Source organism: Rhizobium pisi, assembly GCF_003938655.1.
GTDB lineage: Bacteria > Pseudomonadota > Alphaproteobacteria > Rhizobiales > Rhizobiaceae > Rhizobium > Rhizobium pisi.
Genome location: NZ_RJJT01000028.1, coordinates 1 through 53360, shown reverse-complemented (window position 1 = coordinate 53360; position 53360 = coordinate 1). Strand labels below are relative to the sequence as shown.

Sequence of the window (53360 nt, the reverse complement as noted above, 5' to 3'; positions counted from 1 at the left end):
CCGAGCCGGCCTTGCCGGTGACATCAAGAGCCTCAGCTGGTTTCCCCCGCGATGAGGAAGAAAGGATTCCATGACCTTTGCCATAAAGCGCCTGCGCCCCGGCGACGAAGCCCTGTTCGCCAACATTGCCGACGATGTCTTCGATGCACCGGTTGAACCGGCCCGCCTCGCCATCTACCTCAATTCGCCAGGCCATATGATGGTTGCTGCGATGCTGGACGGGCTGATGGTTGGCCAGTGCGCAGGCGTCATTCACTGCCACATCGACAAGGCGGCCGAACTTTATGTCGATGACGTGGGATCGGCGTCGACGCATCGCCGCCAGGGCATTGCGGCGGCCATGTTGACCGAACTCTTTGAATGGAGCCGCGAATTGGGATGTGAAGAGGCCTGGCTTGCCACGGAACATGATAACGACGTGGCCAAGACATTTTACCGCGGCTTTTCACCGATCGAAGATGCCTCGATACAGTTTTATCTGTTCAAACTCTAATGCCGTCCCAAAATGTGCGTGAGTTGCCCCACCCCGCTCGCGGCCAAGGATGAAGCTCTCTTGGCTCCATGAAGGGTTTTGACTTGTCGCGGCTATCTCTGCTTCTGTGCTTTCCAGACGAATTCAAAGGAGTTTGCGCATGGCGACGGGGACTGTGGATATGGGATCGATGGCCGACTGGTTTTCCGGGGTGGTGTCTTCCATCGCAATCATCGTGGCGCTATCGGGCTATCGGCTGCAAGAACGCCAAAGGAAATTCGATCGCGAGCTGTTAGAGAAGCAGCGAAAGGCGATTGTTCGTGATGCCTGCTCGGCGACCGATCAGGTCGTCGCCTATTTCGAAATGTCGAAGCGGATTTTGAATTCGATGGGATCGCCCCTGTCCTTCCAGGCTTTCGTCAGGATTAGGGAGCATCTGCTGACGCTTCATGAGCTTCTGGAAATCCTCTCGCAACGCGTCGAGCTGACTGATGGCGCCATGAATGCTGCCGTGACGGCACGGCGGATCTGCGGCGTGCTGCTCACCCAATTGGACCAACTGGACCGCAAGGAGCACCGCGAGTGGATGGATGCACTGATGACGATCGAAAGGCTCAACACAGCAGCGCAACTGGCATCCGAACGAAGCTCATCCGTGCGCCGGTATTTCGGGCTCTCAGCGTCGACTGCCGCTCAAGACATTGAGAAGAAATACAGCACCTTGGCCAATGAACTCGATTATCCCGCCGACCCCGGCGCCGGGCCGCGTTTCCCCGATCTTTCGACGACGCGCTACTGAGCTCTCACCTTTTGTAGCGCCCAGACGCGCAAACGGCTCCCCGCGACAATATCCTTTGAAATGGTCCAATGAATGGTCTAATTTAACGGGGAGAACCGAGCCCACCGAGCTGGAGTGTGACATGCGGGTATCCGTGACCGATGCCAAGGGGCAGTTGACCGAGCTGGTCCGGCGTGCCGAAGCGGGCGACGAGGTCATCCTCACCCGGCACGGCCATGCCGCCGTGAAGCTGGTTCCGGTCAAGCCGGCACCCGATCGCAAATCGCGCCGGGCGCTCATGGAAGTGGTGCGGGCGACCGCCGCGACCAAGGCTGCCGATGGCCCCGCGGCTGCGCAGAGCCAGGATTTCCTCTATGGCGATGACGGCCTGCCCGAATGATCGCCGTCGATACCTCGGCGCTGATGGCGATCCTGCTCGGCGAGCCGCAAGCCGACGCCCTGATCGCCGTCCTCGAAGCCGAAGACGACCTCTTGATCTCCGCCGGCACAGTCGCCGAAGCCTTGATCGTTGCGGCCCGCCGCAATATCGGCGAGGAGATGGAACGGCTGATCGACGGCCTCGGCTTCGAAATCATCTCCGTCACCCCCGCCTCCGCCCGCCGCATCGCCGAAGCCTACAACAACTGGGGCAAAGGCACCCATCCGGCCAGCCTGAACTTCGGCGACTGTTTCGCTTATGAGGTGGCGAAGGAATATGGGTGCCGGCTGTTGTTCGTGGGCGATGATTTTGGCGTGACGGATGTGGAGAGGGCGCTGTGAGGGATGACCGCGATTTTTGCAACATGGGGCAACGCGGATCGCGGCGAAGCCTACTCCCGTGACATCGCAACAAGCGGATATCTCATGGGCCAGTCAGATCATCTTGTCCTCGAAAAGCAATAAACCATGCAGCGCTTCACAGACCTTTCCGAAATCGATTGGATCAAACACGGCATTGCGAAGGCATCGCCGGAAACACTGGGTACGGTGTCGCGGCTCATCCCGCCGATCTACCCTGCCTATGTGAAAATATTCCACCCGCTCTACGAGGATCTGACGGTCGAGGATATGCAACTGACCTGGCACGAACACGCCATGCGTTTCAGCCAGCCCACCTCAGGAGAGCAGCAGGATTTAGAAGCAACGATCCTCAGCAGCTCGACCATGGTTTATGGGGGACCCACGCCAGACTCTCAGCTCATTCCACTTCGCTGGCGCGCGCTTTGCAGTGCCCTTCGCATTCCCTATGCCCCGACATTATCGGTATGGTCCTTTACGCGGCACTTCGGCGGCGGCAGCTGGCCGAAACGACTGATCGGCCCTGACGAAGGAACTCTGGCTCCGATCGAGCGCGACGCGCTCATATCTGTTCTCCGTCGCCACACGCCGGCAGGTCCCTGCTTTTTTCATTTCTGGTTGCTGGCGACCGAGGACATGGAAGATCTGGTATTTCGAGGGACACTCGACGAGGCAGCCGCTTTTCCCGATGACGTTCCTGGCGTACGCCTGACGCCGACGCATTGGTTCCCTGAGGATCGTAGCTGGCTCGTCTGCAGCGATTACGACCTGACGTTCACCCTGGTCGGTGGATCGGAATCCCTGGTGCAAGACCTGATGGATAGCCAGGTGCTTGAATGTGTTCGCGTTCATCCCGGCACGAGAATTGACAGCCATGCCGACGTTCCCGAACCTTCAGGCTGAGCTCGGCTCATCGCCGGGCTGGAAACCCGAGCGCGTCGTCCCGGATCGCAAATCTTCTGATCCCGCGAGCAATTCTGCACTCCCACTACCTTTCCTCGTAGAAATCAGCCTATAAGCTCAAGCGGAACTCAACACGGGGGAGATTTCGATGGAAGCACGGTACAGGATCGGCGGCATCTTCTGCTTGGCTTTGGCTGGCGTGATCGCCTGGCAGGCGATTTGGCTGCCGCTGCAGGAAGCAAGTCTCGGCGCCGATATGGTGAGCTGGATGCCGCGCGCCACCGTCGTCATCGGACTGTGCCTGGTTTTCGGCATCTATTTCCTGGCGACCGGCAATCGATATCCGTACCGTGACGTCGCGCGGCAGACGCTGACGCCGGTCGGATGGGTCCTGTGCGTGATGATCGCCATCGTCGCTTTGGCCGGATTCTTCGGTATGGACATGTTGCTGCGCTCGATGGGGTATCAGTGACGGACCGGCGCCTTTGCGACAGCCGCAAAACCGCTAAAGCGCATCCAACGGTATCTTCAGATACCGCCTGCCATTCTCCTCCGGCTCCGGCAGCCTCCCGCCGCGGATATTCACCTGGAGCGCGTGCAGCATCAGCTTCGGTTTCGCCAGCGTCCGGTCGCGCGCTTGCCGCAACGCCACGTAGGCGGCCTGGTCCTTGCCTGCGATATGCGGATTGTCGCGTTTCTGGACTGCGACCGTGCTTTCCCAGCGGGGGTGGCGCCCGCCGGGCTGGTAGTCGTGGCCGGAAAACAGGCGGGTTTCCTCGGGCAGCGACAGGATCGCCTCGATCGAGTGCCAGAGGGCGCTGGCGCTGCCGCCGGGGAAATCCGTGCGCGCCGTACCGGAATCCGGGGTGAACACCGTGTCGTGCACGAAGGCGGCGTCGCCGATCAGGTAGGTGACGGAGGCGAGCGTATGGCCGGGGGAAAACATCACCCGGGCATCAAGCGCGCCGATCTTGAACGTGTCGCCATCGGCAAACAGCCGGTCCCATTGCGAGCCGTCGGTGGCAAGCGCCGGCCAGTTGTAGATCTCTTTCCAGAGCGCCTGCACCTCGGTGACATGGGCGCCGATCGCCGTCGGCGCGTCGGTCCTGCCTTTCAGGTAATGGGCGGCGGAGAAATGATCGGCATGCGGGTGGGTGTCGAGGATCCATTCGAGCGTCAGCCGCTCGGCCGCGATAAAGGCGAGGATGGCATCGGCGCTGACCGTCGCCGTCGCCCCCGAGGTCTCGTCGAAATCGAGCACCGGGTCGATGATGGCGCAGCGTTTCGTCGCCGGGTCGGCCACGACATATTGCACGCTCGATGTGGCGGGATGGAAGAAGGCCATCACATCAGGCGACTGCCCTGCCCGCTTCTCCAGAAAGCGCCGCGCGCCGGCAAGATCGAAGCCGTGGCTTTGGCCGAAAGCCTCGATATCGGCCGATCGCATCCGCCCGTCGAGCACCTCGCCCAGCGCATAGAGCGTCAGCGCCCGCGTGCCGCCCTTGCAATGGGCAAGCACCGGCCCCTTGGCCGTGGCCATCGCCGCCTGGAAGGCACGGATATCGGCCTCGGTAATCTCGGGCCCCTTCACCGGCACGAAACCGTAGGAAAGCCCGGCGGCGACCGCTGCCGCCTTTTCCGCCGCATTGCCGGGCTGACCGGGCTCCTCGCCATCCGGCCGGGCATTGATGACGCCGGCAAAGCCGCGCGCCGCAAAATCGGCAAAGTCGGCGGCATCGGGCTGCCCCGCCACCGATATCAGCTCATTGACCCTGACGGATGTCATCGAAGCCCCCTATAAGGACAATCTCATATGGATGGGGCCGGGCGTCAAGGAAATCCACGTGACCAAATCTGGGATGCAGGGAGCAGCGCTGCGGCGCGATCGCGAGATACTTACTTTAAAGGCGCGCCGTCGGGCACCCCCTCTGCCCTGCCGGGCATCTCCCCCACAAGGGTGGAGATCGGCAGGAGGCAATGCCTCTCCCTGAATTTACGATTCATGTGACGGCCAGTTGTTTGGTGACGCCAGTGCGCCCAGCCGATCTCCCCACCTGTGGGGGAGATGTCCGGCAGGACAGAGGGGGGTGTCCCACGGCACGTTCTATCCGCCCTTATCCCGAAACGCGCATCGTCGCCGCACAACCGCATTATACAGTAACGGCAACGCACAAGCATGAGGCCCGTTAAAGGATGCCGCGCCCAATCAAGGCTGCGCCGGCCCCTGCAGGCGGTCCATGACCTGAAGCAGAAGATCGGCGCAGGCTTTCATCGGTTCGTCCTCCGCGCATTTCAGATCGATCCTGGTATCTCCGTCCTCGATCCGGAAGCGGGCGGCTTTGGATGGCGGCGGCCAGCGGTGATGGCCGGGGTAGAAGCCCATATCGCCTCTCCGGCCGTGTCCCCGGAAGGCGAAGCGGTCTCTCGACCAGGCATCCGGCATAGCTTCGTCGCGGGGTGGAGGCGACGCGCCGGCATCGGGCGGCGGCGGCGAGCCGGCATCGGCTGCGGGCGGCGGTGCTGCGCCTGATGGAGGGGCGGATGGCTCCTGGGCGAAGGCGGCTCCAGTGAGCGCGGCAAGCGCAAGGCCGGAGAGCAGGAATCTTTGCATGGCGATCGGTCCTCTGTGGGAAATGCGGGCCTTGCCTAAACCCCGCAACCAGACTTTGGTTCATGCCAGCCTGCCGCCTTCACCCCTTGAGCACGAAGTTGTGACCGTGATGCCGGGAGCAAAGGCCGATCGCTTCAAAAGGAGAGCGTCGCCGCCCCCTGCCCCCGCGTCGCCCACCTTTCCCTCACTCCGGAAGCCCGGCCCTTCGCAACCCCTCGATATAGTTGGCGCGATCGCCCGGCCGGCGAAAGGGCGGCAGGACGTCCGAGAGGTTGGATAGCCGCAGCGTGGGATCGAGCTGGCGCAGGCGGGCCATCATCTCGTTCGCCTGAAGGATCTGTCCTTCAAGAGCATAACTTGCCGCCGTGACGCGGATCGCGCTGGCGTAATTCGGTTGCGAGCGCAGAGCCCTTCTTGCCCATCCGACAGCATCCATGTGGCGCCCGGCGCAGAAACAGGCGAGCGCAGTGTTGAACTCCCAGGCAAACAGGCGGGGATCGCGCGGGCTCAAGCGCATGGCGAGCGCAGCCCGCTCGACGGCTTTGTCCGGCTCTCCCAGGCAAGCCTCGATCCAGGCGCTGTAGCCCCAGGCGACGGCGAGGTTCGCGTTCAGCGCAAGCGCGCGGTCGATGCAGAGCGCACTCTCATCCAGATCGCCGCCGACATAGCCGAGGACATAGCAGCCATAGGACAGAGCGATGGCATCGTCTCTTCCAAGTTCGATCGCCCTCCTCGCCAGTCCGGTCGCCTCGGCGGTCTCCTTCGCAGGGTCCGCCATCCAGCGATGGCTCTTGCGCGAGGCGTAACACCGCGCAGCCCTGGCATAAGCTGCGGCGAATGCCGGGTCTCGTTCGATCGCCTTCATGAAGAGCTGCAGGGCGGCATCGATGGAGTCCCGGCTGATCGCAGTTCTGTCGTGGATCGCCACGCCGCGCAGATAATAGTCGTAGGCATCGAGGCTTTCGGTCGGCTTGCGTTTGGAACGCTCGATCTCGGCCTCCTCCACGCGTGGCGTGATCGCGCCGACGATGCTGGAAGCGATCTGATCCTGGAGATCGAAGACATCCATGAGCGCGCCATCGAAACGATCGGCCCACAGATGCAGCCCGCTCGAGGAATCGATGAGCTGCCCGCTGATCCGCAGCCGCTCGCCCGCCCTGCGCACGCTTCCCTCGACGATATAACGCACACCGAGATTCAAGCCGATCTGCCTGAGATCGACCGGCTCGCCTCTATAGGCGAAGCTCGACTGGCAGGCGATGACGAAGAGGTGGCGAAACTGAGCGAGCTTGGTGATGATGTCCTCGACGATGCCGTCGGCGAAATAATCCTGCTCCTTGTCCCCGCTCAGATTCTGAAAGGGCAGAACGGCAACCGACGGGCGATCGGAGTGGGACGGCGGGACAGGCGGCCTCGCCACGCCGCGGGGCTCCGCCACGCCCTGCACCGGCGGGATCGCCCGCAAATTTTCGTTGCCGTCCCGCGGCCGCAGCGATGCGGTAAGCGCGCTCGTTTCCGCCTCGGGCTCGGCGCCGACATGCTTTTTCAAGGCAGCGTGGCATAACTCGAACTGGCGCCGGGCGGCGTTTTCATGACCCCGGCCGGCGTGGATCCGGATCAGGGCGCGATGCGCGGGCTCGGCGGTCGGATCGGAAGCCAGCAATCTTTCCGCCAGGCTCTCGCAGGCGATCTCTTCGGCCGAGCCGGCTGCCGGCAACACGAGGCTCAGCCGCTCGACCAGCTGCAGCGCCTTGCGCCGGTAGGTGGTTCGATAGAATCCGAACCACTCACCGAGCTCTTCGGGAATGGAAACGCCGGTCAGGATGTCGTCGCGATAAAGATCGGCCGCCAACGCGAGGTCGGCGGGGCGGCCTTCCTCGAGTTTTCGGTCAAACAGCCAGACATCAACCTCATGCATATCAGCTTTCAGCACGACGCCGTCCTGATCGCCCTCGATCCCGTTCGGAAATGATCGCCTGATATCGACGAGCGCCTGCCGCAGGCTATTGCGCGCCTGCGCATCGCCACGCCCCGGCCAGAATGCCTCGGCCAGCGGCTCCCGCCGGTGGCCGCGCCGGCCAGCCAGAACCAGGGCCGCGAAAAGAAGCGAGGTCTTGCGCATGGAAAAGCGGATCGGCTCGCCTTCGGGCGAAGTGACATCGAGGCCGCCAAGCAAACGGATGCGCACCAGTTGCCTCCAATCGTCACCGCCCCGGCGAAATCGGCAGTTCGGTCGATCGATTTAACGCTGATTTAACGGCTTTTTCGCCGCCGTTCACGCTTGGACGAACAGCGCCGCTCAAGCCGCATGGCAAGGTCGACAGCGATCAGGAAAGGAGATCGACCATGACCGACACACACTCTCTCCTCACACGCCGAGCATTGCAAACAGGCCTGTTTGAAAGCGCCGTGGCGATAATAGAAGCAGTCAAGGCACGCTGGCAAGCAGCCGCGACACGAAGGGCATTGGCCGAGCTGACAAGCGATCAACTGGACGATGTCGGCTATCCCCCACCCAATCGCCCGACGCTCGAAATCAAGGCGGGAACAATGACCAAGCTTTTGTCGATGAGGTAGGCGGCCTCCACGACGACAGGCGCCCAAGCGCTCAAGAGGGCCCCATCCCGAGGTGCCCCGCAGGGCCTCTCGGGCTGCGCGCCTCAGCATGAGGGGCGTGGGAGGCTGCCGCACCCATTACAAGAAGCCTGCTGCGCGCTTCCGATTTATTCTGATTTGTCGCCGATTGCACCTTCGGCAAAGCGCTGCAAAGTATCAATCGCGCCGAAAATTCCACGGCCACCGTAGTAAAAACTGCTCCACAGCAATACACTCAGAACAAAAGCCGCAATGAACGCCCAGAACTTCACGAAAATGTCTTTCTGACACAGTTCGGTTTATCTTATATTAGAAATATATACTGAATATTCTCAAGCAAAGCAAATGGATTTATTCAACCGGGGGATTGCATGACATCGACCTCAGGGGAAACTTCAACAGATCGGTAACATCTGGCCAAAAACGGTTTCCACATACTGGAGAAAGCAGGCCCGCCTCTTATTTCAACCCCCAGATGGAAAACGAAAGGACCGCCCGATGCTGAACAAGAACACGATCTGCCTCTGGTACGACAAGGAGGCCGAAGCTGCCGCCCGTTTCTATGCCGAGGTCTTTCCCGACAGCGCCATCGGCGCCATCATTCGTGCGCCTGGAGACTATCCGGACGGCAAGCAGGGAGAGGTGCTGGTCGTCGAATTCACCGTCGCCGGCATTCCCTGCATCGGGCTGAACGGCGGCCCCTCGATCAAGCACAATGAATGCTTCTCCTTCCAGATCGCCACGGAAAATCAGGAAGAGACCGACCGCTACTGGAACGCCATCGTCAACAATGGCGGCGAGGAAAGCGCCTGCGGCTGGTGCAAGGACAAGTGGGGCGTTTCCTGGCAGATCACCCCGCGCGTGCTGGGCGAAGCACTGAAGGCAAGCCCGGCAGAGGCCAAACGCGCCTTCGACGCAATGATGACCATGCGCAAGATCGACATCGCCGCAATCGAAGCCGCCCGGCGCGGCTGAGGCGTGCCGCAGCTTTGCCTAGCCGGAGACGATGTCACAGCAAAAAGCCCCGCCAATCATTGGCGGGGCTGTTCATGCTGAAAATCGATCGCAATAGATCCTGGGAGAATCAATGCCCGCCTTCTGCCAGCCGAAGCTGGCGCGAGGCTTATGGATCAGGCGAACAAAATATCCGAGGCATGATGCACCACGGAGATTTGGTCGGGAATGGTGTTCGAGATGTAGAGCGCATCTGCTGCAGAATCGTAGACGACGTTGGAGATGTAATCGTCTCCAGGCACGTCGATGGTGATATCGACGGCCGTCTTGACGCCGGTTTCGAAGTCGAAGGCAGTGCCTATATGCCCACTGCTATGGGATTCACCAAAGAACAAGGTGCCGTCGACGGCAAAAACGTATCCCATGCCGCCTGCGGCGAAAGTCTTGGATTCGATCGGGTTCAGCGTATCGATATCGAGCTTCGAGACCTGCCAGGTGGAATCGTTGAGGCGGCCGACGACGTAGATCCCGGTCGAATCCTGGATCGTATTGACGGCCGTAAATCCGCCCCAGCCGAAGGTGCCCGGCCCGTTCTGGCCGATAAGGCCGGGGATCGGGGCACCCTGCTGATCGAGCGATCCGTCGGCGCTATCCCATTTCGCCACGTAGGTCTGGTCGGCTCAAGTCCCCGACCCGACCTCGTCGGTCCGTCCGATGATCTCGCCGCCGCGCACCGAGAAATAGGTCCCGGCGATGTCAAATCCGGCAAGGGAGATGGAACTGCTGGCGTGACCAGCCTCGAATGCAGCGGCATTGTCGTAAATCGCCACCGTATGGTCGTCCGCATCGCCAACGCCGGAGCTGACGTAAAATTTGCCCGTCAGCGGATCGATCGCCATCCCCTGGAGTTCGTAATGGTCATCGAAGGGGCGCACGACATCGGCCTGGGCCTCGACATGATTGGTATTCAACGACTTCCCGTCCGTCGCGCCGTCGACAGTCAGCGTGATCACGCCGGCATCCGCGTGGCCGGCGCCGTCGGAGACCTTGTATTGCAGCTTCTCCGTCACATGCTCGCCGTCATTCAGGCCTGCCTTGACGGCCGGGTCGAGATCGTAGGTGAAGCTGCCGTTCGCCGAGAAATGGAAGGTGCCGAACTCGCCCGCCACGTCAGTCGTCTGTCCCTGGCCGGTGGCAATGCTCGTGCCACCCACAGAGCGTAGGAAGAGCGCGCCGGTCGCCTCTCCCGCGTGATCATTGGCAAGCACGTTGCGGGCCATCTCACTTCCCTCGTGGAAGGAGAAGCTGTCATCGACCGCGACCGGCAAGTTCGTGACGCCGTGAATATCGAGCTTGAAGTGGCCGACATCGGTATTGCCGGCGCCATCGGAAATCTTGTAGCCGATCGTCTCCGTCAGCGTCATCCCCTGGAGAAAACCCGCCTTGGAAGCCTCGTTCAGCGTGTAGCTGTAGGAGCCATCGGCCCTGACGTGGAACGTGCCGTGCTCACCCTCGATATCGGTGATCGCACCCTCCTTCTTGGCAAGAACCCGCTCGCTGTCGAAGAAGCTGAGAAACAGGTTTCCGGAGCCCCCGGCCAGATCATTGTCCAGCAGATTGCCTGAAATCACATCAGTCTCGGAAGCGCTCCTGACATCATCGACCGCCACAGGGTTTGCAAGCTCCGTCATGGATATCTCCTTCAAGATCCGTTCGCCTTTGTCGATCGGGAGGAAAGCAGCCGGGACCGGGCAGGTCAACAGTTTTTCTAGCAAGAGTAGTATTTTAGCGTTTCACAGCTTTGTCATTCGAGAGGGACTGATCCGAGGCGCGGAAGCCGAAGGCTGGAGCCTCGAAGGACGAGGCGGGGCGCCGGCGGTTGATAGATGCAAGAAGCAACGCTGCGGCGCGTGCTTCGAGGCTTCGCCCTACCGGGCTGCGCACCTCAGCATGAGGGGCCTCGGAGGATGCCGCGCCAACACTCAAGAGAGCCTCATCCTGAGGCGCGGAAGCCGAAGGCTGGAGCCTCGAAGGACGAGGCGGGCGCATCGGCGACGCCTGCTCCCGTCACTCGCCGACGGTGAATCCCCATGTTAACGGATCGATCAGTTCCGGCGGCGGGATCATCTCCTTGAAATCGACCGGCCGGCGTCTGGCGTCGAAGGCGGTGAAGATCTCGGCTGCGCCCGATGAATCGAGACCGATGAATTTCAACGGTATGCCATCCGGCGTGACACATTCCGCTCTGACGACATTTTTGACGGCCGGCTTCAGAATATCCGGCTTCAAATCGAACCAGGCGCAGTCCACTCCGCGGTGCGAGGCTGGCTTTTTCATGTCGACCCGCTCGAATGTCTTGTCGAACGCGGTGTAGGGATAAGTGGGCGCGCGCGGCGAACGGCGAGCCTCGAAGCGATGCTGGTCGTCCGTCGTCGAGACCGCCATGCCCTGGTCCTCAAGCTCGTTCCAAACCTTGAACTGCACCGCTCCATCAGGATCGCGACGCTCTTCGAGCCGCCATGGATAGTGCCTGAGGAGCCTCACCTCCGACTGGTCGCCGACCTTTCTCATTCTGACATCGAAATCGACGCGATCTGCAGGCCTGTCGGGGTAGCTCCGAAGCGGCCTTAGCCAGAAGGCCGGCTCGAACATTCGTTTCGGCGGCCTGACATCGGCTTCCGCCACCGGTCCGCGCTCGAGCCCGACCAACGCTGTTCCGTCCTGGCTTGTTCCTTCGCTGAACGACTCGTCAGTGCCGACTTCGATGCCATCGCTCGTCACGCAACTGCGCCAGGGCAGTTGCAACAAACCCTCCACCTCAACCTTCTGGACAAGTTCCCACCATTTGCAAACCTCGCCGCCCTTGATGCCGAACTCCCCGGTTTCCTTCGCCTCCGGAGGCGTCACCTTCAGCACGAGTGCGGTCGCGAAATCTTCGTCATCCTCCGATTTTGCGAGCCTATGAAGGGATTATCGAAGTAGTTCCCATAGGAGATGGTCGTGACCGGAGCCTTGACCTCCTCGACCTTCGTCCATCCCTTGTGATGAAGAACCGAGCGCGAAAAGGTTTTTACCTCGCCCCACCATTCCCGAATTTCAAGCGAAGCCTTGTAATCGGGAACATCGCGGCGGGCGAAGAAAGGAATATCATCGGCCCTCCCGCCGTCGGCCGCAAGCAACCCGATGCCTCCCACGAGCAAGAATGCACACGCCGCGACACGTCTTTTCAAGATCGAACCTCGCCAATGTTTGGAAATGGGAATTACAAGAATCGCCACCTCCAACTCTGATTGACTTCGAGCGAAAATCAATATTCATTCAAGCCAAAGTTGAGGATTTAAAATGAAAAACATATTTATATACTTGATATTGGCAGCCGCGATGATTTCGCTTTCGAACTGCACGACGACGTCAAATGTCAGACACGATTCTCACCGGATGACAGCACGGAGCGGCGTAAGGACGTCGGTGCTGCAGAACGCTCACCTCAATGGCGATTGCAAGTTTATTGACTATCCCAGTGTAGATATCGTCGAGCAGCCCAAGCATGGGCGCACCGAGGTTCTCCACCAGCCGGTTGTCGTCGATTCAGGCGGCAAGAAGATGAAATGCGACAAAGTCAAAGCGGATGGCGTTGTTGTCTATTACACCTCGCAGCCTGGCTACGTCGGCAGTGACAAGTTCATTCTCAGGACTCCCGAAGAGCGTGGCCGCATCGTAGAGGGCGTGGCCGACGTGAAAGTCGTCAAGTAGGAGGTCCAGGGTGGCGTCATACGATGCCGAAGCCGCCTACGGAATGAATTGATGCCTGGAAGCGAAAATCGCCCATTGTCGATTGCTCCCGCCGCTTGAAGACGCACTGCTAGGAACGACTGCCGACCGCTTTTAATGCGGCCGCTATCGTGGCGAGGGGAATGACCAGCGACAGGGGCGAGTCGATCAGCGCAAGCGCGCCGTATGTCTTATACCAGTCAGCCACTTTGTCGTTCTTGGTGTCGATCGCCATCACGACGCCGCCGACCTCGGCGGTGACGCGCAGGCATCGCTTGCCGGCAGCCAGCAGCAGTTGGCCGCCCATCCCCTGCCCTTGCAGCCGTTTATCGACAGCCAGACGCGTCAACCGGAAGCCCGGCACCTCGTGGCGGGCGAGACCGCGCTTGACGCCATCAGGCACGATCTCCGGTTTGATGGATGTCGGGGCGAGGCTATAAAACCCGAAAACCGTTTTTCCGTCGGCATCGTCTATCGCAAGGAAGGTCTTGGAGCCGCCCTGATCATGGCTCTGGCGTGCATAACGCTGAAGAAAATCGTTGAGATCGGCATCGCCGCAGTCGAAGGATTTGCGATCGTGATGTTTACCGATCGGCTCTTCATGCCAAGCCGTCATATCGATTTCGGCAACGCGCCGGCAGCGGCCAGCAGCTTGTCATTCGGCTGAGGCGGATTTTCCAAAAGTTCGAGAATGCGCCCGTAATCGCGCTCCGATGCTTTGATGACCTCCGCTTCGGCAATGACGGAATCCGCCTCGCGCAATGCGGATTGCGTCACGAAATTGGTGAGATCCGTATTGCGAAGCGCCGCCGCCCGCACCAGTTTGGCTTTGGCGGCCGCGGCAATGCGCAGGCTCATGCGTTCGTTGTCTTCAACAGCCACTCTCGGCACGGCAGCCTCCATTTGTACTTATTGAAAGAGTACGAAAGATGGCAATGCATGTCAATCGTCGTATGCTTTCAATGAGTACAAAATGAGTTCTGGCGTCGACCTTAAAACTCCGGTTCGAGAAAGTTCGCCAAACTTTCTTCACCCCGCCAGCCCTTGATCTCTACCGTCGCCCGGTTGCGCGGCATTAGGGCCGTCGGCGGATGAGAGAGCCTCATCCTTGGCTGGAGCCTCGAAGGGCGAGGCGGGCGCGCCCCGCGTCGACAGATGCAAGAAGCAACGCTGCGGCGCGTGCTTCGAGGCTTCGCCCTGCGGGCTGTGCACCTCAGCATGAGGAGCGGCAGAGGATGCCGCGCCGGCTATCGTCAGAACTCACCCCTCGCCCACCAAACCCCTGATCTTCGCCACATCCTCCGCCGTCGCCGGATTATACACCACCATGCTGAGATCAGGCCGGCCGTCCACCTGGAAGGAGGAATATTCGAAGGAGAGGCGGCCGAGGACCGGGTGTTCGATGTGCTTGGCGCCCTCGCCGTGGGTGCGCACGTCGTTATCTCTCCACATGGCGAGGAATTCCGGGCTCTTGCGGCAGAGTTCGTCGACCAGCGGCTCCACTTGGGCGGCCGCGCCTGCACGCGCCGCATCCACCCGGAAGGCGGCGACGACGAAGCGGGCGACGCTTTCCCAGTCATATTGGGCGGCCCGCACGCGCGGGTCGAGGAAGATGAAGCGCAGCACGTTGCGCTCTTCGGGCGGCAGCGCGGCGTAATCGGTGAGCAGCACGGTCGCCGCCCGGTTCCAGGCGACGACGTCCCAGATCGCGGTGCGGATCAGCGCCGGGCTCGGATCGAGCGCGTCGAGCACGCCCTGCAGCCGCGGCGTGACACCCTGTTCGCTGCGGTAGCGCACCTCGGGCGGGCGGCCGAGGCCGATGAGGAAGAGGTGTTCGCGCTCGACATCGGTCAGCATCAGGGCGCGTGAGATCCGATCCAGCACGTCGGCGGACGGCGCGCCGCCGCGTCCCTGCTCCAGCCAGGTGTACCAGGTCGGGCTGATATTGGCGCGGCCCGCCACCTCCTCGCGCCGCAGCCCCGGCGTGCGCCGCCGCTCCGCCCCGAAGCCGAAGGCGGCGGGATCGAGCTTGGCGCGGCGGTCCTTGAGATAGGTGCCGAGCCGATTGTCCGAGGCGATGAATTCGCTCATCCTGTTAGCCTTTATACCATGATAATGTCACTACTTTACCATGATAGCATCCCGGCCGATATCTGTCCCATCAAATCAGGAGATATCGATATGCGCATATTCGTCACTGGAGCCACCGGCTGGGTCGGCTCGGCCGTCGTCAGCGAATTGCTGGGCGCCGGCCATCAGGTGCTCGGCCTTGCCCGTTCGGACAAGGGAGCGGCAGAACTGGCGGCATCAGGCGCTGACGTTCAGCGCGGCACGCTCGACGATCTGGAGGGCCTGAGGCGCGGCGCGGCCGAGACCGACGGCGTCATCCACACGGCCTTCAACCATGACTTCTCGAAATTCGCCGAAAACTGCGCCGCCGACCGGCGCGCCATCGAGGCGCTCGGCGCCGCGCTGGAAGGCTCCACCCGCCCGTTGCTCGTCACCGCAGGCCTCGGCCATGCGCCCGGCCGCATCGCCACGGAAAAGGACCCGCCGCTGCCGACATCGGATACCTATCCTCGTGCTTCCGAGGCGACGGCGGCAGCCCTTGCCGCCCGCGGCATCAACGCCTCCACCGTCCGCCTTCCGCCCTCGGTGCACGGCCATGGCGACCATGGCTTCGTGCCGATCCTGATCGATACCGCCCGGCAAAAGGGCGTCTCCGCCTATATCGGCGATGGGGAGAACCGCTGGCCGGCCGTGCACCGCCTGGATGCCGCCCGCGTCTATCGCCTGGCGCTGGAGCATGGGCCGCAGGACGGCCCCTTCCTCGCGGTAGCGGAAGAAGGCGTGCGCTTCCGTGAGATCGCCGAACTGATCGGCCGCCGCCTCGGCGTGCCGGCGGTTTCGCTCTCGCAGGAAGAGGCGGTGGAGCATTTCGGCTGGTTTGGAATGTTTGCGGGTTTCGACATTCCGACATCAAGCGAACATACCCGGGCGCTGCTCGGCTGGCAGCCGAGGAAGCCGGATCTCCTAGCGGATATGGACCACCCGGCTTATTTTGGCGGGTAACCTTGGGTGGGCGCCCCCTCGTTCGGGGAGCAGCGTTGGAGGATGCCGACGCTCAAGAGAGCCTTACCGGACCGGAAAATATGGAACAGTGTCGGCCCCCGTCGGTTGTTCAGAGGTCGCAACCACAAAAATGCAGCCGAACATGAGCAAGACCAACGCTAGGGAACTTCAGAAGCGCGCCGAACGGCAGGTCGAAAACACCAGCGCCGGCGGCCATCTCGGCGGTACCTATTTCGGCCAGCAACCCGATGGCAAAACCGCCTCTTCGACCACCAACGACAGCGCCAAGGCGCGGCCGAACGACGGAAGCAATTGAGGGCGGAAAGCCGCTCTTCCTATTGCGTTTATGGTGATGGGGCATTTCGAAAGGGCGTGCCGTGGGTGTCCGCGGCACGCCCTTTCCTCTGTCCCATTACTCATCCCACATGCAAGGAAGATATTCCGAACGGCGGCAGTCTCCTGGGCTCTCCAAGGTGAGGCTCTCTCGGGCCGCCCGTCATTGATCGGCAACGCCTCCGCCCTAATTTCTGCCGCAGTGGGATCTGTGAGCGAAGGCGGAGGGGCGACGTGGCATCCTATTCGATTGACGATGCGATCCGGGAATTGGCCCCGGTTCTCGGCAAGGCGCCGGTGGGCGCCGTCAGCGGGGAATGGACCGCCACGACTATGCAGGCCGGCCATTCCTCCCGCACGGGCGGCTATCGCGATGCCCAAGGCAGGCAGCTTCCGGAGGACCCCAGCTATTCGCTCGGCATCATCGACGACGTCGTCGAAAAGCTCGATGCGGCAGCACCACGACACTTCAACACAGTGGTGATCCGCTGGAAGAAGCCGAAATTTCCCTTCATGCGCGCTGATGTCACGCTCGAAACCAATTTTGACGAAGCGATCGTCCCGCGCGGGCCGGACGACCCGGTCTACGAGGAAGCGGCCGCCGCCCGGCGCGCCTTCTGGCAGGGTCGCGGCGCGCTGCAGGTGGGTTTTGCCGCCGAGCGCGAAACGGCCAATATCTACAATCAGACGAAATGGTTCGGCCCGCACCGCCGCATCCTCGCCATCGATGCGCCGGGAAAGCTGATACTCGCCACCGACGGCCTTTCCACCCCCTGGGCAGGCATTGCCGATCCGGAGAACGGCGTCGAATGCGAACTCTACATGGAGTTCGATGCCGCAACGCTTGACGCGGCCGGAATCAGCAACTGGGCGAACCTTCTGATCAACATCGGCGACCTGATGGCCGACGGCCATCGCGTCGCCCGCGACGTCGAAAAGCACGGCGCCATCCTCTTCTGCCGGCTGACGGAAGATTACGCGCCGCTGACCCGCATCATGCTGAGCCGCACTGCCGACCGGATCGAAGGCCTGCCCTTCGGCTCCGTGCCGGTGATCCTCGCAACGCCGATCGCCGAGGCCGAGATCGAGAGACAGGACCTCTCCGACGACTGGGGCGCCACGGCCGCACGCCACGCGCTGGCGAAACGCGGGATCAGGAATTGATGCTTATGAGGGGCGTGGTGTTCGGCGATATCAGATCGCGGGTGGGTGTCTTTTTTCCAGGCATCGTAGGGGCCATCTGCCTTCCGCTTGCCGCTCAAGGCGCTCGTCGCTAGCGCTCCTGCCCCCCCTCATCCGACCCTTCGGGCCACCTTCTCCCCAGCGGGGAGAAGATGCCGGCAGGCAGATGAGGGGGTGAGCGGCAAAGCCGCGAATGCACGAAGCGAAAGCGAAGGGCACCAATAGAGGACGTACTATACCCCTCGCATCCGGGATCTTAGCCGCCTCGCCTTCGAGGCTCTCTTGAGCGCCGGCGCCAATCGCGCCGGCCGCCCCGGGCAACCGCAGCCAATCCCCACCCTACTCGTTAATGTCAGGCTCCACCACCTGGGCAAGATTGCGCAGCGAATCCTGCCAGCCGAGGTAGCAGGCTTCCGGCGGGATCACGTCGGGCACGCCGGCCTGGGTGATATTGACCTCGGTGCCGACCGAGACCTTTTTCAGAGTCACGGTGACTTCCATTTCGCCGGGCAGGTTCGGATCGTCGAACTTGTCGGTGTAGCGGACGAGCTCGCCCGGGACGAGTTCAAGGTATTCGCCGCCGAAGGCGTGGGCGTGGCCGGTCGTGAAGTTGCGGAAGGACATTCTGAAGGTGCCGCCGACCGACGCCTCCAGGTGATGCACGGTGCAGAGAAAGCCGTTCGGCGGCAGCCACTTGGCAAGCGCGTCGGCTTCGATGAAGGCGCGATAGACCTTCTCCGGGGTGGTCGCGAAAACGCGGTGCAGGCGGATGGTGCTTGGCATGGTCGTGATCCTCTTGAATGGACGGAATGGACGAGCCTAGGACGGCCGAGGCCTCCGCGATCCGACACCGGATCGACCTTTTGTTCAAGAAAAATTGCTTGGCGCATGCCGCGCAAATTATTCGGCGGATGTTGCGAGGGATCGGCCGGGAGAACAACCCGGCCGATCCGCCCCATCTCAAAACTTGTAGCTGGTCCCGAAGAGAAGCTTGTCTTGCGAAGCGCCGACATCGCCGATGGCAGAGCCGAAGTCCTTGTCGCCGAAATCCAGATGGCGGTATTCGCCGCGCACCAGGATATTGTCGGTGACGGCGTGTTCGATGCCGCCGCCGGCCGTCCAGCCGATCAAGATGCCGTCCTTCTTTCCCACAGCGGGGATATCGACCTTGCCGCCGGCGGCCGCCGCGCCCGCCGTCGCGAAGAACAGGGTCCGGCCCCAGGCATAGCCCAGCCGCGCCCGGCCGGAAGCATCCCATTCGAGGTCCGCGTCGCCATTCTTCTCGAAGTTGTAGTTGAAGTCGTTCTCGATGCCGTAGACGATGTTTCCGGATTGGAAGTTGTAGCCGGCATGCAGGCCGGCTGAGCCGCTATTGGCATCCTGATCCGAACCCAGGATCTTCGTCTGGCTCCAGGAATAGCCGCCTTGAGCGCCGAGATAGAAGCCCGACCAATCATAGGCCGAGGAGACCTGCCATCCGGGCTGGGCGGCCGGCGTTTCGTAGGTGAGGTCGGCGGCAGCGGCCGGGATAGCGACCGAAAGCGCCAGGGCGGCGCAGGCGACGAGTCTGATATGCATGGGAGATGCCTCGTTTCATTGACAGAAAAAGAGAGGGCGATCGCAACGCCGCCCGGCTCTTGAGAACCATGCCCCGCGCCGGTGTTGCGGAGTGTCTTTTGACATTGCGTTTTGTTGCGAGCCGGTCTCGGCGTAAGGAATGGCCTCAGCCGAGCGGGTTCGGCGAAAGGCTGTCGACGATGACGGTCACAGCGTCGCAGGCGATCACCACCCTCAGAAGGAAGACCAGGAAACCCAGGCGATAATAGGCGCGCTCCCCGGCGCTTGCCTCCGCAAGGGCTGCCTCCCTGCTCCCGCCATGCCGGATGGAGACTGTGACCAGCCAAAGCATGTCGAAGATCGCAAACTGCACCAGGCTCGCGCCAAGCAGCCAGAAGATCGCATTGCCACCGAGGCAGACAGCCCAGCCGCAGAGGTCGCCGCGCGTGCCCGGAAGGCGCGCCAGGCGCGGCCGCAGCCTGACATTCCGGATCTTTTCGGCATCGGCCATATTGCTGCTCTCCGGCAAGGGGTTCAGCCGTAGGGGAGCAGATTTGGCGAGGATTTCGTGTTGCGTTGTATGTCGGAAGATTTTTTGTTGTTCCGGCCGGCGCTTGCGCCTGAGATACCGCGTCGGCCGCCCGCAACATTTCGCAACAAATCAGAATGCAGCGCGACGATGCACTCCGGTATTCTAAAACCCGGCAGCCTTTCAGATCAGGAGTACAGCGTGACATACCGGTATCCAGATGAGATAGTCCGCCCGTCGCCCGGCAAGCCGGCATTCCTTCCACCTCCTGCAGCAGCCCATGACATGACGCTATCCGAGCAAGCCGCCATCCTCATCGTCGAGGACGATCCCGAAATCGCCGCCATGCTGATCGAGCTGATGAAAAACAACGGCTTCGATGCGGCGTCCGTCGCAAACGGCGTCGAGATGGACCGCCTGCTCGGCCGCCGCAAATTCGACCTCGTCGTTCTCGACGCCATGCTGCCGGGGGAGGACGGCTTCAGCATCTGCATGCGGCTTCGCGCCGCGCGCGCTATCCCCATCCTCATGCTGACGGCGCGGCGCGAGGATATCGACCGCATCGTCGGGCTCGAACTCGGGGCCGACGACTACGTCACCAAGCCGTTCAACTCGCGCGAACTCGTCGCCCGCATCCGCAGCATCCTGCGCCGGGCGGCGCTGTCGCTGCGGCAGGAGGAGGTGCCCGCGCCGCTTACCTTTTCGGGATGGCGGATCGACCCGAACAGCCGCCAGCTCTTCGATGCCGATGGCGACGAGGTTTCCATGACGACGGCCGAATTCGACCTGCTCTGGGCCTTCTGCCGCAACCCGAACAAGGTGCTGACGCGCGAACAGCTCCTGTCGATGACGCATGCCGGCTCGGCCGGGCCGGTCGAGCGCAGCATCGACGCGCATATCAGCCGCATCCGGCAGAAGATCGAACCGAACCTCAGGGACCCTTCCTTCATCAAGACGGTTCGCCTCGGCGGTTATCTCTTTGCCGCGACCGTGGAGCGGCTCGCTTGAAATATCTCCGCGGGGCGTCCATCCGCACGCAGATCCTTTTCCTCGCGATCCTGCTCGTCGTCCTCGTCTCCGTCGTCGCCTCGACCACGGAACCCTTCATCTATGGCCGTCATGACCGGGGGCTGGAGATCGGGCTGCTGGCGGGACGGATCGAGGGCATCGCCGACCGCTTCAGCGAGACGCATTCGGTCGAAGGAGAGGTCGCCGTTCTGGCGGCTGCCGAACGGCTCGGAATAAGGGTCGCCAGGATACCCGCCAGCCAGCTGCCCTATCCCGGCGAAGCCGTTGCCGGCTCTCCCGCCGAAACTCTCCCGAAACTGCGCAGCGCCCTGGATGGCGATTTCTTCCGTGAGCTGCGCCATATATTCGACAGGCAGGTCGCGCCTCCGCCTCTCATCGTCAAGATCGATGCCGACCGGGCGCTTGCCTTTTCTCTGCCCGTCTTTCCCCGTGCCTTGTGGTTCTTTCCGGCGGTTGCCAGCGGTATCCTGAAGATCGTCATTCCGCTGGCGCTCCTTGCCTTCTTCAGCAGCTGGCTGATCACCCGCCCGCTCACCCGTTTTGCGACGGCCGCCGAGCGCGCCAGCACCGATGCCAGCCTCACCGAGCCCTTCGTGGCGGAGGGTGCCGTGGAGGTGCGCAGCCTCGCCGCCTCGCTCAACGTCATGCGCAACCGCATCCTTGAGATGGCCGAAAGCCGCACGCGCATGCTGAGCTCGATCGGCCATGATCTTAGAACGCCCCTCACCCGGCTGCGCATGCGGGCCGAGCGCTGCGAAGACCCCGAATTGCAGCGAAAGATGCTCGCCGACCTCACCATGCTGGATTCGATGATCGACGAGGCGCTGGCCTTCCTGACAGATGCCCGGCACAACGTGCCGTCACGCAAGGTGGACCTGTCGAGCCTGCTCCAGACGGTCGCGACCGATTTTTCCGAAGCCGGCGTCGATGTCGCCTATTCCGGCCCCAGGCGGCTGAAATATACGTGCAAGCCGCAGGCGCTGACGCGCGCCGTCACCAATCTGGTGGAAAACGCCTCCCGTTACGTGACGAAGATCGAGATCGAATTGCAGGAGGCCGGCGACCACGGCGTCTTCATCCGGGTGAAGGACAATGGCCCAGGGCTGACGGATGAGCTCAAGGCGCGCGTGCTGGAGCCCTTCTTCAAGGCGGACGAGGCCCGCACGACAGGCGTGGGCGGTGGCTTCGGGCTCGGCCTGCCGACGACCGAAGGCATCATCCGGAAAGGCCATGGCGGTACGTTGACGCTACGGGACGGAAAGCCCGGCGGTCTCGTCGTGGAAATCCGCCTGCCTCCGGTCCACGACACCGGCTCCGGCCAACTTTCGCCCCCTGAGAGCTGATTTCGGCGAACATTTCCGAACATCAAAGAAAATTCCGCAACCTCGCTTGCGGGTAGAAACGGCTCCTGTCGACCTATGGTCAAATTCCCAGGAGCCCGAATTGAAGAGATCATTCCCCATCGCCGTGGTGCTGGCCGCGGCCTCTGCGGCCATTGCAGGCTGCACCACCGCGAGCCCGACGGTCTATGAGGGGCTCGCCTCGGCCGGGCAGCTTCGGCCGAACCCTGAGGATGATGGCGGCCGCATCCCTTACGCCTACCGCAGCAATGTCGATTGGCGCCAGTATGACAAGATGATCATCGATCCTGTGACGCTCTATCGCGGCCCCGACAGCCAGTTCGTCAAGATGGAAGAGAAGGACAAGCTGGCGCTCGCCACTTACATGCAGAGCCAGTTCACGGAGACGCTGAGACCGCGCTTTGCCATCGTCGGCGCGCCGGGACCGGGCACGCTGCGGCTCCGCCTGACGCTGACCGGGGCGAAGGCGACGACGCCGGTGCTCGGGCCGTTCTCGCATTTCGATGTAGCGGGCGGCGTCTATAATGGCGTCCAGGCGGTCAGGGGCCGCGAAGGCTCGATGACCGGCTCGGTGAACTATGCGGTGGAAATTTACGATGCCGCGACGAGCCGCCTGCTCTATGCCTTCATCACGAAACAATATCCGAACGCCATGAATGTCGGCGCCACCTTCTCTGCCCTCGACGCCTCGAAAGTGGGCATCCGCAAGGGCGCAGACGCTCTTCTTGAGGCGTTGAGATAAACGTGCCAGCCAGCGAGCGGCTCGCCGTCACCGGCGAGCGGCTTAACCGGGCATGCCCTCGAATTGCGGAAGATCGAGCGGCTTTGCCCATTTCAGCCGGCGCCTGGTGAACATTTCGACCCCGGGCTCGATCAGCTCGGGCCGGTCGAGGCTGCCGAGCGTCACGAAGACGAGGCCGGGGAAGCTTTCCAGGTTGCTGCTGAACAATCGGGCGCCGCACTCGCCGCAGAAGTTGCGGTCGAGCCCCTTGCCGGAATCGGCGATGTAATGAAACGCCTTGGGGCTGCCTGCGGTCAGGGTGAAATCCTCCTGCGGCACGGCGAAGAAGGTCGCCGCCTCGCCGCCCGTCGCCCTCTTGCAATCCATGCAATGGCAGTCGGCGACGAAATTCGGATCGGTGCCGAATTCGAATTTCACCGCGCCGCAGGCGCATTGCCCGGTATATTTCCTGCTCATGCGTCAAACCTCCCACGGTCGGCAGCTTCAAGCCGCGGCCTGTTTTCTCAGAGCAGCAAGAAGCATGCGGGCGCCCTCTTTCGACGAGGCCGGGTTCTGGCCGGTGATCAGCAGCCCGTCCTGGACGACATGCACGGCCCAATCGACCGTCGAGGAAAACTTTGCCCCCTGGTCCCTCAGCTCGTCCTCGAGCAGATAGGGAACGACGTCGATCAGATGCACGGCATCCTCTTCGGAATTGGTGAAGCCGGTCACGGTGCGGCCCTTGACGATCGGCGTGCCATCCGGCGCCTTCACATTCATCAGAATGCCAGGCGCGTGGCAGACCAGCGCCACCGGCTTTCCCGCCGCAAACATGTCCTCGATCAGCGACAGCGCATGGCGGTCGTTCGTCAGGTCCCAGAGCGGGCCGTGGCCGCCGGGGAAGAACACGCTGTCGTAATCGGCCGCGCGGATTTCGGAGAGCTTCCGGGTGTTGGCGAGCGCCGCCTTTGCGGCCGGATCTCCTTCGAAGCGTCTCGTATCGTCGGTCTGGAATCCGGGCTCGTTGCTCTTCGGGTCGAGCGGAGGCTGGCCGCCCTTCGGCGAAGCGAGCGTGAGGTCGACGCCCGCGTCGCGGAACACAAAATAAGGGGCGGCGAATTCCTCCAGCCAGAACCCCGTCTTCCTGCCGGTGTCACCCAGCTGGTCATGCGATGTGAGAACCATGAGAATTTTCATTGCTCAGCTCCTTCATCCGCCGCGACCAAAGCCGCCGGCGTCCGGGTTTACGGTGAAATACTGCTGCAGATCTCATGCTGAAACGGCTAAAACATAGACCCGCGGCCGCCGGGGCACAAGCTCCGGCGTGGGGTGTTTCTACTCAGGGGCGCAGTGAGTCATCGTGGAGGAATGCGCGGAGGAAGCGCTCTGCGTGTCCGGCTGTTTATCTGCTTATCGCCATGGCGTACCGTGCGGCCCCCTCATCCGCCCTTCGGGCACCTTCTCCCCGCCGGGGAGAAGAGGGAGCGAGCCGCGGTCTCATCAGTTCCTCGGGTGTCGGGTGAGAGAGATGTACGGCGCTGCCGCGAGTCTCTTCTCCCCGGCGGGGAGAAGGTGCCGGCAGGCGGATGAGGGGGCCACACGGCACGCCCTCTCCTTCCGTCATGCTGACCCACAGCCCTCTCTCACCCCACCAAAATCGTTCGCACCAGATCCGCGTGATGGACCTCGGCGACGTCAGGGTGGGAGCGCAGGCGGCTCTTCAGCTGGTTGATGCCGACCTCGCGAAAGATCGGGTTGAGCGGGTCGACGGAGATGCCGCGTTCGGCGCGTTTCAGCTCGTCGGGAAGCGCGATGACGGGGATCGTCGCGTCCGGCCGCGAGCCGAGGAAGAAAGCGACGGAGAAGCGCTCGACGCCGGCCGGCGGTGCGACGACGTCATGCACATCGGCGCGAACGAAGCCGTTGGTCGCAAGCTCCAGAAGCTCGCCGGTATTGATGACGAAGGTGCCCGACACCGGCGGCGCGCCGATCCATTCGCCCTCTTCGGTGCGCACGCGCAGGCCAGGCGTCGTATCCTGGAGCAGCACGGTGACGAAGCCGCCGTCCTTGTGGGCTCCGACGCCCTGGTCGGTTTCCGCCACCTCGCGGCCGGGATAGCGGATGATTTTCAGGAACTGCGAGGGCTGCGGCTCGTAGATTTCGGCAAAGACGTCTTCCGGCTGGCCGAGTGCGACTGCGATCGCCTTCAGGATGTCGATGCCGATGCGCGTCACCTCGGCCTGATAGGCAAGCAGCAGCGGCCTCAGCTCCGGCAGGCCCGCCGGCCACTGGTTCGGCCCCTGCAGGCGCTTCCACGGCGGCGTATCCGGCCCGATCTCGGCGGCCTCGCCCTCCGTATTGATATCGAGCTGCTCGCGCCAATCCCGCTCGCCGCGAGTGCGCTCCTGCCCCGCCCTGTTGTAGCCGCGAAAATGCGGCGACTTCACCATCTCGATCGCGAGCTTCTCTTCCAGGGGAAGCGCAAAGAAGCGTTTTGCCGTCGAAACCACATCCTCGATCAGCTTCGGATCGACGCCGTGCCCTGTGAGATAGAAGAAGCCGTGGGCATGGAGCACATGGCGAAGCTCGGCGACAAAGCCCGCGCGCCCTTCGGAAGAGCCGTAATAGCGCGAGAGATCAAGGGTCGGCAGCGAGGCCGCCGCAGGGATCGAGGAAGATGGAAGGCTCATGGCATATCCTGTAGCTGGCGACGCATCGATGACGGTTTTCGATGAGCATAGGCGCAATGGGCACGCTTTGAACGACGCCACATTCGCCGTTCCCGGTGCTTCACGAAAAAGCTTTGCGCTGGAGAAAGGCGCCGGGAAACAAACGTTCGTCACGCCGTCGATCAGGACGCGATCCGCCTTACCGACCGGCGAGTTCGGCTCTCAGATCGGCGAAGGCTTCCCTGACACAATCGGCAAGCGGCCTCCGCCCCTGCTCTTCCATCCATCCGTCGATGGCGAGGCGCAAGGCGCCGATGGAGATCATCGCCAGCATACGCGCCTTGCGCGGCGAAATTTGCGGCCACATCTCGCACAACACCTCGAAGGTGGTCTGCTCCATCTGCAGATATTTGCTCTGGTTGCTCGCACGCAGCTGTTCATTCGAGCGAAGAATGCGGTCGATCACCATCGCCTGCCCGGCATCCAAATTCGCCATCAGTTTCAAATGAGCGTTCCTGATCGCATCGAGCGGCGGCTGATCCGCCGCTTCCGCCAGAACGGCGGTGCGGAAAGCCTCCGGCAGGCCCTTCTGCCAAGCGGCCAGAATCTCCTCTTTCGATGAGAAATAATAGAAGAACGTCCGCCGCGAGATGCCGGCTGCCTCGGCGATCGCATCCAGCGTCGTCGCCTCGTATCCATCGGCGGCAAAGAGCCTGAGCGCTGAATCGGTAATACGCTCAAGCGTCTCCCGCCGCTTCTTCTCGCGCCAGCCTTCCTGTGTCGATCGATCCTGTTCCATATCGAGAGCGATATCAAAAATCGCATCTCTTGTAAAATTACACTCAGTGCAATATCTACCCAGCAGTGGAATTTGCGAGGACTGATATGAAAAGAGTGCAATATGATCGCTATGGTGGGCCGGAAAAAATGTATTTCGGCGAATGCGACGTGCCTAGGGTCGGCGACGGCGAAGTGCGCGTCTCGGTGAAAGCCGCGGCAATCAATCCCTTCGATTGGAAACTGCGTCAGGGCGCGATGAAACTGGTGACCGGCAGACGTTTCCCGAAAGCTATGGGCACCGATTTTGCCGGGCTCGTCGAGGCGGCCGGCCGCAATGTCGGCAATGTCACGGTCGGCGATGAAGTCTTCGGCACCGTGGATTTCAAGAAATCCGGCGCCTTTGCCGAAGCGGTCGTGGTGAAAGCCGACCATGTGGCGAAAAAGCCACCGCAGCTTTCCTTCGCCGAAGCGGCCTCCCTTCCCATTGCCGCGATGACGGCATGGGCGGCTGTCATCGACAGGGCGCAGGCGCGTCCCGGCGCGCGCATCTTCATCAACGGCTGCAGCGGCGCGGTCGGCGCCTTCGCCGTCCAGCTCGCCATCTCCCGCGGCGCGCATGTTGCCGGCGCATGCGGACCGGCATCGAGGGACAGCGCGAGAGCCGCCGGCGTCGCCCCGATCTTCGCCTATTCCGACAGCGAGGCTTATGCGCGGGGCGGAACCTATGACGCCGTTTTCGACACGCTCGGCACGCTCGACGTCGGCCACGGGCTTTCGATGCTCAATCCGCGCGGCGTCTTCGTCGACATCAACCCGACACCCGGCAGGCTCCTGCGCGGCATGCTATCTCGCCGTTACAAGCTCGCCTTTGCCACCATGGGCATCAAGCGCCTCCCCGAGATCGCCGAGCTCGCCGCCAGCGGCACGCTGCGGCCGGCGATCGGCCTGGAAGCGCCCTTCACCGACGCCCTGTCGGTCATCGCCGATGCAGAAACCGGCCGGCGCACCTCCGGCAAGACGGTGCTCACGTTCTAAAGGCGCCGCCGGCTGGTATGCAAGAAGCAGCGTTGCGGCGCGTGCGTCGAGGCTCCGCCCTCTCGGGCTGCGCGCCTCAGCATGAGGGAGGCCGGAGGGTGCCGCGCCCGCGATAGCAGGTGCAGGAGAAGGCTGCCTCTTACCCTAACCCTACCGGGGTCGAGCCGCCTGTCTCGACCCGTCCTCCGGACCCCCGCTTGCGGGGAGAGGGGACGTGCCTTGTGAGAGTGAGTGGGAACGGAGAGGTCGCGGTTTGTCCCTTCTCCCCGTCAAAACGGGGAGAAGGTGGCGGCAGCCGGATGAGGGGCCACGCCGATCTTCACAACCAATGTGTCGTATCACATTGAACCTACTGCTCCTGCTCCCTCAAGCCGCCTTCTCAACCCCCGCCTCGCGCATCGCCTGCGGCCTTCCAAGCAGATAACCCTGCGCCTCGTCGCACTGTTCTTCGAACAGCGTATCCAGCTGCGCCTGCGTTTCCACGCCTTCCGCCAGCACCGGGACCTCCAGGCTGCGGCCGAGCGCAAGGATGGCTCTGACGATCGCCTTGGATTGCGGGCTGCTCTCGACCTCGGCCATGAAGCTCTTGTCGAGTTTGATCTTGTCGAAGGGAAACGCGCGCAGCGTCTCCAGCGAGGAGTAGCCGGTGCCGAAGTCGTCGATCGCGATCGAGACGCCGAGAGCCTTGATCTGCCGCATGGTGCGCAACGCCTTGTCCTTGTCGACGATGATCGAGCTTTCGGTGATCTCGATTTCGAGGCGGCGCGGATTGAGGCCGGTTTCCGAAAGGATGCCTGCTATGACAGTCGCCATGTCGGCATGGCCGAGCTGGATCGGCGACAGGTTGACCGCGATCTTGTAGCTGTTGTTCCAGCTTGCGGCCTCCCGGCAGGCTTCCCGCAGAACCCATTCGCCGATCGGAAGGATCGCGCCGCATTCCTCGGCAAGGCCGATGAAGTCCATCGGCGGGATGTTGCCGAGTTCGTGATGGCGCCAGCGCAGCAGAACTTCGTATCCGGTGATCTCTCCCGTCCGCACGGATTTCTGCACCTGATAGTGCAGATGAAGCTCATCGCGATCGATGCACGCCCAGAGGTCGTTTGCGAGCGCGCGGCGGCGCCGTGCGGTCTCGTCCATGGCGGCCTCGTAGAAGCACACCTTCTGCAGCAGAGATTGCTTGGCGCGGTACATGGCAAGGTCGGCATTGGCCAGAAGCCCGTCGACGCTCTCGGCATCGCCGGGATAGATCGCGACACCGAGGCTGGCCCCGGTCTTGATCTCAAATCCGTCGACGGAGATCACCCCGGCCAGGGCGCCTTCCAGGCGCGCGATGAAATCGTGCAAGGCGCTGAGATCGTCGAAACGTTTGGTCGCGGAGAACTCGTCGCCGCCGAACCGGGCGATCAACTCGCCCTCCTGCCGCGCCTCGCCGAGACGCCGCGTGAGCTCGACCAGAACCATGTCGCCGACGCCGTGCCCGTGCTGGTCGTTGACCTCCTTGAACTTGTCGAGGTCGATGCCGATGACGGCGACCTTGCCCCTCACCCTTTCCGCGACCATCAGCTCCTCGGAGACGCGCTCGCCGAACTGCAACCGGTTCGGCAGGCCCGTCAGCGCATCATGCGTGGCAAGGAAGGCGACCTGCTCCTCTGACTTCACGCGGTCGGTGATGTCTTCGAAGGTGACGACCCAGCCGCCATTCTGCAGGATGTTGACCTTTTGCTGGATGGATGTTCCGCTGGGGTATTTGTGAACCGCGCTGCCGGCGCCGGCCCTGATCAGCGCCATGTTCCTGGCATAGTGGGCCTCGGCCTGCATCGAGGCCTCGGCGGGATCCTCCGCGCGGGCGGAATATCCGATTTCGACGATCTGCCGGTACTGCATTCCCGGACGCACCGACCCCTCGGGAAATCTGAAGATTTCGAGATAGCGCTGGTTGCAGAGGAGCAGGCGCTCGTCCCCGCCGAACATGCAGATGCCCTGCCCCATGTTTTCGAGGGCGGCGTCGAGATTGCGGCTGACCTCCTCGATCCGGTCGGCATCCGCCTTCTGCTTGCTGTTGTCCTTGGTAATCTTCGCATAGCCGATCAGCTCGCCGGCCTCGTCGTGGATCGCGTCGATGACCACGTGGGCCCAGAACGAGGAGCCGTCCTTGCGATAGCGCCACCCCTGGGCTTCGAACTTGCCGTCAGTGCGGGCAATCTCAAGCGCCCGTTGCGGGCTGCCTTTGCTGCGGTCTTCATCCGAATAGAACAGCGAGAAATCCTTGCCGACGATCTCATCGGCGGTGTAGCCCTTGATGCGCTCGGCGCCCGCATTCCAGTTGCTGACCTTTCCATCCGGATCGAGCATGTAGATTGCGTAGTCGGTCACGCCCTCGATCAGGAGCTTGAAGTTGCGCTCCGCCTTGGCGGTCTTGACCTCCGAATGCACGGCAAACATGGCGGCCGCAAAACCCGCCGCCAGCAGCGAAAAGGTGACGGCGGCGATCGTCACCGCCATGACCTCAGGCGAAAGCAGCGTCGAAGGATCGAGTGCTGCCGCATCGGGGGTGACGGTCACACCCGCCATCGCGGTGAAATGAAGGGCGACGACACCAAGCGTTAACACAAGCGTCGGTGCGAACCTGCTGACGACAGACCGGTCGCGCCTTACCGAAAGTCGAAAGGCGGCGATCGAAAAGGCGATGCCGAGAACAACGGACGCCGCTACGAACCTGCTGTCCCAGGACATATCGCCCGGGAGTTCGATCGCCAGCATTCCGGCAAAATGCATCGAGCCGATGCCGGCTCCAAAGAGCACGCCTGCCAGGATGTTTGCCACCCATCTGGTGTAGGCCATCTTGGCGGCGACGGCGGCCGATGTCGCAACGATCGCGACCAGCAGCGACACCAGCGTCAAACCGGCGCGATAACCCACAACGACACCGGGGTCATATGCCAGCATGGCGACGAAATGCGTGGCCCAGATGCCGAAGCCGCCGGCCGCACCGGCTGTCGCAATCCATACCCACCGGGCGGCCCCCTCGGACGATGTTGCCCGATGCAGCAGAACCATCGCGCAATGGCTCGCGAGAAAGCAGATCAAACCCGCGAGACCGACCAGCGCAAGATTATGCTGCTGGGTAACGCACGTCAGAACGGTGAACATGAAACAGACCCTCAATTCGGCGCGACGCTAAGCAGCGCGCCTTAAGGAAGGTTGAAAAAAACAGGGCATCTATCTGAATTGGCGCGGGAAACCCGGCCAGCCCGCCAACTCGGACACGCTGTTGTCGGATTAGCGTTTACATCGGGTGTCCCGATATGGTGAACGGATTTCCGCCAGCCCATCGGCAGCCATCAGCTCACAATGGCTTCAAAAGCAGACCGCTCGCCAAAGAGCGAAAAGCCTCGACCGCCTTCGGCAGCACGCTCTGCGGGTTTTCGCTCGCGGCGATCCAGAGAGCGGCGTTGAGAGCCGCGCCGCTGAGCAACCGGGCCGCCGCCTCCGCATCAACAGGCTTGAGGATGCCTTGTGCGATCAGGCGCTCCACGGCGCTCCTGGTCACCTGCAGACAGCTGTTTTGACTCGGCCATTGCGAGGGATCGCCCAATACAGCCGGTCCGTCGAGCAGAACGATGCGCTGGACCTCCGGATCGAGCGCCATCTCGATATAGGCCGCCCCCTCCGCCAGCAGACCCTGCCAGTCATCATCAGCCCGAGCCCCGATTTCCTGAGCGCGCGCCGCCATTTCCGTGTCCATCTGATCGACGACCGCCGCAAGCAGCCCGCGCTTGTCGCCGAAGTTGTGGTACAGCGCGCCCCTGGTCAGGCCGGCATCGGCCGTCAGCTCGTCCATCGATGCGGCCGAATAGCCCTTTTGCGCAAAGGCCTTGCGCGCGGCCGCGATCAGCTTGACGCGGTTTTCCAGCATCGTTTCGCTTCGACTTTTCGCCATCGCATCCTCATTTTCACATACGACACGTATGTTAAACTTGACATACGGTCCGTATGCGAGATATTTCGATACGCCACGTATATGAAATATGGCGCCGCCTGTGAAGGCCTCGGTGCCATGCCAACAAGGAAGAGAGATCAGAATGACGAAACCCCAGGCAATCTTTCCGGCCGACCGGCACGCCCTTTACGAGGAGCACGGCTATTCCGCCGCCATCCGATCCGGCGACCTTCTGTTCGTATCGGGACAGGTCGGCAGCCGTGCCGATGGAACGCCCGAACCCGATTTCGAACGCCAGGTGCGGCTCGCCTTCGAAAACCTGAAGGCCACGCTTCGAGCAGCCGGTTGCACGACGGATGACATCGTCGATATCACCACCTTCCACACCGACCCGGAGAACCAGTTCGCAACCATTATGGCCGTCAAGCAAGAGGTTTTCAGCAAGCCGCCCTACCCGAACTGGACGGCGCTCGGCGTAAACTGGCTGGCCGGCTTCGACTTTGAGATCAAGGTCATTGCCCGTATTCCGCAAGCGGCGTGATCGACTGCTCAGCCTGCTCGCAAAGCCAGGCGCAGAACTGGCGAGGCGCAAGACGGACATCGTCGGCGCGCATCAAGGCAAAATGCCAGGCCGGCCCGCTGAGCACATAGGGGAAAGGGGCGATCAGCAGCCCCTTTTCCAGGAGCGGGCGAAACAACAATGGTGACAGGAGCGCCACGCCGACGCCCGCCACCGCCGCATTGGCGTCCAGCTCATGCGTGGGGTATTCGACGGCAACGAACCGCAGAGCCGGCGGCTCGCATTCCGCACCCCTGAACCAAGCCTGCCAATCCGGATGCGGCAACAGCTCGAAATCGGCAAGCGCGCCCGGCCTGTCCAGCGTCCGCATTCCCAGCAGGCCGGGCGCCAGCATGGGCGTCACCTCGACCGGCGCGAGCGGGTATTCCTCAAGCCCGTCCCAGCCGCCACGACCCGTCCTGATGGCGACGTCGAATGCGCTGGGGTCGCGAATATCGGCGGAGACGTCAACCTCGATCGACGATCCCCCTGCCGAGGGATAGCGCGCCAGCCGCAGCGCCAGCCAGCGCGAGGCGAATGTCGGAGGCGCCGTCAATCTGAGCGGCGGCGTCGCGGCCTGAAATTCATCGAGCGCGCCGGCAATGCCATCCAGTGCCTCGCGAATGCGAGCGGCCAGTTGAGCGGCCGCAGCCGTCGGCACGACGCGCCGCCCCGCCCGCACGAACAATGGCTGGCCAAGCTCGGCCTCCAGCGTCCGGATACGCAGACTGACGGCCGCAGGCGTCAGGCACAGCCGTTCGGCGGCGCGGACAAAGCTGGCGGTGGAAACGCACGCTTCCAGAATTCGCAGAGACTCCAACGGCGGCCGCATGATCTCTTCTCTCTTGATGAGTTTTGCTTGTGAGCGTCTCAAGCAAAGCGCGTTTTGGGGACAAGGCGCCTTCAGCTAGAGCATGTCGAGCAGAGTGCGCAGCGGCTTTGCGATCACGACAAACGCAAACCGAAAACCTTGAGCGCGGCAAACGGATCTGAAAGATTGCGAGGCACTTCAAGGTTCATGCAAACAATAGGCGATCTTCCATGTCCCTGCAATCTCGGCACTTGTTCACACTCTTCCTGACCCTTCATCCGGCGTTCGAACTCGGCCAGACGCCGGCGGGCAGCCGCCGCACAACCCCCTATTTCGAGACGGCGGCGCCGCAGCACGCCTGGCTCAACCAGATCGTCGCAGTCGCGCAAGGCGGGCGGCGTCCGGGCGGCGTCGAATACGAAGTCTTCGAAATTCTATGAATTCAGCCGCCCGCCGGCATTCCGGCCCATGCGGGTGATTAGATCACGAATTCCTCATCGTACCTCTGTGGCTCGGGAACGACCGTAACCTCCACAGGAATGATCCAATTGGCCACGTAGCTCTCGCAGTCGGAACGCTGGAGGTCGGGCTGCACGCACCCCGCCCCATCGGTCGCGCGACAGCGCAGTGTATATTGCCCCGCTTCTTCAGGGGTCCACATGTACTCCCACAAGCGCCATGCAAAGGGACGTTCTGTTTCGAGGAGCCTTCCCTCGCGCCAGCCCTTGCCATCTCCCGTGCAGATCTGCACCTGCCGGATACCAGCCTCTCCGCTCCAGGCGGCTCCGAAAATCCGGCACGGTTGGCCGGCGATGAGACGCGCCCCCTGTACGGGACGCGCGATCTGCGCTTTGACCTCCATCTCCGCAAGGGGGACCAGCGTGGGTTCCCCGAGGCCGCGCTCCCAACGGAAATAGTCGCGCGCCTGCCAGTAGCCAAGGAACGGTTGCTCTACAACCGTGATATCCGTGATCCACTTGACCCAAGCCATGCCGAACCAGCCACCCACGACCGCGCGCAGCGGGTAGCCGTGATCGCGCGTCAACGGCTCGTCGTTCATCGAATAGGCAAGGATCGTGCTGTCAGCGATGGCCTTCTCAAGCGGTAAACTGCGCGCAAAAGCGATGGGGCCGGGAGAGGCCGTTTTCTTGTTCGCGTCGACGACGCCGCTGTCGGCGCCTGTGAGCAGAACCTCGCATGCGGTTCGCTTAACGCCCGCCATTTCCAAAATGTCGCGCAGAAGAACACCTGTCCACGCGGCATTGCCGACGGCTCCGTTCTGCCACTGCAACCCCTCCCTCGGCGGCACATAGTAGACGCGCCCGTTCCCTGCACACTCGACGACGGCGTTGAGAGTCGTGCTCCGCATCGCCTTGATGCTGTCGAGGTCAAGTTCGATCGGCCGCTCCACCGCCCCGCCAACGCGCAATCTCCAGTCTCGCGCATCGAGGTCCGGCGACGGGAAATGGTTTCGCACGAAGAACAGCTCGGTTGGGATCAGCCAATCGGAGAGCGACGCAAACGGAAACTCGATATTCTGTGGGGATTTCTGTCGAACTATTAGACTGGGTTGCTGTGGTGTCGGCATTGTCCTCGTCTCCCCTTCAAGAACACAACGTCGGCTCTCGGTCGTACGAACGATCACACCGCCCCTCGCAGTGCGTCCGTCGCATTCCGCCTTCGGGCCGCATTCTAGCACATACCGCACGTTCCTCGGATCGACCTCGAACGGCAGCAAAGGGGCCGACGGCGGTCTTGACCGCTTTGCGCCCCATTTCGGCCGTTGAACTCATCATCGCGGCCGGAAAGCACCAGACGCGGCCATTATGGCTGCCGCCCCCTATTCTGACATCGCAGAAGTTGAGAAAACAAGTGTCGCTTTAATCGGTTTTTTTGCAACAAGGCTTATAGGCTGCTCGTGTCTTCCCGAACCTTCAGAATACGGTCGATAAGACCCCATTCAAGCGCTTCCTCCGCCGTCATGAAGCGGTCGCGATCCATCCCGCGCTCAAAGTCTTCGTAGGAACGTCCGCAATGCTCCGCGTAGAGCCGCGTCATGCGCTGCTTGGTCTTTAAAATTTCCTCGGCATGAATCAGCATGTCGGAAGCCTGCCCTTGAAAGCCGCCCGAGGGCTGGTGAATGAGGATACTGGCATTGGGCAATGCGGCTCTTCCGCCGGGTTCGCCTGCCATCAGCAGGAACGATCCCATTGAACGGGCCGTCCCCATGCAAAGTGTATGAACCGGCGCACGGATGAAGCGCATGGTGTCGTACATGGCGAGCCCGCTGGTCACGACGCCGCCCGGCGAATTGATATAGAGGCTGATGGGCTTTTTGGGGTTTTCCGCCTCCAGAAACAGCAGTTGCGCGCAGACGAGCGCCGAAACGGTATCGTTCACCTCGCCATTGAGAAAGATAATCCGCTCGCGCAGAAGCCGGGAATAGATATCAAAGGATCGCTCCCCCCGGCTGGACTGTTCTACGACCATAGGGACGAGTTGCATCGCTTCGCGCATCGGCGACCTCCAGACTTTCAGAATTTAAGGGGGAGGCTCGCCGTGTCAGGCGGCGAGCATGAGGGGCGGGCTGTTGCTGTTTGCCGGCGCTCTTGCCATTCCATCGAACCTTGCATCCGTCAGTTCGTGGACGATCCGAAGGCAAGTGCCGCCAGTGGCATTTGGGGTGACCGTGAACGTCACGGTGCTTTCAAGAAAAGGCGGGTTATCGTCACGCAGCTTGTAGCGAACTTCCTGACCGGGGGTGACGGTGATCGCATCGGCATCAGCCAACGCTTCCTTCGGCAACCACCTTTCCCGAAGTTCGGGAATGGTGACGGCACGCCAGACCTTTTGCGGCGGATCGCCCAGGTCAAACTCCAACTCGACGCCGCTATCCCTCTCCTTGGTCTTCCCTTCGTTCATTGATCCATGTCCTTCAGCAAGACTTTGAGTGCTGCGATACGCTCCGGCCAATAGGCGCGGTATTTTGCGAGCCACTGGGCGATGAGAGCCAACCCATCGGGATCGACTTCGTAATTCACGAAACGCCCCTGTCGTTCTTCCCTCACGAGCTTTGCACTGCGCAGAACTGCGAGGTGTTGCGACATCGCCGGCTGGCTAATCTCCATGCCCTCGCGCAAGGCGCTCGCGTTCATGCTCCCTGCCGCCAGCTTCTCAAAGATCGCACGGCGGGTCGGGTCTGCCAAAGCTCGGAAAAAGTCATTCTCGATCATGCGAACACATAAGCACGTACTTATGCGATTCGCAAGCGATTTCGAGGCAGCTTTCTGTTGCTGCGGAAATCCTGAGTTCAAGGCGATCGGCTCGGACGTACCTTGGGGTATGCCCGTCGCCAATCGCCTTTGCCCTGACGAAAATCTGCTCCGGCAGAATGCTTCAATCTAACCCGGAAAGGCTCTAGTCCCTGGCGGTCCACATGGGAAACGTCTCTCGTTGCTCTCCCGCTCTGACCGCCTCCAGGTAACGCGGCTTCCAAACATCGCCAATGAACGCCTCCATCGACGTGGGCAATTTTGGACGATCCTCGTGCTCCCCATGGAACCTTACGATGCCATTGTTCAAAGCGTCAGCGCTCAGGGTGTCGTCCTGCCATTTCTCCGGCGTCCCGAACCGCGCCAGAAATTCAGCTTCCACGTCTTTGCGGGTCGTCTCGATGTATCGGTACTCCACCGGCCTGCCGATCTCCTTGCCAATGATCACGGCCAGTTCGTTCATCGAGACATCTTCCGAGCCGACTTCGAGATAGACGCGGTGTCTGCCCGTCGGATTGGTCAGTTCCTTCGCTGCCAGCCATGCGATGTCATCGGTCGCCACCCAGGGCATCTTTAAATCAGGTTTGCAGAACCAGGCAATTCGACCGTATTTGGCAACCGGCCCCGTCCACGCCGACACGTCTTCCATGAACCAGGCGGCGCGCAGGTGGACCAAATTGATATTGCCAAGTTCGTTGAGCTTTTCGTCCAGATCGTGGAAGCACTCGAAATGACCCGTCTTCCCCTTCACGTCCGAACCCATGGCCGTTAGGCTTACGGCCAGTTTGACGGAGGATTTTTCGAGCGCGTCGACAAAGCGCTGGGCAACAGCGGGGTAGTGTCCCTCGATGTTGTTCCAATCGGTCTTCACCATCAGGAACGCGGCATCTGCACCCTGGAAAAATTGGTCAAGGTCTCCCGCTCCTGTGTCAAAGCTTCCCAGGAATGGCTCTGCTCCGAGCTTGACCAGTGCGTCAAGCGCTGGGCCACCTCTCGACAACGCTCTGACCTGATGCCCTGATCTCAGCAGGGTCCGGGTCAGCTTGGCGCCGACTCGTCCCGTGGCGCCAACGACAGAAATTCGCATGACAGTCTCCTTTCGGTTGTTGATCACCGAGTAGTAGACTATTGCTGTCCGTACGAATTTGGAGATAATGCCAAATGATCTCAAAATAGGGCCAATCCGCAAAACTGCGTTCCTGCTTCGACGACTTTGATCCCGACTGGTCAGATCGCCCGGCCGTCGCTGTCCGCCTCGACTTCAGTGACTATGAGGCTGAAGTGCCCCAGCACCAGCACAAGGAAGGGCAGCTCATTTTGGCTCTGCACGGGGCCGTCACATGCAGGACGGAGAATGGCATCTGGATTGTCCCACCAGACTGCGGAGTCTGGATACCCGGCGGCATGCCCCATAGCAACCAGGTCACATCAAACGCACGCCTGTCCTATCTGTTCGTTCAACCCGAAGCGGCCAAGCTGCCGCGCGAGTGCTGCACTCTGTCTGTGTCGCCGATGCTCCGCGAGATGATCCTCCGACTGGCGGATGTACCGGTCAATTCTGCTCCGGACGATCATGTCGGCCGTATGGTGCGGGTCTTGCTGGATGAACTCGCGCAAATGCCGATACAGGGGCTGGACTTACCCGCGTCCAGCCATCCCAAAATCGCCGCGATCACTGCTGCCCTGATGGCGGAGCCGAGCGACCGTCGCACCCTGGTGGATTGGGCGGCACACGTTGCCATGAGTGAGCGATCCTTGAAGCGGCTGATGGTCCAGGAAACGGGACTGACCTTCGGCCGATGGCGGCGGCAACTGCACCTGGTCATCGCGTTGCGCGAACTGGCCAGCGGCGCGACGGTCCAGAGGGTGTCGAGCGATTTGGGATATGAATCCGCTACCGCCTTTATCGTCATGTTTAAGAAGGCATTGGGCACAACGCCAACGCGCTACTTCGCGAGCTGATTTGCCGAATGGCCAAATTCGGCAACGCTGGTCGGCCTTTGCATGGAAAGCCGATCACAGATCACGGCGGCTAGGACAACGTGGGAGCGGAACACCAGTTACCCCGCTGCAGTGCCCGGAAACTGCCATTCGATCAGGTCGCGGCGGGCGAGATCGATCTACGCTCTCCCGAAAAGATCTGATCACAAAGTGGTAGCAACAGGGCGCACACTGCCTCGCCGTCGCGCTGTTCGCCGCGCAAGGAGGTGAAGGTCGCGAAACTCGTGAGCGTGAACAGCAGGTCGACGATGTCGGCTTTCGCCTGTCCCTCGGCAATGCCCTGACGATCGACCAATAATCCCAATAAACCACGCCGCCGCTCGTTACGCGCGGCCAGTGCCTTGCTCAATTCGGCATCCACCGCCGCTGCGGCGAAGATTCCGCCGAGCCCTTCATTCGACATCCAGAAATCGCAGAATGTTTTGACGACCCAGGCGAGCGCGGCACGCGGCTCGGGTATCGCCATCGTCTTGGCGAGGCCGGCCAGATTGCCTTGCTCGGCAACCGCGTCGAACGCGGCTTCGAGCAACCCGTTCCGCGAGCCGAATTGGTTGTAGACGGTCAGCCGCGTGACGCCGACCGCCCTGGCCACGGCATCGAGCGACAGTGCCTGTCCGCCGGACTGGCGGAGAATGTCCAGAGCTGCGGCAACCAGACGCGTACGCGTCTCTGCCGCCTTCGCGTCGCGTTTTTCGGTCGAATAGGGCCTTGACGGTTTGCCGGAAATAATCATTATACAACCTGTATATCTAATTTGAGATAGGCCTGTCGATCCGGAGCCTCGTAATGCAAATCTTGCTGATTATCACCATCGCTGTCCATGTCCTGTCGTCGATCTTCTGGGCGGGGTCGACCTTCGTTCTCGCCAGAAACGGCGGAATGGGGGTGCCGCGTTGTTCCGTCCGCAGATCGGCGCGGCGAGCGTCTCGGTCCTGTCGGGGGCGCTACTCTGGCATCTGCTTCATCAAGGAAGCTTCCAACGCACTGAAATGATCCTCGCGACGGGGGCCGCCGCCGCGATCCTGGCCTTGCTGGTCCAGGTCATCATGATCCGGGCGGCGATGCGATCCGGGGAGGCGTCGCCGCGCGCCGCCACCGGCTATCGCGTGTCCGCCACACTGCTGGTCGTCACGATCATCTGCATGGCCGTGGCACAGTACGTCTGAGGTAATGGCAATGCTCAACATTCCCCTGTTTCCCGATCTCGCCGGCAAAACCGCGCTGATCACCGGCGGCTCCGGCGGGATCGGCGCCGAGACCGCGCGCTGGTTCGCTCACAACGGCGTTCAGGTGACGATCGCCGGACGCGACCGGTCGCGGATCGAACATGTCCGAGCCTCACTCGCCGCCATTTCGGCCGGCCATGCGGCGATCGAGCTCGATTGTACCAGCGCGGATCAACTCGAGGCCGCGCGGACCACCCTGATCGAACGACAGGGTGGCCTCGACATCCTGATCGCCTTTGCCGGTGGCGGCACGAGCCGGCCCGCGCCAATCGAGCAGGACTGGCGTTCCAGTCTGGACAATAACGTCACTGCGACCTTCCTCACGCTGCGAACCTTCGCGGCCGACCTCAAGAAAAGCGGCCGCGGTGCTGCAGTCACGATGGCCTCGACCGCCGGCCGAGCTCCCTCCGCCGCGCCACTCGGTTATGCCGTCGCGAAGGCGGGGATCGTCCTGCTCACCCAGCAACTCGCACAGGATCTGGGTCCCGATGGCGTGCGCGTGAACTGCATATCGCCGTCCGCGGTGCTGACCGATCGCACGGCGGAGCACATGCCACCCCAGATGCGACAGAAGATCGCCGATGCCCATCCGCTGCGCCGACTGGGGACGCCGGCCGACATCGCCGCGGCAACCTTGTTCCTGGCGTCGGAAAGCGCCGGCTGGCTGACCGGCGCGACGCTCGACATCGCCGGCGGCCGGTTGATGCACTGATTGCCGATCATTCTCTTGAAGAGGTATTACCACATGGATCTCGAACTCAATCACGCCATCGTCCACTGCACCGACAAAGCGGCGGCAGCACGCTTCTTCTCCGCCGTGATCGACGCCGCACCTATGCGTCTCTCGGGGCCGTTCGCCGCCGTGCGGGTCAACGATCGGCTGACGCTCGACTTCTATGACGGGGGTGCCTTCGTCTTCGGTCATTTCGCTTTCCTGGTCAGCGACCGGGATTTCGATGCGATTCTGCGCCGCGTTACGGCAGGTGAGCTGCTGTTCGGATCGGGGCCGTTTACGCGAGACCACGCGATAAATCGCCTGAATGGCGGGCGCGGGGTTTATGTCTGGGACGACGATGGCAACAGCTACGAATTCTTCGCCGCCGATCCGCTGGGATGACAGTAGTCACGCATGCCCGGTTGACGATCGTCGGCCGGCCTAGCCATTTTACTGGCAGCGCCGCAGGTCCGCATCGAGCACCATCGGCCGCCCGCTTCCAGCGTATGCCGGAATGGGCAAACGGCAGCGCCTGGCCTTAGCGGACGCTACGCCAGCGTTGATAAAGTTTTACCGGTTGCACTAAAATATCCTTATCGCGCCAAAGGTTATTCTCATGCACAGGAAAGGTGCGAACATTGTGGAGCGAGAATGATCGACAAAAAGGCCTACAATAGACGAGCTAGTCTAACGATGTATGTGAGCGTTGGAATGTTCGCCTTGTTTCGCGTTGCACTGTTCGTTTTCGATCTGAAGATATCGCCGTTTGATTGCCTGTTGCTTGGGATCGCATTAGCAATCGGCTCATTTATTTGCAATTTCCGTCCGGACCTTGATCTCGCGTTTCAAACTGAGCGTGCCAGAGCCAGTTCTGAGGATGAGTTCACACGATTGTTCAAGTTGGCTGCAGGCGGAGTTTTTCTCGCGGCGCTGTTTGTCAGCGGATTGATTGTTGTCACTCTATACCCGGAGAAAAATCCCGAAGAGGCAAGACTAATAGCTTTCCTTGCGCCGCCGATCATGGCTGCAGTCTCTCCAATGTTCATTGCCATATTCAGACTTCTATCGGATAGCTATCGCAAGATTTAGACATGTCCGCTCTTGGCGCGAAGCGGCTACCACCTCCCCTCGGGTGGGGGCACCTGCTACCGAATTCCGGTTCAGACCCGCAGCGCCAGCTTGCCGATGGTGGAGCGGCCTTCCAATGCCGCGAGCGCCTTTGGTCCGTCGGCAAGTTCGTAGACGGTTGGCTGGACGGGGGACAAGACACCTGCGCCGATAAGCGCGAAGAGTTCGCCCATGACGGCACCGAACATCTGCGGCGCGGCCTGGATCAGTACCCCCATGTTGAAGCCGATAATGTGGACCTGATGCTGATAAACGAGGTCCCAATTGCTGAGCGATGCTTCGCCGGCGGGCAAACCTGTCACGACGACGCGGCCGGTGACGCGTCGCGCCGACGCCAGGCTGGCCTCGACGGTCTCGCCCCCGACCGACTCGATGACGAGATCAGCGCCGGTGTTGCCGGTCAGACGAAGCACTTCGGCGGCGATATCGGCGGTGCGGGAGTCGAGGATGTGATCGGCACCCAGGGACTGCACGATCGCGTGCTTGTCCGATGAGGCCGTCGCAATCACCGTTGCGCCGTAGTGCTTGGCGATCTTGACCGCGGCCTGGCCGGTCGCGCCTGCCGCTGCATGGATCAGCACCGTCTGGCCCTTCTCGATCTGCCCCAGCAGCTTCAGCGCTGCCACTGCCGTCGGCACGTTCACGACCAGGCCAAGCGCCTGCTCGTCCGACCATCCCTTGGGCACCGGTACTGCGGCCATCGCGGCAAGCACCATGTATTCGGCAAAGGCGCCATATCCGACCCCGATCACATGAGCGCCAGGCGCCACCACTGTGACCCCCTCGCCCAGAGCTACGACTTCACCCACCCCCTCGAAACCCGCAATATATGGAGGCTGCGGGCCTCCGCGAAACTTGCCGTAGGCCTGGGAGATGTCGGCCATGTTGATACCACCGGCGGCGACGCGGATGAGGATTTCGCCTCGACCGGGAACCGGCACCGGCGCATCGGTGATCATCCGCAGACCCTGCGGGCCATTGAAGGAAGTCTGCTGTAACGCACGCATGTAGGTGGGGACGCTCATGGGACTGGTCCTTGCTCAAGGTGACAACGAGAATTGTTTGTCGATCGACAAATAAATAAAATGCATAGCGTTCCCACATCCGTCAAGCTATAGTTTGTCGATCGACAAACAAATCGGAGATGAGATGGCGACGCGTGGCAGGCCGCTGACATTTGACCGGGACGTCGCTTTGCGCAGCGCCATGGACCTGTTCTGGGAGCGTGGCTACGAAGGGACCTCCATGAAGGACCTGAGCGAGGCCATGGGAATTGCCTCGGCCAGCATCTATGTGTCCTTCGGAAGCAAGGAGGCCTTGTTCCGCGAAGCCGTCGCCCTCAATGCCGCGACCCAGGGGCAGCCCCCGAGGGCGGCACTTCGCGAGCAGCCCACGGCCTATGAGGCGATACACGCCATGCTGCGCGCCGTGGCCGATACCATCACCATTCCCGGCTCGCCGCGCGGATGCATGCTGGTCCTTGCAGCGCCGACCGGCGCGATAGAAAACCACCCGGTACGAGAGTTTCTGGCCGACATTCGCAGGGCGCAATTCGAGGAGATCAGGCAGCGGCTGGTCAGAGGCGTCCATGATGGCGACCTCCCTGCCTCGACCGACAGCCTGACGGCCATCGCGCGCTACTATACGACAGTGATGCACGGCCTATCGGTGCAGGCGCGCGACGGCGCAAGCCGTGCCGAACTTGAGACAGTCATCACTCTCGCCATGGCCGCCTGGAAGACGCTGGCACCGGATGCTCGCGAACGTCAACAACCGAATTAGGCCGCGGGCAGCGGCTGAAAAGACGGTGGCAGTTGCTTGATCTGCTATGATACACCGCAGCAATGATCAGCAAACACACACATCTCTGGCCCGGTGTCCCCCTTGCTTTGGGCTCTGCGGTTCTGTTCGGTGCGTCTGCGCCGCTATCCAAACTGCTGGTGGGATCGATTGATCCATGGTTGCTGGCGGGTATCTTGTACTTGGGAGCCGGACTTGGTCTCGCCGTCGTTCATTGGGGCCGTCGCCTGATTGGACTTACCGATGTCGAGGCCCCGCTGCAAAAGGCAGACCTCCCTTGGCTCGCCTTTGTCGTGCTGTTCGGGGGGATGCTCGGCCCTCTGTTCTTGATGCTGGGGCTTTCTCATACGTCTGCATCCTCGGGATCGCTGCTCCTCAACCTGGAGGGACTAGCGACCATGGGCATTGCCTGGCTTGTGTTTCGGGAAAATGTCGACAAACGACTACTGCTCGGCGCTGGTGCGATCCTCGCGGGCGCGGTGCTGTTGTCGTGGAACGGTGAAGCCCTGCGGCTTGATGAGGGCAGCCTGTTCATTGCCGCCGCGTGCCTTTCATGGGGCATAGACAATAACCTGACCCGCAAATTGTCGTCGGCGGACCCAGTTCAAATCGCCATGATCAAGGGTGTCGTGGCAGGAAGTAGCAACCTTCTATTGGCATTCATCTTCGGTGCCTCGCTACCCCAAGCTGGCCTTGTTGGAGCGGGCGCATTGGTCGGCTTCTTAGGCGTCGGCGTTAGCCTGGTTATGTTCATGCTTGGGCTTCGTCATCTTGGGACAGCCCGCACGGGAGCCTACTTTTCCTTAGCGCCGTTCATCGGGGCGGTGCTTGCAGTCGTAATTTTCGGCGAGGCCCTGACATTTCAGGTCATTGCGGCAGGTGTTCTCATGGCGATTGGTCTTTGGCTTCATCTGGCCGAACGTCACGACCACGAGCATGAGCATGGGGCGTTGGAACACGAGCACTCGCATGTACATGACGAGCATCACCAACATTCCCATGACGGCCCATTCAGCGAACCGCACTCGCATTGGCATCGCCATGAGCCTCTAAGGCATAAACATCCTCACTACCCCGATCTGCACCATCGCCACTCCCATGAATAGATGGTAAACCATTGACCGCTTCTGGCGCGAAGCGGCCGGCCTCACTTGCGATCAAGGTGGGGCAAGCCTGCAGCAGACGTCCAGCCAACCCTGCCCTGGCCACCCTCGGCGATCTCACCATCGAGCGGTGGGCCTTCTTGCGACAAGTGATATAGTTCAATTTCGGTCGTTTCACCTTAGACGATACGGGAGAGGAATTATTCCATGGGAGACCAAAAGCGTCCGCTGCAACCTGGAGAAACCGCGCCCGCCTTCGCACTCGCCTCGGCCAATTTCGACGGAACGGTCTCTTTCGCCGACTTGAGCGGTCGCCCGTTCTTGATCGGCTTCTTTCGCGGGCTGCACTGCCCGTTCTGCCGGCGTCAGGTAGAACAACTTGCCGGCGTACAGCCCACCCTGCGCGCCGCCGGGGTGGAGACCGTGGCCGTTATCAACACGCCGGTGGAACGCGCCCGCCTGTATTTCCGCCACCGTCCGACGCCGGTAACGCTGCTATGCGATCCGGACTGCCTCACGCATCGGGCCTACGGTGTGCCGCATGCCGAGTTCCTGCCCGAAGGGAGCAGCGAGCAGCCCGAATGGCCTTATAGCGCGACGATGGCGCAGTTCCAGGCGGCACGCATCAACCCCACGGGCGAGCTGCCGGAACCGCTGCACCCGATGGAAGGCAACACGATCCTCAACGCCAAGGACCGCTTCGAGCTTGATGAAGCCGATCATGCGATCTTCGCGAACCACGCGACCCAGCTCGTCGGGCACTTCCTGGTCGATGCGAACGGCACTATCGGCTGGGCACAAATCGAGGCGCTGGACGGACCGAACAGCCTCTCCACGTTCCCGACGGCAGCGGAGATCATCGCCGCCGCGGGCCACCTTGGACGCTAACCTGCAGTCGGGCGAAGCGACCCAATTAGGCCGCCGCCTCGACGCCGTTACTCCAGCGCGGACCGCCGCGGATGGCGTCGATCACGGCGCGAAGCGGCGGCGCCATCTGCCGTTGGGCCGGATAGCAGAGGTAGTAGCCGGGGAAAGGAGCGGACCAGCTCTCGAGCAGCGCGACAAGGCGGCCCTCGGCGATGTGAGGCGCGATCAGTTGCTGGCTGGCGAATGCAACACCCACTCCGTCGACCGCCGCCTGCACCCCGAAGTCCTTCATGTTGGAGATCAGCGGCCCGTCGATTGCGACCTCGAACCACTTGCCGTTTTCCATGAACTCCCATTTGTACGGCGTCTTCTGCCCCGGCCATCGCCAGGCGATGCAGCGATGGGCGAGAAGGTCGCGCGGATGGGCCGGCGTCCCGTGCCGGGCGAGATAATCGGGCGAGGCGACCGCGGTCTGGCGCAGCTCCGGGCCGAGTTTCACCGCAATGAGGTCTTTGTCGATCACCTCCCCGAGGCGGATGGCGACGTCATAGCCTTCGGCCACGATGTCCACGACGGCGTCGTCGAGCGTGACGTCGAGCACGACCTGCGGATAGGCGTCGCTGAAGTCACGCAGGATCGGTCTGAGATAGAGGTCCGCGGCCGCCCGGAAGCAGTGCACCCGCACGGTCCCGGCCGGATCGGCGCGGCGCTCGCGGGTCTCGCCCAGCGCCTCCGCCAGCGCCTCGACGGCGGGCTGCACCCGTTCGAGCAGCCTGGCCCCCGCCTCGGTCAGGGAGACGCTGCGGGTGGTGCGGTTGAACAGGCTGACCCCGAGCTGCTCCTCGAGCCCCCGGACCATCTGGCTGAGCGCCGAGGATGACACGCCGAGATTCTCGGCCGCCCGGCTGAAGTTCAGCGAACCGGCGACGGCCACGAAGGCGCGCAGCTGGTTGAAGTCTCCGGCCGACGGAAGGGAAGGTTTCATGATCGTCCTCAATTGCTTAGCTCAGCTTACAAGGCTGATTAGTGCGTGCGGGCTAATCAATGCCGCCCCCATCCTTATACTCAGCCGGACACCAGAGTTGAAGGGAACCACCATGACGTTGCAGAACACGCCGCCCACAGGAAACATAGATGAATTGGTCGCCTTGGCGAAAACCTACTTCGATGCCGCCTACGCAATGGACGCCGACAAATTCGCGACCATCTTCGACCCCGCGGCCCTGGTCACCAGGCGCGGCGATGGCGACAGCGTGGTGGTGACCCCCGTTGCCGCCTGGCTCGATGCGGTCCGGGCCCTCGCCTCACCGCGGGATGCCGGCAGCATGCGCGCCGACCAGATCCTCTCCATCGCCATGACCCGCGACATGGCGCTGCTCAAGCTCCGTCTGCGGATCCCGCCCCGCGAGGTGACCGACCTGCTGTCGTGCTTTTACCTCAACGGGCGCTGGCAGATCGTCCAGAAGGTGTTCGCCGCCGAGGTTCTGGCCTGAACGATCTGCCATCGATCCGCGTCCCGCCAGGCCCGGGACGTCGGTTGCGGGAGAGTCCCCGGTTTCGCGAATTTTTGCGAATCCGCTTTTAGTGGGTTGACTTAGAGTGCGCTCTAACCGGTAGCTTCCCATGCGTCGTGACGAAAGAAGGGCGTTCATGAAGATTGGCGAACTGGCAAAGCGTTCGGGACTGTCAGCCTACACCATCCGTTATTATGAGCGGATCGGGTTGCTTCCTCATGCCGACAGAGACCGATCGGGCCAACGTGATTACGACGCGTCAATCCTGATCTGGATAGAATTTCTCGACCGTCTCAAATCGACCGGGATGCCTATTCGGGAAATGCTGCACTACGCAGCTCTGCGGGAGCGCGGCGTCGGCACGGAAGCGGAGCGCGGCGCGTTGCTTGAACAGCACCGTGCGCGTGTCCGTGCCCATGTGGCCGAACTGCAAGCCTGCCTTCTCGTCCTCGACACCAAGATTGCCGGATATGCCGGCCAGGAACAGAGGAAAAATGACCATGACGCACCAATCCCCGAAGACAGGCGAAAGCCGGCTGGAACGCGGCAAGCGGGCGCTCGCTGAAATCGACGGCGCGGCCGGCCACAATGTCATCGCGGCTCTGGCGGACATCGCCCCCGACTTTGCAAACTACGTGTTCGAGTTTTCATTTGGCGACATCTACAGCCGCCCTGGCCTCGATCTGCGCGCCCGCGAGATCGCCACGATCGCGGCGCTGACTGCGATGGGAACGGCCACTCCGCAACTGAAGGTACATATAGAAGCGGGGCTGAATGTCGGTCTGACCAAGGACGAAATTACCGAGATTATGATGCAGATGGCCGTTTACGCCGGTTTTCCTGCGGCGCTGAATGGCTTGTTCGCCGCCAAGGAGGTCTTTGCTGCCCGGTTCCCCACGCCTGGTGAGCAGGAGCAATCCATCGAACACCCGTTTTCAAGGTAAACGTTAGGATCGGGGCACCACTGCCGCGAAAGCCTTGGAACAAACCTGCTCGCAAAGGTCGGCTCAAGTGGCCGACCTTTGCGGCGGTCGAATGACCGCTTCGGGTTGCGCGCCCTGAAGCCGATCACGCCTTTCACGACACGACGATCCAGAGCGTCTCGGCCACCCTTTCCCCAGCCCCCAATTGTGTCGTTTTCGCATCACTTTCCGTCAGGTTGTAATTTCCCGCTTGGCAATTGCAAATTCCTTCGCTACATAAAACTCACCGCATCAGATCGAACATCAGGGAGGCGTTGCATGACAGCAGAAATCATCGAAGCCTTCCCATGTGGAATGAACCGACACTAGGTCATTCCCATTCGCGGCCCGCCTTAGGCGCGCGACATGCGGTTTTTTCTTCCTTCATAGCCCGATTGATCTGACGGGATCACTGCGTCTCCCGCCCGGGCTGTGGCCTTTTAACTCTCTATTTTGAGGACCGGTCGCCGCTATGGCGCCGGGCGTTTAAAATGACTCGCAAGAAGCTCGATTTCCGCGCCGATGCCTATCGCCATGTGCTCGGCTTTGTTTTCCATCATTGGACTCATCGGCCTCTCCTGGTCGGCAGCATCATCGTGCTGGTGATCCTGAGCACGCTGGCCGAAGTCATGGTGCCGGTGTTCTCAGGCCAGATTGTCGATGCCATTGCCGGCGGCAATGCGGCCGATGGCGCTCTGCGCGCCTTCGTCGTCGTTGTGGCGCTCGGCCTGACCAGCGTGGCACTCCGCTGGTTCATCTTCAACGGCATCATCAGGCTGACGCTGCGCACCATGGCGGATGTGGTCAATAACGGCTTCCACAAGGTACAGCGTTTCTCCACGGACTGGCATGCCAACAGCTTTGCCGGCTCGACGGTGCGCAAGATCACCCGCGGCATGTGGGCGCTCGATGCGCTGAACGACCTGCTGCTCGTCGCGCTGTTGCCCTCCATCGTCATGCTGGTCGGCGCCAGCATCGTGCTCGGCAGCTACTGGCCGATCATGGGCCTGATCGTCAGCATGGGTTCGCTGATCTATATCGGCGCGACCGTGGCGCTCTCCATGGGCTTCGTGTCGCCGGCGGCAAGGCTTGCCAATGCCTGGGACACCAAGCTCGGCGGGGCGCTCGCCGATGCGATCAGCTGCAACTCCGTGGTCAAGGCTTTTGGGGCCGAAAACCGCGAAGAGCGGCGGCTCGGCCACGTGCTCGCCAGATGGGACAGCCGCACGCGGCGGACATGGAAGCGCGGCAACCTGAGCGGCACGCTCCAGGGCTTCCTGATGGTTTCAATGCAGGCGGGCATCCTGGGAACCGGCCTGATCATGTGGCGGCAGGGGCTGGCGACGCCTGGTGATATCACCTTCGTGCTGGCGATGTTCTTCGTGCTGCAGGGCCATCTGCGTGATGTCGGCCAGGATATCCGCAACCTGCAGCGGGCCGTCAACGACATGGAAGAACTGGTGCTGCTCGACAGGACGCCGCTCGGCATCGAGGACAGGCCGAACGCCACGCCGATCAGGATCGAGAGCGGCGAGATCGTCTTCGATCGCGTCACCTTCCAGTATGGCGCGCATCCCAACCCGCTTTATGAGGACTTCTCGGTCACCATCAAGCCGGGCCAGCGCGTGGGGCTGGTGGGTCATTCGGGCTCGGGCAAGACGACTTTCGTCAAGCTCATCCAGCGCCTCTATGACGTGAATGCGGGCACGATCCGCATCGACGGGCAGGATATCGCGCGCGTCAAGCAAGCAAACCTGCGCAGCCAGATCGCCATCGTGCAGCAAGAGCCCATCCTGTTCCACCGGACGCTCGCGGAAAACATCGCCTATGGCAGGCCGAACGCCTCGCGGCGCGAGATCGAGCAGGCGGCGAAACAGGCAAGCGCCCACGACTTCATCATGGAGCTCCCCAAGGGCTATGAAACCATGGTGGGCGAACGCGGCGTCAAGCTCTCGGGCGGCGAGCGCCAGCGCGTTGCCATCGCCCGCGCCTTCCTGGCCGATACGCCGGTGCTGATCCTCGACGAGGCGACATCGAGCCTCGACAGTGAGAGCGAAGTGCAGATCCAGCAGGCGATGGAGCGCCTGATGGTCGGCCGCACCACCCTCGTCATCGCGCACCGGTTGTCGACGGTGCGGGCGCTGGACCGGCTGCTGGTCTTCGACAAGGGCAACATCGTCGAAGAAGGCGACCACCAGGCGCTGATCCGGCTGAACGACGGCATCTATCGCCGCCTGTTCGAACGCCAGGCGCTGGAACTGACCAAGGGTCTGGTGGCGTAAAGCGAGACGCCAGGGCTGATGCCCTGGCGTTTGACGGCTGACACTGCCATGCGACATCAGAACAGTGTCCTTCACGGGATTTCGCCGTATACGTCTGTCATCCGTCAGGAGGCCCAAAGGGAACGGACAAGCTGGCTTCTTGACTCCCTCATTCCTGTGCCTGTCACAGGAATCCAGCGCGCCCAAGTCCTTGGGCGCGAAAGACTCTTCGGCTTCATTCACGGCGCGGACGCGCCGTGGCTGGATTCCTGTGACATCCCTCGGGCGCAGCCCTGAGGACACAGGAATGAGGGAGCTTGGGGAAATGTTTGCGCTTCCCCGCTGGTATTGCCGACAGGCCACCTGCCACTCGCAAAATCAAGCCGGAACGTAAGTCAACCTGATCACATCCTCATCCATCCGATCGGTAGCCGCCAGGCGCAGCCGCTGCCGGGGACCGGCAAAGAATGGCGTGCCCTGCCCCAGCACGACGGGATGCAGATAGATCTGATACTCATCGATCAAGCCAAGTTCGGTCAGGCTGCGCGCCAGATCCGGGCCGGCAACGCCGATCCCCCCGTCGTGCTCGGCCTTCAACGCACGGATCGCGCCCGCGAGATCACCCTCGACAAGCCTGGCGTTGGGGCCGACGGATTTCAACGTGCGCGACACGACCCATTTCGGCAGCTTCCGCCACGCCGCCGCGAAGGCACGACGATCCGCATCCCATTCAGGATGCTCGTCGTCCCAGTAACGCATGATCTCATACATCTTGCGGCCGTACACGCTGCCCGTCGAGCTCTGAACCTCGTCGATGAAGTGGCGGAAGAGCGTGGGGCCTGGCGCAAACGCCATATGATCGACATAGCCGTCCAGAGACTGGTTCATTCCGAACACGAGTTTAGCCATATGAGCTTTCCTCCGTTAGATGGCATATCCGCGTGAGTCTGATTGCATTATGCAATCAGTTATGAGTGAGATCAACTGGTTTATGTCACGATTGGTTTTTGGAGGACGCCGCCCGCCGGATCGATGAGATTTCCATTGCGGATCCGCAGATCATCCTGCGCCGAGCGGCAACGCCGGGTCGATCGCCCTCGACGACATGGAGGAGGCTACAATGGATCTATGCAGCGAGCTGGGCATGACGCGCGATGACACGATCAGGTTCTCGTCCGGGAGTGGATGGAGAAGAGCACCTATCTGCCGGTGCACGAACTCGATGAGGATGGCGATGTTGATGGATCTGCATGAATGCAGATCCGGGTGAAGCCATCGTCAACGAGGACCGGCGTCCAACTCCGGGAAATTATAGTAGATGCAATCATTGATCCTGAACCACGCCAGCCCACTGCCCATGTCGACCTGCTTAAGCTCCCATTCGAACGTATCATGGCCCTCGTAGCCGTAGATCAGCGCCATTGAGGCCAACTCAGTGATTGGCCCAGGAGGAAACGGGACGCCGTATACTATCGCCTCCTTCTCAGCGAACTTTCCTTTGATGACTTTCTTGATTTCCAAATCCGCTCTAACCAACTGCTTTGGAAAATTATCATCCGCCGCTGTCAAACCAGAAGGGCTGATGGATAGCGATCTGACCCGCGCCTCCACCACGACCTTCGCCTTCGCTAGCAGCTCCTTTTGGCTGGGACATGGCGCCATTGCTGCCGTCTGCCTCAGACCAGTAAATGATAGAACCAATACTGCTGCGCAAAACAATCGCGCGTGCGCGTTAAGCGATGCTTTCAGCATGCTTTCCTTCCTACAAGGGTGCGTGGCTTTCAATCCAATAAGGATAAACGCAAGTCCTCACTTAATGGTGTAGAACTCGGCGTTATCCTGCTCCTCCCGCAGCCCGTACGGGCCGCATGCCGGAGCTTCCCGTCATCCGTCCAGGCCCGGTGTTAGACCCCTCCAAAAGTGGCAATCGGGGACCTCATTGACATCGGTGCGTGATCCTAGCACTGGTAGATGAAGGCGAAAGCTGCAAGTCCCGTTTGAAAATGGGCCTGCAAAGCCTTGGGGAATACATGTCTTTTTTGAATTTGCCTTGGGACATTGGCCTAATTCCGATTGTGATAACAGTTTGGGCTGCGTACGCGTGCGGTATCGCTGTGGCAAAGCAAAGGCCAACTAGCGGCGATGCGTTTTTAGCTGCTTTAATGTTTCCGATCGGTCTGATCGCGATTGTGTATCAGCTGTTTCTTTCGGATCGCAATTTGAATGTTATGTTAATTACAATTCAGCCAATGGCAAGTATTGGCTTTTTTATTATAATGCACGCTAGTGGATGGCGGAGAGCCGAAAGTCCTGACGGAAAAGAATCTCCTGATGTCATAAAAAAGTTTAAGATATTAGTTTTTTCTTTTATTTTATACAATATATTTATTTTGAACTTTCACGGCGATGATCGCTGCAAAATAGCTAAATGCTTCGCTCTGGAGTTGAGCCTAGGAAGGATAGATCAGCCTTTTTCTAGGCTGTACTTGGAAGGTGCTTTTGGAGCGCTTGTCTTGATGGGAATATTGCCTATTCTTTTTAAGAGGCCTTTGAAATTTATTCGCGACCGATTTCCTATTAAATAGGTAAGCAGTGCGTTGGGTGATCTTTTTTAAAAAGCCCAACGAGCGGGGAAGCATTTTTAAGCGCTCTACTTCTTCCGAGACGCCCAGACACAAGTTCCGATTCATTTGGTGACGATCAGCTCTTTTTTGACGATATTTTCTGCTTTGGATCTGATGTGAATTATCAAACACAGTGTCGGTTGTGGACGGTAGCAGCCGGCCGATGATTGGAGAAGAATACGTATCTGCCGGTTCATGATCTCAATGAAGACAGCGGAGCGGATGGGACGGCTTGACCAAGATGGAGCAATTTCATCCAAGCATGGTAGCGGATTTGGATGAGGGGGTACCTCGAATGTCAGTCTTGCTCAGAAGCTTATTGCTACTGGCCGGAATAACTTTAGCGGTGCCAGCCTTTGGCAATTGCTTAACCGCCAATGAGACCAAACAGGGCGTGCTGCTGACCAGAGAAGTGCCCTTCCTTTCCGTATTCTACAAGCCGGACGGTCCGGGTCTCACCGAACAAAAGCTGGTGCAGCGTAACCATTCACTGCAGCCGGTGTCGGCTGTATATCTGCACCCCTTGCTCGTCGAAAAGAGAGTTGGTCCCAACGGGACGCATGAGCTGAAATACGCGAATGCGATTGCGTTAGACGATCTGCCACAGAAGAAGAACTGGCAATCCGACACGACGCTTTTCCTCAATGGCAAAAAATCCGTTTCGGGCACGACTTCTATTAGGTTCGATGGCTTGGGAGAGGAAACTATTTCATCTTGTTCCTACAAAGTTTGGGCCATCAACAGCCGTCTGCAACTGACGGGATTGCCTCCGATTATTTTCGAACAATACTATTCCCCCGAGCTTCATCTCGTTCTCCGTTCGGTAAGGCTAGGCCCCTCCAACCAGCCGTTGAGCGAGGTTCGATTTGATCGGTTGCAAATTGGCTGGGGCAACTAGGGGGACATCGTGTCCCCTTTATCGTCTTAGAAAGTCCGCTGGGGCCACTCTCCCTGCCTATCACTCCGTCGTCCCGAGTCGATGGCGACCATCTGGATGAGCTTGGCCATGTCAGTAACCGGTGTTACACTCCCACGTTGCTCTAGCCGCCCTAACCTGTGATCGCCCATCCATGGACGAGCAGCGGGAGTTTCTCCATGGAGAGTACATTGGAAGTTCTCGCGACCAGGAGGTCTGGACGTGAGGTTCATCGGCACTGGCCGGACGAGGTCAAGGCGCAGACTGCAGTCGGCCCGTTGCGGACATCGCCTGGGACGGTAGAGTGACTATCAAATTTGAGGGCAGATAGATTGCGTCAGACAATTACGCTTAATGTCGACCCGTACCTTTCCGATGAACAGTGGTAAGCGCGATTTTCCCCGCACCTTCTGCAATTGAGTGAGCTCTGGCATGAGGTGTCCACCAAAAAAGGTGGACACCAAGTGATGGAAGAAGGTCAAAAACTTGCCGTGCGGCTGGTCGGTCGGAA

62 protein-coding genes and 2 pseudogenes are annotated in these 53360 nt (G+C 61.4%); 33 read left to right on the top strand and 31 right to left on the bottom strand.

The window, feature by feature from the left end; translation table 11 throughout:
• Positions 1 to 70: 70 nt before the first annotated feature.
• The 6 genes from EFD55_RS28645 to EFD55_RS28620 all read left to right on the top strand — a co-directional run bounded on the left by EFD55_RS28645 (position 71) and on the right by EFD55_RS28620 (position 3423).
• A complete protein-coding gene (locus tag EFD55_RS28645) occupies positions 71 to 493 on the top strand; it encodes a GNAT family N-acetyltransferase (RefSeq protein WP_125849838.1) in 423 nt (140 codons plus the stop codon).
• A 139-nt stretch (positions 494 to 632) separates the two neighbouring features.
• Positions 633 to 1271, top strand: a complete 639-nt coding sequence (locus tag EFD55_RS28640) for a hypothetical protein (RefSeq protein ID WP_125849836.1) — start codon at positions 633 to 635, stop codon at positions 1269 to 1271.
• Positions 1272 to 1392: 121 nt separating this feature from the next.
• The gene (locus EFD55_RS28635; RefSeq protein WP_125849834.1) at positions 1393 to 1650 is read left to right on the top strand and encodes a type II toxin-antitoxin system Phd/YefM family antitoxin; all 258 of its coding nucleotides are present in this window, start codon (positions 1393 to 1395) and stop codon (positions 1648 to 1650) included.
• Positions 1647 to 2030 (top strand): type II toxin-antitoxin system VapC family toxin, encoded by a 384-nt coding sequence (locus tag EFD55_RS28630; RefSeq protein ID WP_125849832.1) that lies wholly within the window; start codon positions 1647 to 1649, stop codon positions 2028 to 2030. Before EFD55_RS28635 ends, EFD55_RS28630 begins: the two co-directional genes overlap by 4 nt.
• Before the next feature lie 126 nt (positions 2031 to 2156).
• A complete protein-coding gene (locus EFD55_RS28625) occupies positions 2157 to 2951 on the top strand; it encodes a hypothetical protein (protein ID WP_125849830.1) in 795 nt (264 codons plus the stop codon).
• Between the two features lie 148 nt (positions 2952 to 3099).
• Positions 3100 to 3423 carry a hypothetical protein gene (locus tag EFD55_RS28620; RefSeq protein ID WP_125849828.1) on the top strand — a complete coding sequence of 108 codons (324 nt, stop codon included), beginning with the start codon at positions 3100 to 3102 and terminating at the stop codon, positions 3421 to 3423.
• 33 nt (positions 3424 to 3456) lie between these two features.
• Here the strand turns inward: EFD55_RS28620 and blh are convergent, their stop codons facing one another.
• The 3 genes from blh to EFD55_RS28600 all read right to left on the bottom strand — a co-directional run bounded on the left by blh (position 3457) and on the right by EFD55_RS28600 (position 7750).
• Positions 3457 to 4737 carry a bifunctional sulfur transferase/dioxygenase Blh gene (blh, locus tag EFD55_RS28615; protein WP_125849826.1) on the bottom strand — a complete coding sequence of 427 codons (1281 nt, stop codon included), beginning with the start codon at positions 4735 to 4737 and terminating at the stop codon, positions 3457 to 3459.
• A 420-nt stretch (positions 4738 to 5157) separates the two neighbouring features.
• Complete coding sequence (locus tag EFD55_RS28605; protein WP_125849824.1) at positions 5158 to 5562, bottom strand: hypothetical protein; 405 nt, start codon at positions 5560 to 5562, stop codon at positions 5158 to 5160.
• A gap of 184 nt (positions 5563 to 5746) precedes the next feature.
• A complete protein-coding gene (locus EFD55_RS28600) occupies positions 5747 to 7750 on the bottom strand; it encodes a BTAD domain-containing putative transcriptional regulator (protein ID WP_125849822.1) in 2004 nt (667 codons plus the stop codon).
• Positions 7751 to 7908: 158 nt separating this feature from the next.
• Here EFD55_RS28600 and EFD55_RS28595 point away from each other — a divergent pair, with 158 nt between their 5' ends.
• Positions 7909 to 8139, top strand: a complete 231-nt coding sequence (locus tag EFD55_RS28595) for a YjiS-like domain-containing protein (protein ID WP_125849820.1) — start codon at positions 7909 to 7911, stop codon at positions 8137 to 8139.
• A 146-nt stretch (positions 8140 to 8285) separates the two neighbouring features.
• Here the strand turns inward: EFD55_RS28595 and EFD55_RS33360 are convergent, their stop codons facing one another.
• Complete coding sequence (locus EFD55_RS33360) at positions 8286 to 8429, bottom strand: hypothetical protein (protein ID WP_165504909.1); 144 nt, start codon at positions 8427 to 8429, stop codon at positions 8286 to 8288.
• A gap of 229 nt (positions 8430 to 8658) precedes the next feature.
• On the opposite strand from EFD55_RS33360, the gene EFD55_RS28590 reads away from it, so the two are divergent.
• On the top strand, positions 8659 to 9132 hold the full coding sequence (locus EFD55_RS28590) for a VOC family protein (RefSeq protein WP_125849903.1): 474 nt from the start codon (positions 8659 to 8661) through the stop codon (positions 9130 to 9132).
• 155 nt (positions 9133 to 9287) lie between these two features.
• On the opposite strand, the pseudogene EFD55_RS28585 reads toward EFD55_RS28590, so the two are convergent.
• The 3 genes and pseudogenes from EFD55_RS28585 to EFD55_RS28575 form a co-directional block, all read right to left on the bottom strand.
• Positions 9288 to 10802, bottom strand: a pseudogene (locus tag EFD55_RS28585) (cadherin-like domain-containing protein).
• 376 nt (positions 10803 to 11178) lie between these two features.
• Positions 11179 to 12027 (bottom strand): hypothetical protein, encoded by an 849-nt coding sequence (locus EFD55_RS28580; RefSeq protein ID WP_125849819.1) that lies wholly within the window; start codon positions 12025 to 12027, stop codon positions 11179 to 11181.
• Positions 12021 to 12341, bottom strand: a complete 321-nt coding sequence (locus EFD55_RS28575) for a hypothetical protein (protein WP_125849817.1) — start codon at positions 12339 to 12341, stop codon at positions 12021 to 12023. The genes EFD55_RS28580 and EFD55_RS28575 overlap by 7 nt, the downstream gene beginning before the upstream one ends.
• Positions 12342 to 12453: 112 nt before the next feature.
• On the opposite strand from EFD55_RS28575, the gene EFD55_RS28570 reads away from it, so the two are divergent.
• Positions 12454 to 12864, top strand: coding sequence for a hypothetical protein (locus EFD55_RS28570; RefSeq protein WP_165504908.1), 411 nt, complete (start codon positions 12454 to 12456; stop codon positions 12862 to 12864).
• A 109-nt stretch (positions 12865 to 12973) separates the two neighbouring features.
• Here the strand turns inward: EFD55_RS28570 and EFD55_RS28565 are convergent, their stop codons facing one another.
• From EFD55_RS28565 to EFD55_RS28555, 3 genes are all read right to left on the bottom strand, one after another.
• Positions 12974 to 13498: a GNAT family N-acetyltransferase gene (locus EFD55_RS28565; RefSeq protein WP_205909816.1), complete on the bottom strand. Its 525-nt coding sequence runs from the start codon at positions 13496 to 13498 to the stop codon at positions 12974 to 12976.
• Entirely contained in the window at positions 13495 to 13773 is a 279-nt protein-coding gene (locus tag EFD55_RS28560; protein WP_245438600.1) for a type II toxin-antitoxin system TacA family antitoxin, read from the bottom strand. The genes EFD55_RS28565 and EFD55_RS28560 overlap by 4 nt, the downstream gene beginning before the upstream one ends.
• 369 nt (positions 13774 to 14142) lie before the next feature.
• The gene (locus EFD55_RS28555) at positions 14143 to 14973 is read right to left on the bottom strand and encodes a helix-turn-helix transcriptional regulator (RefSeq protein ID WP_125849813.1); all 831 of its coding nucleotides are present in this window, start codon (positions 14971 to 14973) and stop codon (positions 14143 to 14145) included.
• A 90-nt stretch (positions 14974 to 15063) separates the two neighbouring features.
• Here EFD55_RS28555 and EFD55_RS28550 point away from each other — a divergent pair, with 90 nt between their 5' ends.
• The 3 genes from EFD55_RS28550 (at position 15064) to EFD55_RS28545 (ending at position 17451) form a co-directional block, all read left to right on the top strand.
• Positions 15064 to 15954 carry an SDR family oxidoreductase gene (locus EFD55_RS28550; protein WP_125849811.1) on the top strand — a complete coding sequence of 297 codons (891 nt, stop codon included), beginning with the start codon at positions 15064 to 15066 and terminating at the stop codon, positions 15952 to 15954.
• A 142-nt stretch (positions 15955 to 16096) separates the two neighbouring features.
• The gene (locus EFD55_RS33355; protein WP_164737602.1) at positions 16097 to 16270 is read left to right on the top strand and encodes a hypothetical protein; all 174 of its coding nucleotides are present in this window, start codon (positions 16097 to 16099) and stop codon (positions 16268 to 16270) included.
• A gap of 251 nt (positions 16271 to 16521) precedes the next feature.
• The gene (locus EFD55_RS28545) at positions 16522 to 17451 is read left to right on the top strand and encodes a hypothetical protein (protein WP_125849809.1); all 930 of its coding nucleotides are present in this window, start codon (positions 16522 to 16524) and stop codon (positions 17449 to 17451) included.
• A 357-nt stretch (positions 17452 to 17808) separates the two neighbouring features.
• Here EFD55_RS28545 and EFD55_RS28540 read toward each other — a convergent pair whose 3' ends face one another.
• The 3 genes from EFD55_RS28540 to EFD55_RS28530 form a co-directional block, all read right to left on the bottom strand.
• Entirely contained in the window at positions 17809 to 18252 is a 444-nt protein-coding gene (locus EFD55_RS28540; RefSeq protein WP_125849807.1) for an SRPBCC family protein, read from the bottom strand.
• 177 nt (positions 18253 to 18429) lie between these two features.
• Entirely contained in the window at positions 18430 to 19047 is a 618-nt protein-coding gene (locus tag EFD55_RS28535) for an outer membrane protein (RefSeq protein WP_125849805.1), read from the bottom strand.
• 145 nt (positions 19048 to 19192) lie between these two features.
• Entirely contained in the window at positions 19193 to 19537 is a 345-nt protein-coding gene (locus EFD55_RS28530; protein WP_125849803.1) for a hypothetical protein, read from the bottom strand.
• A 303-nt stretch (positions 19538 to 19840) separates the two neighbouring features.
• Between EFD55_RS28530 and EFD55_RS28525 the strand changes: the two genes are divergently transcribed.
• The 3 genes from EFD55_RS28525 (at position 19841) to EFD55_RS28515 (ending at position 22687) form a co-directional block, all read left to right on the top strand.
• A complete protein-coding gene (locus EFD55_RS28525) occupies positions 19841 to 20563 on the top strand; it encodes a response regulator (protein WP_125849801.1) in 723 nt (240 codons plus the stop codon).
• Positions 20560 to 21927: an ATP-binding protein gene (locus tag EFD55_RS28520; RefSeq protein WP_125849799.1), complete on the top strand. Its 1368-nt coding sequence runs from the start codon at positions 20560 to 20562 to the stop codon at positions 21925 to 21927. The genes EFD55_RS28525 and EFD55_RS28520 overlap by 4 nt, the downstream gene beginning before the upstream one ends.
• Positions 21928 to 22027: 100 nt before the next feature.
• Positions 22028 to 22687 (top strand): DUF3313 domain-containing protein, encoded by a 660-nt coding sequence (locus EFD55_RS28515; RefSeq protein ID WP_125849797.1) that lies wholly within the window; start codon positions 22028 to 22030, stop codon positions 22685 to 22687.
• 42 nt (positions 22688 to 22729) lie between these two features.
• On the opposite strand, the gene EFD55_RS28510 is transcribed toward EFD55_RS28515, so the two are convergent.
• The 4 genes from EFD55_RS28510 to EFD55_RS28495 all read right to left on the bottom strand — a co-directional run bounded on the left by EFD55_RS28510 (position 22730) and on the right by EFD55_RS28495 (position 26134).
• Positions 22730 to 23143 carry a GFA family protein gene (locus tag EFD55_RS28510; RefSeq protein ID WP_125849795.1) on the bottom strand — a complete coding sequence of 138 codons (414 nt, stop codon included), beginning with the start codon at positions 23141 to 23143 and terminating at the stop codon, positions 22730 to 22732.
• 27 nt (positions 23144 to 23170) lie between these two features.
• A complete protein-coding gene (locus tag EFD55_RS28505) occupies positions 23171 to 23863 on the bottom strand; it encodes a type 1 glutamine amidotransferase domain-containing protein (RefSeq protein ID WP_125849793.1) in 693 nt (230 codons plus the stop codon).
• A 446-nt stretch (positions 23864 to 24309) separates the two neighbouring features.
• Complete coding sequence (locus tag EFD55_RS28500) at positions 24310 to 25356, bottom strand: isopenicillin N synthase family dioxygenase (protein ID WP_125849791.1); 1047 nt, start codon at positions 25354 to 25356, stop codon at positions 24310 to 24312.
• Between the two features lie 178 nt (positions 25357 to 25534).
• Positions 25535 to 26134, bottom strand: coding sequence for a TetR/AcrR family transcriptional regulator (locus EFD55_RS28495; protein WP_125849789.1), 600 nt, complete (start codon positions 26132 to 26134; stop codon positions 25535 to 25537).
• 86 nt (positions 26135 to 26220) lie between these two features.
• Here EFD55_RS28495 and EFD55_RS28490 point away from each other — a divergent pair, with 86 nt between their 5' ends.
• Positions 26221 to 27150, top strand: coding sequence for an NAD(P)-dependent alcohol dehydrogenase (locus EFD55_RS28490; protein ID WP_125849787.1), 930 nt, complete (start codon positions 26221 to 26223; stop codon positions 27148 to 27150).
• Between the two features lie 366 nt (positions 27151 to 27516).
• Here the strand turns inward: EFD55_RS28490 and EFD55_RS28485 are convergent, their stop codons facing one another.
• Together EFD55_RS28485 and EFD55_RS28480 are read right to left on the bottom strand one after the other, a co-directional pair.
• Positions 27517 to 30300 carry a bifunctional diguanylate cyclase/phosphodiesterase gene (locus EFD55_RS28485; RefSeq protein WP_125849785.1) on the bottom strand — a complete coding sequence of 928 codons (2784 nt, stop codon included), beginning with the start codon at positions 30298 to 30300 and terminating at the stop codon, positions 27517 to 27519.
• A gap of 196 nt (positions 30301 to 30496) precedes the next feature.
• Positions 30497 to 31090, bottom strand: a complete 594-nt coding sequence (locus EFD55_RS28480) for a TetR/AcrR family transcriptional regulator (RefSeq protein ID WP_125849783.1) — start codon at positions 31088 to 31090, stop codon at positions 30497 to 30499.
• A gap of 142 nt (positions 31091 to 31232) precedes the next feature.
• Here EFD55_RS28480 and EFD55_RS28475 point away from each other — a divergent pair, with 142 nt between their 5' ends.
• On the top strand, positions 31233 to 31631 hold the full coding sequence (locus EFD55_RS28475; RefSeq protein ID WP_165504907.1) for a RidA family protein: 399 nt from the start codon (positions 31233 to 31235) through the stop codon (positions 31629 to 31631).
• Here the strand turns inward: EFD55_RS28475 and EFD55_RS28470 are convergent.
• A complete protein-coding gene (locus EFD55_RS28470) occupies positions 31603 to 32481 on the bottom strand; it encodes a LysR family transcriptional regulator (protein ID WP_125849779.1) in 879 nt (292 codons plus the stop codon). The genes EFD55_RS28475 and EFD55_RS28470 overlap by 29 nt on opposite strands.
• A 209-nt stretch (positions 32482 to 32690) precedes the next feature.
• Here EFD55_RS28470 and EFD55_RS28465 point away from each other — a divergent pair, with 209 nt between their 5' ends.
• A complete protein-coding gene (locus tag EFD55_RS28465; RefSeq protein WP_125849777.1) occupies positions 32691 to 32900 on the top strand; it encodes a DUF3237 family protein in 210 nt (69 codons plus the stop codon).
• Positions 32901 to 32938: 38 nt separating this feature from the next.
• Here the strand turns inward: EFD55_RS28465 and EFD55_RS28460 are convergent, their stop codons facing one another.
• The 5 genes from EFD55_RS28460 to EFD55_RS28440 form a co-directional block, all read right to left on the bottom strand.
• Positions 32939 to 34048, bottom strand: coding sequence for a sulfite oxidase (locus EFD55_RS28460; RefSeq protein WP_125849776.1), 1110 nt, complete (start codon positions 34046 to 34048; stop codon positions 32939 to 32941).
• Between the two features lie 317 nt (positions 34049 to 34365).
• Positions 34366 to 34977 carry an ATP-dependent Clp protease proteolytic subunit gene (locus EFD55_RS28455; RefSeq protein WP_125849774.1) on the bottom strand — a complete coding sequence of 204 codons (612 nt, stop codon included), beginning with the start codon at positions 34975 to 34977 and terminating at the stop codon, positions 34366 to 34368.
• 45 nt (positions 34978 to 35022) lie between these two features.
• Positions 35023 to 35382, bottom strand: coding sequence for an SRPBCC family protein (locus EFD55_RS28450; RefSeq protein ID WP_125849772.1), 360 nt, complete (start codon positions 35380 to 35382; stop codon positions 35023 to 35025).
• Positions 35379 to 35693: an ArsR/SmtB family transcription factor gene (locus tag EFD55_RS28445; protein WP_007628095.1), complete on the bottom strand. Its 315-nt coding sequence runs from the start codon at positions 35691 to 35693 to the stop codon at positions 35379 to 35381. Before EFD55_RS28445 ends, EFD55_RS28450 begins: the two co-directional genes overlap by 4 nt.
• A gap of 184 nt (positions 35694 to 35877) precedes the next feature.
• The gene (locus EFD55_RS28440) at positions 35878 to 36819 is read right to left on the bottom strand and encodes an NmrA family NAD(P)-binding protein (protein WP_125849770.1); all 942 of its coding nucleotides are present in this window, start codon (positions 36817 to 36819) and stop codon (positions 35878 to 35880) included.
• A gap of 104 nt (positions 36820 to 36923) precedes the next feature.
• Between EFD55_RS28440 and EFD55_RS28435 the strand changes: the two genes are divergently transcribed.
• Positions 36924 to 37694 carry an AraC family transcriptional regulator gene (locus EFD55_RS28435; RefSeq protein WP_245438606.1) on the top strand — a complete coding sequence of 257 codons (771 nt, stop codon included), beginning with the start codon at positions 36924 to 36926 and terminating at the stop codon, positions 37692 to 37694.
• Positions 37695 to 37827: 133 nt separating this feature from the next.
• On the opposite strand, the gene EFD55_RS28430 is transcribed toward EFD55_RS28435, so the two are convergent.
• Positions 37828 to 38466 carry a TetR/AcrR family transcriptional regulator gene (locus EFD55_RS28430; RefSeq protein ID WP_125849768.1) on the bottom strand — a complete coding sequence of 213 codons (639 nt, stop codon included), beginning with the start codon at positions 38464 to 38466 and terminating at the stop codon, positions 37828 to 37830.
• A 160-nt stretch (positions 38467 to 38626) separates the two neighbouring features.
• On the opposite strand from EFD55_RS28430, the gene EFD55_RS28425 reads away from it, so the two are divergent.
• The 4 genes from EFD55_RS28425 to EFD55_RS28410 all read left to right on the top strand — a co-directional run bounded on the left by EFD55_RS28425 (position 38627) and on the right by EFD55_RS28410 (position 40763).
• The gene (locus tag EFD55_RS28425; protein WP_125849766.1) at positions 38627 to 38899 is read left to right on the top strand and encodes a hypothetical protein; all 273 of its coding nucleotides are present in this window, start codon (positions 38627 to 38629) and stop codon (positions 38897 to 38899) included.
• Between the two features lie 10 nt (positions 38900 to 38909).
• Entirely contained in the window at positions 38910 to 39671 is a 762-nt protein-coding gene (locus EFD55_RS28420) for an SDR family NAD(P)-dependent oxidoreductase (RefSeq protein ID WP_125849764.1), read from the top strand.
• 33 nt (positions 39672 to 39704) lie between these two features.
• Positions 39705 to 40076, top strand: a complete 372-nt coding sequence (locus EFD55_RS28415; RefSeq protein WP_125849762.1) for a VOC family protein — start codon at positions 39705 to 39707, stop codon at positions 40074 to 40076.
• 249 nt (positions 40077 to 40325) lie between these two features.
• Positions 40326 to 40763 (top strand): hypothetical protein, encoded by a 438-nt coding sequence (locus tag EFD55_RS28410; RefSeq protein WP_125849760.1) that lies wholly within the window; start codon positions 40326 to 40328, stop codon positions 40761 to 40763.
• Between the two features lie 71 nt (positions 40764 to 40834).
• On the opposite strand, the gene EFD55_RS28405 is transcribed toward EFD55_RS28410, so the two are convergent.
• Positions 40835 to 41827 (bottom strand): NADPH:quinone oxidoreductase family protein, encoded by a 993-nt coding sequence (locus EFD55_RS28405; protein ID WP_125849759.1) that lies wholly within the window; start codon positions 41825 to 41827, stop codon positions 40835 to 40837.
• A gap of 124 nt (positions 41828 to 41951) precedes the next feature.
• On the opposite strand from EFD55_RS28405, the gene EFD55_RS28400 reads away from it, so the two are divergent.
• The 3 genes from EFD55_RS28400 to EFD55_RS28390 all read left to right on the top strand — a co-directional run bounded on the left by EFD55_RS28400 (position 41952) and on the right by EFD55_RS28390 (position 44593).
• Positions 41952 to 42584 carry a TetR/AcrR family transcriptional regulator gene (locus tag EFD55_RS28400; RefSeq protein ID WP_125849757.1) on the top strand — a complete coding sequence of 211 codons (633 nt, stop codon included), beginning with the start codon at positions 41952 to 41954 and terminating at the stop codon, positions 42582 to 42584.
• A gap of 62 nt (positions 42585 to 42646) precedes the next feature.
• The gene (locus EFD55_RS28395) at positions 42647 to 43708 is read left to right on the top strand and encodes a DMT family transporter (protein ID WP_125849755.1); all 1062 of its coding nucleotides are present in this window, start codon (positions 42647 to 42649) and stop codon (positions 43706 to 43708) included.
• 204 nt (positions 43709 to 43912) lie between these two features.
• Positions 43913 to 44593, top strand: coding sequence for a redoxin domain-containing protein (locus EFD55_RS28390; protein ID WP_125849753.1), 681 nt, complete (start codon positions 43913 to 43915; stop codon positions 44591 to 44593).
• 25 nt (positions 44594 to 44618) lie between these two features.
• On the opposite strand, the gene EFD55_RS28385 is transcribed toward EFD55_RS28390, so the two are convergent.
• Positions 44619 to 45557 carry a LysR family transcriptional regulator gene (locus tag EFD55_RS28385; protein WP_125849751.1) on the bottom strand — a complete coding sequence of 313 codons (939 nt, stop codon included), beginning with the start codon at positions 45555 to 45557 and terminating at the stop codon, positions 44619 to 44621.
• Between the two features lie 112 nt (positions 45558 to 45669).
• Between EFD55_RS28385 and EFD55_RS28380 the strand changes: the two genes are divergently transcribed.
• From EFD55_RS28380 to EFD55_RS28365, 4 genes are all read left to right on the top strand, one after another.
• The gene (locus EFD55_RS28380; protein ID WP_125849749.1) at positions 45670 to 46065 is read left to right on the top strand and encodes a nuclear transport factor 2 family protein; all 396 of its coding nucleotides are present in this window, start codon (positions 45670 to 45672) and stop codon (positions 46063 to 46065) included.
• Positions 46066 to 46222: 157 nt separating this feature from the next.
• Positions 46223 to 46651, top strand: a complete 429-nt coding sequence (locus EFD55_RS28375) for a MerR family transcriptional regulator (protein ID WP_125849895.1) — start codon at positions 46223 to 46225, stop codon at positions 46649 to 46651.
• Positions 46587 to 47030 carry a carboxymuconolactone decarboxylase family protein gene (locus tag EFD55_RS28370; protein WP_125849897.1) on the top strand — a complete coding sequence of 148 codons (444 nt, stop codon included), beginning with the start codon at positions 46587 to 46589 and terminating at the stop codon, positions 47028 to 47030. The genes EFD55_RS28375 and EFD55_RS28370 overlap by 65 nt, the downstream gene beginning before the upstream one ends.
• Before the next feature lie 509 nt (positions 47031 to 47539).
• The gene (locus EFD55_RS28365; RefSeq protein WP_125849747.1) at positions 47540 to 49330 is read left to right on the top strand and encodes an ABC transporter ATP-binding protein; all 1791 of its coding nucleotides are present in this window, start codon (positions 47540 to 47542) and stop codon (positions 49328 to 49330) included.
• Between the two features lie 357 nt (positions 49331 to 49687).
• Here EFD55_RS28365 and EFD55_RS28360 read toward each other — a convergent pair whose 3' ends face one another.
• Positions 49688 to 50218 (bottom strand): dihydrofolate reductase family protein, encoded by a 531-nt coding sequence (locus EFD55_RS28360; protein WP_125849745.1) that lies wholly within the window; start codon positions 50216 to 50218, stop codon positions 49688 to 49690.
• Positions 50219 to 50316: 98 nt separating this feature from the next.
• On the opposite strand from EFD55_RS28360, the pseudogene EFD55_RS33930 reads away from it, so the two are divergent.
• Positions 50317 to 50563, top strand: a pseudogene (locus EFD55_RS33930) (CopG family transcriptional regulator).
• Between the two features lie 24 nt (positions 50564 to 50587).
• Here the strand turns inward: EFD55_RS33930 and EFD55_RS28350 are convergent.
• The gene (locus EFD55_RS28350) at positions 50588 to 51061 is read right to left on the bottom strand and encodes a hypothetical protein (RefSeq protein WP_245438598.1); all 474 of its coding nucleotides are present in this window, start codon (positions 51059 to 51061) and stop codon (positions 50588 to 50590) included.
• 278 nt (positions 51062 to 51339) lie between these two features.
• Here EFD55_RS28350 and EFD55_RS28345 point away from each other — a divergent pair, with 278 nt between their 5' ends.
• Positions 51340 to 51894, top strand: coding sequence for a hypothetical protein (locus EFD55_RS28345; RefSeq protein WP_131588580.1), 555 nt, complete (start codon positions 51340 to 51342; stop codon positions 51892 to 51894).
• 334 nt (positions 51895 to 52228) lie between these two features.
• Positions 52229 to 52831 (top strand): hypothetical protein, encoded by a 603-nt coding sequence (locus EFD55_RS28340; RefSeq protein ID WP_125849891.1) that lies wholly within the window; start codon positions 52229 to 52231, stop codon positions 52829 to 52831.
• Between the two features lie 329 nt (positions 52832 to 53160).
• On the opposite strand, the gene EFD55_RS33520 is transcribed toward EFD55_RS28340, so the two are convergent.
• The coding region (locus EFD55_RS33520; RefSeq protein WP_208653553.1) for a hypothetical protein at positions 53161 to 53360 on the bottom strand (200 nt) is incomplete at its 5' end.

Excerpts from the sequence above, each read along its gene's own strand:
- EFD55_RS28490 (WP_125849787.1), top strand. The coding sequence starts at position 26,221 with ATGAAAAGAGTGCAATATGATCGCTATGGTGGGCCGGAAAAAATGTAT.
- EFD55_RS28540 (WP_125849807.1), bottom strand. The coding sequence starts at position 18,252 with ATGCCAAGCACCATCCGCCTGCACCGCGTTTTCGCGACCACCCCGGAG.
- EFD55_RS28430 (WP_125849768.1), bottom strand. The coding sequence starts at position 38,466 with ATGATTATTTCCGGCAAACCGTCAAGGCCCTATTCGACCGAAAAACGC.
- EFD55_RS28350 (WP_245438598.1), bottom strand. The coding sequence starts at position 51,061 with ATGCTGAAAGCATCGCTTAACGCGCACGCGCGATTGTTTTGCGCAGCA.
- EFD55_RS28375 (WP_125849895.1), top strand. The coding sequence starts at position 46,223 with ATGAAGATTGGCGAACTGGCAAAGCGTTCGGGACTGTCAGCCTACACC.
- EFD55_RS28630 (WP_125849832.1), top strand. The coding sequence starts at position 1,647 with ATGATCGCCGTCGATACCTCGGCGCTGATGGCGATCCTGCTCGGCGAG.
- EFD55_RS28535 (WP_125849805.1), bottom strand. The coding sequence starts at position 19,047 with ATGCATATCAGACTCGTCGCCTGCGCCGCCCTGGCGCTTTCGGTCGCT.
- EFD55_RS28415 (WP_125849762.1), top strand. The coding sequence starts at position 39,705 with ATGGATCTCGAACTCAATCACGCCATCGTCCACTGCACCGACAAAGCG.
- EFD55_RS28455 (WP_125849774.1), bottom strand. The coding sequence starts at position 34,977 with ATGCGCGAAGCGATGCAACTCGTCCCTATGGTCGTAGAACAGTCCAGC.
- EFD55_RS28530 (WP_125849803.1), bottom strand. The coding sequence starts at position 19,537 with ATGGCCGATGCCGAAAAGATCCGGAATGTCAGGCTGCGGCCGCGCCTG.
- EFD55_RS28640 (WP_125849836.1), top strand. The coding sequence starts at position 633 with ATGGCGACGGGGACTGTGGATATGGGATCGATGGCCGACTGGTTTTCC.
- EFD55_RS28340 (WP_125849891.1), top strand. The coding sequence starts at position 52,229 with ATGTCAGTCTTGCTCAGAAGCTTATTGCTACTGGCCGGAATAACTTTA.
- blh (WP_125849826.1), bottom strand. The coding sequence starts at position 4,737 with ATGACATCCGTCAGGGTCAATGAGCTGATATCGGTGGCGGGGCAGCCC.
- EFD55_RS28460 (WP_125849776.1), bottom strand. The coding sequence starts at position 34,048 with ATGCCGACACCACAGCAACCCAGTCTAATAGTTCGACAGAAATCCCCA.
- EFD55_RS28645 (WP_125849838.1), top strand. The coding sequence starts at position 71 with ATGACCTTTGCCATAAAGCGCCTGCGCCCCGGCGACGAAGCCCTGTTC.
- EFD55_RS28595 (WP_125849820.1), top strand. The coding sequence starts at position 7,909 with ATGACCGACACACACTCTCTCCTCACACGCCGAGCATTGCAAACAGGC.
- EFD55_RS28385 (WP_125849751.1), bottom strand. The coding sequence starts at position 45,557 with ATGAAACCTTCCCTTCCGTCGGCCGGAGACTTCAACCAGCTGCGCGCC.
- EFD55_RS28495 (WP_125849789.1), bottom strand. The coding sequence starts at position 26,134 with ATGGAACAGGATCGATCGACACAGGAAGGCTGGCGCGAGAAGAAGCGG.
- EFD55_RS28365 (WP_125849747.1), top strand. The coding sequence starts at position 47,540 with ATGACTCGCAAGAAGCTCGATTTCCGCGCCGATGCCTATCGCCATGTG.
- EFD55_RS28440 (WP_125849770.1), bottom strand. The coding sequence starts at position 36,819 with ATGCGAATTTCTGTCGTTGGCGCCACGGGACGAGTCGGCGCCAAGCTG.
- EFD55_RS28505 (WP_125849793.1), bottom strand. The coding sequence starts at position 23,863 with ATGAAAATTCTCATGGTTCTCACATCGCATGACCAGCTGGGTGACACC.
- EFD55_RS28420 (WP_125849764.1), top strand. The coding sequence starts at position 38,910 with ATGCTCAACATTCCCCTGTTTCCCGATCTCGCCGGCAAAACCGCGCTG.
- EFD55_RS28400 (WP_125849757.1), top strand. The coding sequence starts at position 41,952 with ATGGCGACGCGTGGCAGGCCGCTGACATTTGACCGGGACGTCGCTTTG.
- EFD55_RS28635 (WP_125849834.1), top strand. The coding sequence starts at position 1,393 with ATGCGGGTATCCGTGACCGATGCCAAGGGGCAGTTGACCGAGCTGGTC.
- EFD55_RS28620 (WP_125849828.1), top strand. The coding sequence starts at position 3,100 with ATGGAAGCACGGTACAGGATCGGCGGCATCTTCTGCTTGGCTTTGGCT.
- EFD55_RS28405 (WP_125849759.1), bottom strand. The coding sequence starts at position 41,827 with ATGAGCGTCCCCACCTACATGCGTGCGTTACAGCAGACTTCCTTCAAT.
- EFD55_RS33355 (WP_164737602.1), top strand. The coding sequence starts at position 16,097 with ATGAGCAAGACCAACGCTAGGGAACTTCAGAAGCGCGCCGAACGGCAG.
- EFD55_RS28550 (WP_125849811.1), top strand. The coding sequence starts at position 15,064 with ATGCGCATATTCGTCACTGGAGCCACCGGCTGGGTCGGCTCGGCCGTC.
- EFD55_RS28360 (WP_125849745.1), bottom strand. The coding sequence starts at position 50,218 with ATGGCTAAACTCGTGTTCGGAATGAACCAGTCTCTGGACGGCTATGTC.
- EFD55_RS28485 (WP_125849785.1), bottom strand. The coding sequence starts at position 30,300 with ATGTTCACCGTTCTGACGTGCGTTACCCAGCAGCATAATCTTGCGCTG.
- EFD55_RS28500 (WP_125849791.1), bottom strand. The coding sequence starts at position 25,356 with ATGAGCCTTCCATCTTCCTCGATCCCTGCGGCGGCCTCGCTGCCGACC.
- EFD55_RS28555 (WP_125849813.1), bottom strand. The coding sequence starts at position 14,973 with ATGAGCGAATTCATCGCCTCGGACAATCGGCTCGGCACCTATCTCAAG.
- EFD55_RS28345 (WP_131588580.1), top strand. The coding sequence starts at position 51,340 with ATGTCTTTTTTGAATTTGCCTTGGGACATTGGCCTAATTCCGATTGTG.
- EFD55_RS28480 (WP_125849783.1), bottom strand. The coding sequence starts at position 31,090 with ATGGCGAAAAGTCGAAGCGAAACGATGCTGGAAAACCGCGTCAAGCTG.
- EFD55_RS28570 (WP_165504908.1), top strand. The coding sequence starts at position 12,454 with ATGAAAAACATATTTATATACTTGATATTGGCAGCCGCGATGATTTCG.
- EFD55_RS28390 (WP_125849753.1), top strand. The coding sequence starts at position 43,913 with ATGGGAGACCAAAAGCGTCCGCTGCAACCTGGAGAAACCGCGCCCGCC.
- EFD55_RS28470 (WP_125849779.1), bottom strand. The coding sequence starts at position 32,481 with ATGCGGCCGCCGTTGGAGTCTCTGCGAATTCTGGAAGCGTGCGTTTCC.
- EFD55_RS28370 (WP_125849897.1), top strand. The coding sequence starts at position 46,587 with ATGACGCACCAATCCCCGAAGACAGGCGAAAGCCGGCTGGAACGCGGC.
- EFD55_RS28625 (WP_125849830.1), top strand. The coding sequence starts at position 2,157 with ATGCAGCGCTTCACAGACCTTTCCGAAATCGATTGGATCAAACACGGC.
- EFD55_RS28380 (WP_125849749.1), top strand. The coding sequence starts at position 45,670 with ATGACGTTGCAGAACACGCCGCCCACAGGAAACATAGATGAATTGGTC.
- EFD55_RS28410 (WP_125849760.1), top strand. The coding sequence starts at position 40,326 with ATGATCGACAAAAAGGCCTACAATAGACGAGCTAGTCTAACGATGTAT.
- EFD55_RS28565 (WP_205909816.1), bottom strand. The coding sequence starts at position 13,498 with ATGACGGCTTGGCATGAAGAGCCGATCGGTAAACATCACGATCGCAAA.
- EFD55_RS28465 (WP_125849777.1), top strand. The coding sequence starts at position 32,691 with ATGTCCCTGCAATCTCGGCACTTGTTCACACTCTTCCTGACCCTTCAT.
- EFD55_RS28450 (WP_125849772.1), bottom strand. The coding sequence starts at position 35,382 with ATGAACGAAGGGAAGACCAAGGAGAGGGATAGCGGCGTCGAGTTGGAG.
- EFD55_RS28510 (WP_125849795.1), bottom strand. The coding sequence starts at position 23,143 with ATGAGCAGGAAATATACCGGGCAATGCGCCTGCGGCGCGGTGAAATTC.
- EFD55_RS28605 (WP_125849824.1), bottom strand. The coding sequence starts at position 5,562 with ATGCAAAGATTCCTGCTCTCCGGCCTTGCGCTTGCCGCGCTCACTGGA.
- EFD55_RS28475 (WP_165504907.1), top strand. The coding sequence starts at position 31,233 with ATGACGAAACCCCAGGCAATCTTTCCGGCCGACCGGCACGCCCTTTAC.
- EFD55_RS28445 (WP_007628095.1), bottom strand. The coding sequence starts at position 35,693 with ATGATCGAGAATGACTTTTTCCGAGCTTTGGCAGACCCGACCCGCCGT.
- EFD55_RS28525 (WP_125849801.1), top strand. The coding sequence starts at position 19,841 with ATGACGCTATCCGAGCAAGCCGCCATCCTCATCGTCGAGGACGATCCC.
- EFD55_RS28395 (WP_125849755.1), top strand. The coding sequence starts at position 42,647 with ATGATCAGCAAACACACACATCTCTGGCCCGGTGTCCCCCTTGCTTTG.